The 57671-nt window shown below is 53.2% G+C and carries 56 protein-coding genes and 1 tRNA gene (1 of these 57 running past the window's edge); 33 read left to right on the top strand and 24 right to left on the bottom strand.

Annotation, left to right across the window (positions count from 1 at the left end):
- The first annotated feature begins 217 nt into the window (after positions 1-217).
- Positions 218-943, top strand: coding sequence for a DNA repair protein RecO (gene recO, locus CLV80_RS12750; protein WP_106358483.1), 726 nt, complete (start codon positions 218-220; stop codon positions 941-943).
- 188 nt (positions 944-1131) lie between these two features.
- On the opposite strand, the gene CLV80_RS12755 is transcribed toward recO, so the two are convergent.
- The 4 genes from CLV80_RS12755 to CLV80_RS12770 all read right to left on the bottom strand — a co-directional run bounded on the left by CLV80_RS12755 (position 1132) and on the right by CLV80_RS12770 (position 4721).
- The gene (locus CLV80_RS12755; RefSeq protein ID WP_243394560.1) at positions 1132-1968 is read right to left on the bottom strand and encodes an SDR family oxidoreductase; all 837 of its coding nucleotides are present in this window, start codon (positions 1966-1968) and stop codon (positions 1132-1134) included.
- Positions 1969-2121: 153 nt separating this feature from the next.
- On the bottom strand, positions 2122-3324 hold the full coding sequence (gene pcaF, locus CLV80_RS12760) for a 3-oxoadipyl-CoA thiolase (protein ID WP_106358327.1): 1203 nt from the start codon (positions 3322-3324) through the stop codon (positions 2122-2124).
- Between the two features lie 9 nt (positions 3325-3333).
- A complete protein-coding gene (locus tag CLV80_RS12765; RefSeq protein ID WP_106358328.1) occupies positions 3334-4017 on the bottom strand; it encodes a 3-oxoacid CoA-transferase subunit B in 684 nt (227 codons plus the stop codon).
- A complete protein-coding gene (locus tag CLV80_RS12770) occupies positions 4014-4721 on the bottom strand; it encodes a 3-oxoacid CoA-transferase subunit A (protein WP_106358329.1) in 708 nt (235 codons plus the stop codon). The genes CLV80_RS12765 and CLV80_RS12770 overlap by 4 nt, the downstream gene beginning before the upstream one ends.
- Before the next feature lie 107 nt (positions 4722-4828).
- Here CLV80_RS12770 and CLV80_RS12775 point away from each other — a divergent pair, with 107 nt between their 5' ends.
- Positions 4829-5587 carry an IclR family transcriptional regulator domain-containing protein gene (locus tag CLV80_RS12775; protein ID WP_106358330.1) on the top strand — a complete coding sequence of 253 codons (759 nt, stop codon included), beginning with the start codon at positions 4829-4831 and terminating at the stop codon, positions 5585-5587.
- Here CLV80_RS12775 and CLV80_RS12780 read toward each other — a convergent pair.
- Positions 5584-7269, bottom strand: a complete 1686-nt coding sequence (locus CLV80_RS12780; RefSeq protein ID WP_106358331.1) for an acyl-CoA dehydrogenase family protein — start codon at positions 7267-7269, stop codon at positions 5584-5586. The two genes, CLV80_RS12775 and CLV80_RS12780, sit on opposite strands and share 4 nt — an antisense overlap.
- Before the next feature lie 147 nt (positions 7270-7416).
- On the opposite strand from CLV80_RS12780, the gene CLV80_RS12785 reads away from it, so the two are divergent.
- Entirely contained in the window at positions 7417-8187 is a 771-nt protein-coding gene (locus CLV80_RS12785) for a sulfite exporter TauE/SafE family protein (RefSeq protein WP_106358332.1), read from the top strand.
- A 5-nt stretch (positions 8188-8192) separates the two neighbouring features.
- Here the strand turns inward: CLV80_RS12785 and CLV80_RS12790 are convergent, their stop codons facing one another.
- The 3 genes from CLV80_RS12790 to CLV80_RS12800 are packed head-to-tail and all read right to left on the bottom strand — an operon-like array spanning position 8193 to position 10766.
- Entirely contained in the window at positions 8193-8513 is a 321-nt protein-coding gene (locus CLV80_RS12790) for a hypothetical protein (RefSeq protein WP_106358333.1), read from the bottom strand.
- A gap of 57 nt (positions 8514-8570) precedes the next feature.
- Positions 8571-9107: a DUF3859 domain-containing protein gene (locus tag CLV80_RS12795; RefSeq protein ID WP_106358334.1), complete on the bottom strand. Its 537-nt coding sequence runs from the start codon at positions 9105-9107 to the stop codon at positions 8571-8573.
- A 60-nt stretch (positions 9108-9167) separates the two neighbouring features.
- Positions 9168-10766: a phosphoenolpyruvate carboxykinase gene (locus CLV80_RS12800; protein WP_106358335.1), complete on the bottom strand. Its 1599-nt coding sequence runs from the start codon at positions 10764-10766 to the stop codon at positions 9168-9170.
- Between the two features lie 300 nt (positions 10767-11066).
- On the opposite strand from CLV80_RS12800, the gene CLV80_RS12805 reads away from it, so the two are divergent.
- The 7 genes from CLV80_RS12805 to CLV80_RS12835 are packed head-to-tail and all read left to right on the top strand — an operon-like array spanning position 11067 to position 16409.
- Positions 11067-11768, top strand: a complete 702-nt coding sequence (locus CLV80_RS12805; RefSeq protein ID WP_106358336.1) for a response regulator transcription factor — start codon at positions 11067-11069, stop codon at positions 11766-11768.
- A 3-nt stretch (positions 11769-11771) separates the two neighbouring features.
- The gene (locus tag CLV80_RS12810) at positions 11772-13496 is read left to right on the top strand and encodes a sensor histidine kinase (RefSeq protein WP_106358337.1); all 1725 of its coding nucleotides are present in this window, start codon (positions 11772-11774) and stop codon (positions 13494-13496) included.
- Between the two features lie 9 nt (positions 13497-13505).
- Positions 13506-13931, top strand: a complete 426-nt coding sequence (locus CLV80_RS12815) for an HPr kinase/phosphorylase (protein ID WP_106358338.1) — start codon at positions 13506-13508, stop codon at positions 13929-13931.
- The gene (gene rapZ / locus CLV80_RS12820) at positions 13928-14842 is read left to right on the top strand and encodes an RNase adapter RapZ (RefSeq protein WP_106358339.1); all 915 of its coding nucleotides are present in this window, start codon (positions 13928-13930) and stop codon (positions 14840-14842) included. Before CLV80_RS12815 ends, rapZ begins: the two co-directional genes overlap by 4 nt.
- Positions 14839-15234 carry a PTS sugar transporter subunit IIA gene (locus CLV80_RS12825; RefSeq protein ID WP_106358340.1) on the top strand — a complete coding sequence of 132 codons (396 nt, stop codon included), beginning with the start codon at positions 14839-14841 and terminating at the stop codon, positions 15232-15234. The genes rapZ and CLV80_RS12825 overlap by 4 nt, the downstream gene beginning before the upstream one ends.
- Positions 15231-15500, top strand: coding sequence for an HPr family phosphocarrier protein (locus CLV80_RS12830; protein ID WP_106358341.1), 270 nt, complete (start codon positions 15231-15233; stop codon positions 15498-15500). Before CLV80_RS12825 ends, CLV80_RS12830 begins: the two co-directional genes overlap by 4 nt.
- Before the next feature lie 30 nt (positions 15501-15530).
- Positions 15531-16409 carry a lysophospholipid acyltransferase family protein gene (locus CLV80_RS12835; protein ID WP_106358342.1) on the top strand — a complete coding sequence of 293 codons (879 nt, stop codon included), beginning with the start codon at positions 15531-15533 and terminating at the stop codon, positions 16407-16409.
- Here CLV80_RS12835 and CLV80_RS12840 read toward each other — a convergent pair.
- Positions 16406-17281: a 3-hydroxybutyryl-CoA dehydrogenase gene (locus CLV80_RS12840; RefSeq protein WP_106358343.1), complete on the bottom strand. Its 876-nt coding sequence runs from the start codon at positions 17279-17281 to the stop codon at positions 16406-16408. The genes CLV80_RS12835 and CLV80_RS12840 overlap by 4 nt on opposite strands.
- 161 nt (positions 17282-17442) lie before the next feature.
- Here CLV80_RS12840 and CLV80_RS12845 point away from each other — a divergent pair, with 161 nt between their 5' ends.
- The gene (locus CLV80_RS12845) at positions 17443-18291 is read left to right on the top strand and encodes a DUF6473 family protein (protein ID WP_106358344.1); all 849 of its coding nucleotides are present in this window, start codon (positions 17443-17445) and stop codon (positions 18289-18291) included.
- A 7-nt stretch (positions 18292-18298) separates the two neighbouring features.
- On the opposite strand, the gene CLV80_RS12850 is transcribed toward CLV80_RS12845, so the two are convergent.
- Positions 18299-19117 carry a LysR family transcriptional regulator gene (locus tag CLV80_RS12850; RefSeq protein ID WP_106358345.1) on the bottom strand — a complete coding sequence of 273 codons (819 nt, stop codon included), beginning with the start codon at positions 19115-19117 and terminating at the stop codon, positions 18299-18301.
- Positions 19118-19423: 306 nt separating this feature from the next.
- On the opposite strand from CLV80_RS12850, the gene CLV80_RS12855 reads away from it, so the two are divergent.
- Positions 19424-20587, top strand: coding sequence for an AMP-binding protein (locus CLV80_RS12855; protein ID WP_165793380.1), 1164 nt, complete (start codon positions 19424-19426; stop codon positions 20585-20587).
- On the top strand, positions 20584-21684 hold the full coding sequence (locus CLV80_RS12860) for a thiolase family protein (RefSeq protein WP_106358347.1): 1101 nt from the start codon (positions 20584-20586) through the stop codon (positions 21682-21684). Before CLV80_RS12855 ends, CLV80_RS12860 begins: the two co-directional genes overlap by 4 nt.
- On the opposite strand, the gene CLV80_RS12865 is transcribed toward CLV80_RS12860, so the two are convergent.
- The 12 genes from CLV80_RS12865 to CLV80_RS12920 all read right to left on the bottom strand — a co-directional run bounded on the left by CLV80_RS12865 (position 21681) and on the right by CLV80_RS12920 (position 30148).
- A complete protein-coding gene (locus CLV80_RS12865; protein ID WP_106358348.1) occupies positions 21681-22361 on the bottom strand; it encodes a nitroreductase in 681 nt (226 codons plus the stop codon). The genes CLV80_RS12860 and CLV80_RS12865 overlap by 4 nt on opposite strands.
- Positions 22351-22905, bottom strand: coding sequence for a biotin transporter BioY (locus CLV80_RS12870; protein WP_106358349.1), 555 nt, complete (start codon positions 22903-22905; stop codon positions 22351-22353). The genes CLV80_RS12865 and CLV80_RS12870 overlap by 11 nt, the downstream gene beginning before the upstream one ends.
- Positions 22906-23520: an energy-coupling factor transporter transmembrane component T family protein gene (locus tag CLV80_RS12875; protein WP_106358350.1), complete on the bottom strand. Its 615-nt coding sequence runs from the start codon at positions 23518-23520 to the stop codon at positions 22906-22908.
- The gene (locus CLV80_RS12880) at positions 23495-24253 is read right to left on the bottom strand and encodes an energy-coupling factor ABC transporter ATP-binding protein (protein ID WP_311135528.1); all 759 of its coding nucleotides are present in this window, start codon (positions 24251-24253) and stop codon (positions 23495-23497) included. The genes CLV80_RS12875 and CLV80_RS12880 overlap by 26 nt, the downstream gene beginning before the upstream one ends.
- 223 nt (positions 24254-24476) lie before the next feature.
- Complete coding sequence (locus CLV80_RS12885) at positions 24477-25403, bottom strand: electron transfer flavoprotein subunit alpha/FixB family protein (protein WP_106358352.1); 927 nt, start codon at positions 25401-25403, stop codon at positions 24477-24479.
- A complete protein-coding gene (locus CLV80_RS12890; RefSeq protein ID WP_106358353.1) occupies positions 25403-26161 on the bottom strand; it encodes an electron transfer flavoprotein subunit beta/FixA family protein in 759 nt (252 codons plus the stop codon). Before CLV80_RS12890 ends, CLV80_RS12885 begins: the two co-directional genes overlap by 1 nt.
- A 243-nt stretch (positions 26162-26404) precedes the next feature.
- Positions 26405-27217 carry a hypothetical protein gene (locus CLV80_RS12895; protein WP_106358354.1) on the bottom strand — a complete coding sequence of 271 codons (813 nt, stop codon included), beginning with the start codon at positions 27215-27217 and terminating at the stop codon, positions 26405-26407.
- Positions 27218-27315: 98 nt separating this feature from the next.
- A complete protein-coding gene (locus tag CLV80_RS12900; RefSeq protein ID WP_106358355.1) occupies positions 27316-27888 on the bottom strand; it encodes a cob(I)yrinic acid a,c-diamide adenosyltransferase in 573 nt (190 codons plus the stop codon).
- A 3-nt stretch (positions 27889-27891) separates the two neighbouring features.
- On the bottom strand, positions 27892-28098 hold the full coding sequence (locus CLV80_RS12905) for a twin transmembrane helix small protein (RefSeq protein WP_106358356.1): 207 nt from the start codon (positions 28096-28098) through the stop codon (positions 27892-27894).
- A 61-nt stretch (positions 28099-28159) separates the two neighbouring features.
- Complete coding sequence (locus CLV80_RS12910) at positions 28160-28987, bottom strand: SDR family NAD(P)-dependent oxidoreductase (protein WP_106358357.1); 828 nt, start codon at positions 28985-28987, stop codon at positions 28160-28162.
- 43 nt (positions 28988-29030) lie between these two features.
- Positions 29031-29549, bottom strand: coding sequence for an SH3 domain-containing protein (locus tag CLV80_RS12915; RefSeq protein ID WP_207766582.1), 519 nt, complete (start codon positions 29547-29549; stop codon positions 29031-29033).
- A gap of 92 nt (positions 29550-29641) precedes the next feature.
- The gene (locus tag CLV80_RS12920) at positions 29642-30148 is read right to left on the bottom strand and encodes an SH3 domain-containing protein (RefSeq protein ID WP_133169777.1); all 507 of its coding nucleotides are present in this window, start codon (positions 30146-30148) and stop codon (positions 29642-29644) included.
- A gap of 135 nt (positions 30149-30283) precedes the next feature.
- Here CLV80_RS12920 and CLV80_RS12925 point away from each other — a divergent pair, with 135 nt between their 5' ends.
- From CLV80_RS12925 to CLV80_RS12940, 4 genes are all read left to right on the top strand, one after another.
- Positions 30284-32590 (top strand): DNA topoisomerase IV subunit A, encoded by a 2307-nt coding sequence (locus CLV80_RS12925; protein ID WP_106358360.1) that lies wholly within the window; start codon positions 30284-30286, stop codon positions 32588-32590.
- A 97-nt stretch (positions 32591-32687) separates the two neighbouring features.
- On the top strand, positions 32688-34568 hold the full coding sequence (locus tag CLV80_RS12930) for a PhoX family protein (protein WP_106358361.1): 1881 nt from the start codon (positions 32688-32690) through the stop codon (positions 34566-34568).
- A gap of 262 nt (positions 34569-34830) precedes the next feature.
- Positions 34831-36006 carry an elongation factor Tu gene (tuf, locus tag CLV80_RS12935; protein WP_106358362.1) on the top strand — a complete coding sequence of 392 codons (1176 nt, stop codon included), beginning with the start codon at positions 34831-34833 and terminating at the stop codon, positions 36004-36006.
- Between the two features lie 187 nt (positions 36007-36193).
- Entirely contained in the window at positions 36194-36808 is a 615-nt protein-coding gene (locus CLV80_RS12940) for a DNA-3-methyladenine glycosylase I (RefSeq protein WP_106358363.1), read from the top strand.
- Between the two features lies 1 nt (position 36809).
- Here CLV80_RS12940 and CLV80_RS12945 read toward each other — a convergent pair whose 3' ends face one another.
- Positions 36810-37379 carry a carboxymuconolactone decarboxylase family protein gene (locus CLV80_RS12945; RefSeq protein WP_106358364.1) on the bottom strand — a complete coding sequence of 190 codons (570 nt, stop codon included), beginning with the start codon at positions 37377-37379 and terminating at the stop codon, positions 36810-36812.
- 96 nt (positions 37380-37475) lie between these two features.
- On the opposite strand from CLV80_RS12945, the gene CLV80_RS12950 reads away from it, so the two are divergent.
- Positions 37476-38054 (top strand): TetR/AcrR family transcriptional regulator, encoded by a 579-nt coding sequence (locus CLV80_RS12950; protein WP_106358365.1) that lies wholly within the window; start codon positions 37476-37478, stop codon positions 38052-38054.
- On the opposite strand, the gene CLV80_RS12955 is transcribed toward CLV80_RS12950, so the two are convergent.
- Positions 38043-38726, bottom strand: coding sequence for a lysophospholipid acyltransferase family protein (locus CLV80_RS12955; protein ID WP_243394563.1), 684 nt, complete (start codon positions 38724-38726; stop codon positions 38043-38045). The genes CLV80_RS12950 and CLV80_RS12955 overlap by 12 nt on opposite strands.
- 124 nt (positions 38727-38850) lie before the next feature.
- Here CLV80_RS12955 and CLV80_RS12960 point away from each other — a divergent pair.
- The 15 genes from CLV80_RS12960 to fusA all read left to right on the top strand — a co-directional run.
- Positions 38851-38926 (top strand) — tRNA-Trp (locus CLV80_RS12960).
- Positions 38915-39853: a hypothetical protein gene (locus CLV80_RS12965; protein WP_106358366.1), complete on the top strand. Its 939-nt coding sequence runs from the start codon at positions 38915-38917 to the stop codon at positions 39851-39853. The genes CLV80_RS12960 and CLV80_RS12965 overlap by 12 nt, the downstream gene beginning before the upstream one ends.
- Positions 39854-39925: 72 nt before the next feature.
- On the top strand, positions 39926-40126 hold the full coding sequence (gene secE / locus CLV80_RS12970; protein ID WP_106358367.1) for a preprotein translocase subunit SecE: 201 nt from the start codon (positions 39926-39928) through the stop codon (positions 40124-40126).
- Between the two features lie 191 nt (positions 40127-40317).
- Positions 40318-40848 carry a transcription termination/antitermination protein NusG gene (nusG, locus tag CLV80_RS12975; RefSeq protein ID WP_106358368.1) on the top strand — a complete coding sequence of 177 codons (531 nt, stop codon included), beginning with the start codon at positions 40318-40320 and terminating at the stop codon, positions 40846-40848.
- Positions 40849-40955: 107 nt separating this feature from the next.
- Positions 40956-41381: a 50S ribosomal protein L11 gene (rplK, locus tag CLV80_RS12980; protein ID WP_106358369.1), complete on the top strand. Its 426-nt coding sequence runs from the start codon at positions 40956-40958 to the stop codon at positions 41379-41381.
- Entirely contained in the window at positions 41381-42082 is a 702-nt protein-coding gene (gene rplA / locus CLV80_RS12985; RefSeq protein ID WP_106358370.1) for a 50S ribosomal protein L1, read from the top strand. Before rplK ends, rplA begins: the two co-directional genes overlap by 1 nt.
- A gap of 351 nt (positions 42083-42433) precedes the next feature.
- Entirely contained in the window at positions 42434-42946 is a 513-nt protein-coding gene (rplJ, locus tag CLV80_RS12990; RefSeq protein ID WP_106358371.1) for a 50S ribosomal protein L10, read from the top strand.
- A 68-nt stretch (positions 42947-43014) separates the two neighbouring features.
- Positions 43015-43389 carry a 50S ribosomal protein L7/L12 gene (gene rplL / locus CLV80_RS12995; protein WP_106358372.1) on the top strand — a complete coding sequence of 125 codons (375 nt, stop codon included), beginning with the start codon at positions 43015-43017 and terminating at the stop codon, positions 43387-43389.
- Between the two features lie 245 nt (positions 43390-43634).
- Positions 43635-47774, top strand: a complete 4140-nt coding sequence (rpoB, locus tag CLV80_RS13000; protein ID WP_106358373.1) for a DNA-directed RNA polymerase subunit beta — start codon at positions 43635-43637, stop codon at positions 47772-47774.
- Between the two features lie 92 nt (positions 47775-47866).
- Positions 47867-52117: a DNA-directed RNA polymerase subunit beta' gene (rpoC, locus tag CLV80_RS13005; RefSeq protein WP_106358374.1), complete on the top strand. Its 4251-nt coding sequence runs from the start codon at positions 47867-47869 to the stop codon at positions 52115-52117.
- A 126-nt stretch (positions 52118-52243) separates the two neighbouring features.
- Positions 52244-53824, top strand: a complete 1581-nt coding sequence (locus tag CLV80_RS13010) for a glycosyltransferase family 2 protein (protein WP_106358375.1) — start codon at positions 52244-52246, stop codon at positions 53822-53824.
- Between the two features lie 53 nt (positions 53825-53877).
- The gene (locus CLV80_RS13015; RefSeq protein WP_106358376.1) at positions 53878-54777 is read left to right on the top strand and encodes a DMT family transporter; all 900 of its coding nucleotides are present in this window, start codon (positions 53878-53880) and stop codon (positions 54775-54777) included.
- A 265-nt stretch (positions 54778-55042) separates the two neighbouring features.
- Complete coding sequence (rpsL, locus tag CLV80_RS13020; protein WP_093990610.1) at positions 55043-55414, top strand: 30S ribosomal protein S12; 372 nt, start codon at positions 55043-55045, stop codon at positions 55412-55414.
- Positions 55415-55426: 12 nt separating this feature from the next.
- Complete coding sequence (gene rpsG, locus CLV80_RS13025) at positions 55427-55897, top strand: 30S ribosomal protein S7 (protein WP_106358377.1); 471 nt, start codon at positions 55427-55429, stop codon at positions 55895-55897.
- A gap of 15 nt (positions 55898-55912) precedes the next feature.
- Positions 55913-57671 carry the 5' portion of an elongation factor G gene (gene fusA / locus CLV80_RS13030; RefSeq protein WP_106358378.1) on the top strand. 359 nt of this gene lie beyond the right edge of the window, so the window shows 1759 of its 2118 coding nt (coding positions 1-1759); its start codon is at positions 55913-55915; its stop codon lies beyond the right edge, outside the window.

A 57671-nucleotide genomic window follows, 5' to 3' on the forward strand; every position in this document is an offset into this window, starting at 1 on the left:
GGATGCTTTCATCGCGCCCACTCCTTCTTCCAGCCAGAAAAATAGCAGTCGGAAACTCTAACTCAAAGTGATCCAGTTTTCAGGGGGCAAAGCACAGGCTGGAGAGCCGATGGCCGTTCGTATCATCTTGCCTAAAATACTCCCGCCGGAGGCGGCCGAGGCTTGCAATTTTGTGGCTTGGCGTCTGATATGGCGAAATGGTCCGGATATTACCCCAATGATCGAATGGCGCGATGAAGCGGCGTTGCTGGCTGCGCGACCTTTTGGCGAAACCTCCGTTATTATTGAGGTGTTTAGCGCGGCCCATGGTCTGCATGCCGGCGTGGTGCGCGGTGGGACCAGTCGTAAGGTTGCCCCAACATTACAGCCCGGTGCGCAGCTTTCGGTGGCTTGGAAGGCGCGGCTGGACAGTCATTTAGGGTCATTCACGGTTGAACCTATCCGTAGCCGCGCTGCGGTCGCTATGGGGGATCGGCTTGCGTTGGCGGGGCTGAACGCGGTGTGCGCCATACTTGTGCTCGTTTTGCCAGAGCGGGAACCGCACTCTGAACTTTATGAGCGGACGATTAGCTTGCTGGATTTGTTGGGGCAGTCTGAGCTTTGGCCGCTGGCCTATCTTCGGTGGGAACAGGCGCTGCTAGAGGAAATGGGATTTGGGATGGATTTGTCGGCCTGCGCCGTGCGCGGAACGAACGAAGAGCTGATATATGTGTCCCCCAAATCTGGGCGTGCGGTAAGCCGTCAGGCGGCGGGCGAATGGGCGGACCGGTTGCTGCCACTTCCGCCTGTATTGGCGGGGCAGGGCGACGCCACAAACGAAGAGATCGTCATCGCGTTGCGGACGACAGGGTATTTCCTTGAACATCGGTTGGTAAAGTCGATGGGTGACCGTCCGGTGCCTTCGGCGCGTGCGCGACTGATTGAGGCGATTGCCCGTACCTAAATCAGGTTATTGTCGATGAGATGCGCGGCGGTTTCGACCACGCTTTTGGGCGTTTGTCGCATCCCGCGCCCTAGTGTTTTCATGGCACGGCTGTTGTCGATCTTTTCAATGCGTCCTAGAGACGGGACAATCTGCCTGATTGCGGGATCAAATATGCCCAGCAGCCGCACAACGAAATCGGGGGCCGTTCACGTAACCACCCGACGCTGGGGGTAGGCTGCTTTGATCGCTTTGGCCATTTCGGCGAACATGATAAATCGGTCCACTGTCATGATCCGTTGGCCGAAGGTTTCGGTGTTTTGGATTGCGTGCACGTGCATTTCCGCCACGTCGCGGACATCGACAGCAGTGAAGCCGAAGTTGGGAAGCATGGGGTCTTTGGCGCGTAGAATTCGTTCGATGACCTGCACCGATGTGCCAAATTTATTGTCCAGTGGCGGGCCAACCACGAAACCGGGGTTGATGATTGTGAGCTTCATTTCTGGCGCGTGGTCGCGGACGTAGTCCCAGGCAGCCAGCTCTGCCAAGGTTTTTGATTTCGTGTAGGGCGTGATGTCGGCGTCGTCTGGGTTAGTCCAATTCGTTTCGCTATAGGCTGTATCACCCGGAGGGAGCGCAGATCCGTTGATCGCGGCAGTCGACGACGTCATGATGACCCGTTTGATGCCCGCGTTGTTGGCAGCTTTTAGCGCCCGTAGTGCTCCATCGACGGCTGGCCGGATCAGGTCGTTTTCGTCTTTGGGCTGGACCATCGGAAACGGAGATGCCGTGTGCAGTACCGTGTCGACCCCGGCCATCGCATCGGCCCAATTGTCATCACTGTTCAGATCAACCGCGGCAAATGTAAGTCGCTGGTCGAGGTTGTCGGTATCTGACAAATGCGCTGCAATCGCATCGCTGACCTCAGCGCTGCGGGCAAGATCCCGAACGGTGCCGCGAACATGATAGCCTGCTTCAAGAAGTCGGAGTGCAATGTGTTTGGCAATGTATCCGGACGCGCCGGTGAGCAGAACAGTTTTGGGCACAATACGCTCCGACATAATCAGGGGTGGTCCAAGAATGACCTTGCTGGTAGAAGTATCCGGTTCGCGCTTTGCAGGCTATGTGCATTTGTCGAATTGGCTCGACCTGCGTTAAAGATGCAACCCCAAGGTGTTTTGGGGCTGCATTTAGTTTAGTTAGACTCTTTCGAGGGCCACGGCGATACCTTGCCCAACGCCGATACACATCGTCGCCAGTGCGTATTTGCCGCCGGTCCGTTGCATTTGTAGGGCCGCTGTACCTGCGATCCGCGCGCCGGACATGCCCAACGGGTGACCCAATGCAATTGCACCGCCGTTTGGGTTTACCCGTGCATCGTCATCGGCAACGCCAAGGGCCCGTAGCGTGGCGAGGCCCTGCGATGCGAAGGCTTCGTTCAGTTCGATCACGTCGAATGAATCAGCGGTTAGTCCAAGTCGTGCCATCAGTTTTTGCGACGCTGGAGCAGGGCCAAAGCCCATGATCCGTGGTGCAACGCCGGCGCTTGCGCCGCCCATGACGCGTGCGATTGGTGTCAGCCCATGGCGTTTGATTGCATCCTCGTTCGCGATGATCAGCGCGGCTGCCCCATCATTTACGCCGGACGCGTTACCTGCGGTCACTGACCCGCCTTCGCGGAATGGCGCGCGCAGTTTGGCCAATGCCTCGGCCGTAGTTTGTGGACGTGGGTGTTCGTCTGTGTCGACAACAACCGCTTCACCCTTGCGCTGTGGGATGGTCACTGGTGTGATTTCCTGCGCTAGCGTGCCGTTTTCCATCGCGACGCCTGCTTTGTGCTGGGAACGCAGCGCAAAGGCGTCTTGGTCTTCGCGCGACACGTTGAAGTCTTCGGCCACGTTTTCTGCTGTCTCTGGCATCGAATCGACGCCGTATTGCGATTTCATCAGCGGGTTCACAAAGCGCCAGCCGATAGTGGTGTCGTGGATTTCGTTCGCGCGGGAATAGGCGCTTGTCGCTTTGGGCATCACAAAGGGTGCGCGGCTCATGCTTTCGACGCCGCCAGCGATGATCATGTCAGCCTCGCCTGCTTTGATGCTGCGTGCGGCCAAGATCAGCGCGTCCATGCCGGACCCGCATAGGCGGTTCACCGTTGAACCCGGCACGGTTTCGGGCAGGCCAGCCAATAGCGCGGACATGCGTGCGACGTTGCGGTTGTCTTCGCCTGCTTGGTTGGCGCAGCCAAAGTAGACCTCGTCTACGGTTGCCCAGTCGATGTCGTGGCGGGCCATGAGTGCGCGCAGCGGTACGGCACCAAGGTCGTCCGCACGGACAGGGGCAAGCGCCCCGCCGAAGCGCCCGATAGGCGTGCGGATGTAGTCGCAGATATATGCTTGGGTCATTGTGATACCTTACAGTTCAGGGACGATCAGATCGCCCACGGTGTCTGTTGTGTGCAGCGTCGCGCCGGTCAGTGCTTGGAGATCGTCGAATGAAATCGCAGGGAGCTTTTCACGCAGGACAAAGTGGCCGTCTTCGATGTCGACAACGGCAAGTGACGTATAAACACGTGTCACACAGCCAACGCCAGTCAGCGGCAGTGAGCACTTTGAAACCAGTTTGGGATCGCCCTTTTTGGTCAGGTGATCTGTGATGACCGCGACGCGTTTTGCGCCATGCACAAGATCCATCGCACCGCCAACAGCAGGAACGCCGCCGCGACCAGTGGACCAGTTCGCGAGATCACCTGTTTCGGCAACTTCGTAAGCGCCAAGGATAGCTACATCCAAGTGCCCGCCGCGTACCATCGCAAAACTGTCCGCGTGGTGAAAGAACGATGCGCCGGGGTTTAGCGTGACCGCTTTTTTGCCAGCGTTGATCAGGTCCCAGTCTTCTTCGCCGGGTGCAGGTGGTGCGCCGAAATCAAGGATGCCGTTTTCGGTGTGATAGATCGCTTGGCAGCCTTCGCGTTGATAGCGGGCAACCATTTCCGGGAACCCGATACCAAGGTTCACATAGGCCCCATCGTCGATGTCTTGTGCGGCACGCCATGCGATTTGCGCGTTGCTTAGTTTGATGTCGTCGATCTGGGTCATGGGTATACCGCCTCTGCGAGGTTAAGCACTTCTTCTTGGGCTGGGTTTTGCACCTCGATCACACCGTTCACAAAGATGCCGGGGGTGATCACGGTTTCGGGGTCGATTGCACCGGGTTGGGTCAATTCACTGACCTGAACGATGGTGTTTTTCGCGGCCATGCACATGAGCGGGCCAAAGTTGCGGCCTGCCTTGTTGTAGGTCAGGTTGCCGTGAGTATCGCCGCGTTCTGCTTTGACCAACGCAAAGTCAGCCTTGAGCCAGCGTTCTTGTACATATGACCGTCCTTCGAATTTTTCGACAGGCTTACCTTCGGCCAATTCGGTTCCGAAACTGGTGGGGGTGTAGAACGCGGGGATGCCAGCACCACCCGCACGAATGCGTTCGGCTAGCGTGCCTTGTGGCACGATTTCGAGTTCGATCTTGCCCGCAAGGTAACGTTCGGTGAACGCGCGAGGGTCTTTGGAACGCGGGAAAGAGCAGACCATTTTCGCGACCATGTCTTGTTCGATCATCGCGGCAATGCCGATATGGCCGTTGCCCGCGTTGTTGTTGATCACAGTTAGGTTGCGCGGGCGGCAGTCGATCAGCGCATGGATCAGTTCGATTGGCGCGCCAGAGCCGCCGAAGCCGCCGATCATGATCGTCGCCCCATCGGGAATAACCGACACAGCGTCGGCGAGTGAATGTAGTGTCTTGTCCATTGGAACCTCTTGGCAGGGATGGAAAGAAACTACGCCCTGGGCATGACAGGCCAATCTAAAACGTGCGTATTGTGATATTTGTTCACAATGTGATACAGGCTGTTCGCATGGTAAACCGGACAGACTTTATATCGTCATTCGCTAAGGGTTTAAGGGTGATCGAGGCGTTTAGTGCCGAAACGCCTCGCCTTTCGGTGGCAGAGGCGGCGGCCAATGCGGGCCTAGATCGCGCGACGGCGCGTCGCTGTTTGTTGACGTTAAACGAACTTGGCTATGCTGATTACGACGGTAAGTTCTTTCAGCTTACCCCACGTGTATTGCGGTTGGGGATGGGCGCGTTGGCCGCCCTGCCATTGCCGCAGATCGTGCAGCCGTGGCTGGATCAGCTATCGCAGCAAACCGGGCAATCGTCGTCTGTTGCGCTGCTGGACGAGACAGAGATCGTCTATGTCGCACGCGCTGCCCAGACCCGCGTTATGTCGATTGGGCTGATGCCCGGTTCGCGACTGCCTGCGCATTGCACGTCGATGGGGCGGGTGTTGTTGGCGGCATTGCCAGAGGCCGAGGCCCTTACCCTGATCGAACAGGGTGACATGACACCGCGCACAGCGACCAGTCTTACTGATCCCGCTGATTTGATGGCCCGATTGGATCAAGTGCGTCGTGATGGATATGCGTTGATCGACCAAGAGGTCGAGATGGGCCTGCGGTCTATCGCTGTTCCAGTCCGCAATACGCGTGGGCAAACGGTTGCGGCGCTGAATATCGGTGTCGCCGCAGTGCAGGCAGAAGTCGATGATCTGGTCACCGCCTATCTGCCGCTATTGCAAAAGGTGCAGGCTGGCCTGCAACGCGTGCTGAATTAATCCAGTACCCGACGTGCAATGACCTGTGCCTGAATTTCGGCAGCACCTTCAAAGATGTTCAGGATACGTGCGTCACACAGGATACGGCTGACCTTGTATTCAAGCGCAAAGCCGTTTCCACCGTGGATTTGTAGCGCGTTATCTGCGCAAGCCCATGCGATCCGTGCGCCCAACAGTTTCGCCATACCTGCCTCTAGGTCGCAGCGGCGGTCGTTGTCTTTTTCGGCGGCGCTAAAATATGTCAATTGGCGGGCGATCATGATCTCGACTGCCATCATGGCCAGCTTGCCCGACACACGTGGGAAGTCGATGAGCGATTTGCCAAACTGTTTGCGGTCTTGGGCATACTGCATGCCAACGTCCAGCGCCGATTGCGCGACACCAATGGCGCGGGCCGCGGTTTGAATGCGCGCGCTTTCGAACGTCTGCATCAATTGCTTAAACCCTTTGCCAGTTTCACCGCCAAGCAGGTTTTCGCCTTTGACCTTGAAACCGTCAAAGCCAAGTTCGTATTCTTTCATCCCGCGATAGCCAAGCACCTCAATCTCACCGCCGGTCATGCCGGGGGTTGGGAATGGGTCTTCGTCGGTGCCGGGTGTCTTTTCTGCAAGGAACATGGACAGGCCGCGATAGTCGGTCGTGTCTGGGTCGGTACGGGCCAGCAGCGTCATCACATGGGTCCGTGCAGCGTGAGTGATCCACGTCTTATTTCCTGTCACTTCCCAGTCGTCGCCCTTTTTGACGGCGCGGGTGCGTAGTGAACCAAGGTCAGACCCAGTGTTAGGCTCTGTAAATACCGCAGTTGGCAGGATTTCTGCGCTGGCGATGCCGGGCAACCAATGTTGTTTTTGTTCTTCGGTGCCGCCGCAAAGGATCAGCTCGGCCGCGATTTCGGACCGGGTGCCAAGGCTACCAACACCGATATAACCGCGCGACAGTTCTTCGGAGACAACACACATGGATGCTTTGGACAGGCCAAAGCCGCCGTATTCTTCGGGGATGGTCAGGCCGAAAACGCCCATCTCGGCCATCTCTTCGATGATTTCGATCGGGATCAGTTCGTCTTTGAGGTGCCAGTCGTGGGCGTATGGTTCGACCTTATCAACGCTGAAGCGACGGAACTGTTCGCGGATCATTTCGAGTTCATCATCAAGGCCAGTCGCCCCGACGGTCACATTCGCGGACTGTTCTTGCATCAGTGCGACCAGCCGCGTGCGTGCGGCTTGGGTGTTGCCTGATTGCGTGAGTGTCATCACTTCGGGCAGCATCAGTGCGCGCATTTCGTCTTGGGTCAGGCCGATATCCTGAAGGCGCAGGATCTCGCCTTGGCTCATCGGGATGCCGCCGTAAATCTGCCAGAGGTATTCACCAAATGCGATCTGGTGGATCAGCTGTTCGACCTCTCCGAATTTACCGTCCGCTTGCAAGCGAGTCGCCCAGTTTTGCATTTGTTGCAGGGACTGGGCGTAGGTTGCCAGCCACGCCAGCCCGTGGGCGGCGGTTTGGTTTTCTTCGATCAGACGTGCAGAAACGCGGTCGCCGTCTGTAACGGTCTCGCGGACTGCGGCTTTGGCGCGTGTCACTACATAGTCGACGGCGGGAAGCGCGACATCGCATAGCTGCAATAGATCGGCCAGAATTGGGTTGCTGGTCTGTGTCATGTCCTGTCCATCATGTGGCATCCGTCGATTCCCCTTAGTTTGCAGGTGCAGAGATAATATGTTTGCACTTGCAGCGCAATATTAATTCACAAACGAATAACTTTTAGAACGAAAGTGTCGTAACGAAATTGGGGCTGTCAGTCGGTTAGGAACGGCGTATGCACAGGTATGTTTGACCTTCTTGATATTCTTCCGCTGTCATTATTGATCTTTGCTTGCGCCGTGACATTGCTTGGTGGCTTTGTAAAAGGGGCTGTCGGTTTTGCGATGCCGTTGATCATGATTTCCGGCATGGGGATTTTGATCGAACCACAAATTGTCGTGGCCGGTGTGATCATTCCGATTGTGGTTACGAATGGAATGCAGGTCGCCCGCGCAGGGTTAGGGTCTGCATGGGACAGTCTAAAGGAGCATTGGCGTTACGTGCTTGTGGTCTGCGTGATGATCCTCGTTTCAGCGCAGTTCCTACGCAGCATTCCCGCAAATGCGATGTTTATCGTGCTGGGCGTGCCTGTTGTCGGGCTATGCGCGATCCAGCTGGTGGGGTGGCACCCTCGTATCCCCCCAAAGCACCGCCGCGTTTTCGAATGGGGTGCTGGCGCAGTGTCGGGCGCGCTTGGCGGTTTGGCTGGCACATGGGGGCCGCCGACAGTTCTGTATCTTCTCGCGCTTGATACGCCCCGTGCCCGTCAAATGGCCGTGCAAGGTGTAATCTATGGGCTGGGGTCTCTGATGCTGTTTCTTGGGCATCTGCGGTCCGGCGTGTTGAATGCCCAGACGTGGCAATTGTCGGCGTTGCTTGTGTTGCCTGCGATTGCCGGGATGTGGCTGGGATTCAAATTAGGTGATCGGTTTGACCAAGAACGGTTCCGCCGCGCGACGCTTTGGGTGTTGGTGCTTGCTGGTGCAAACCTGATCCGTCGGGGACTGGTGGGTTAGGGGCCTTAGGGGGTTACGAACTGCGTCGTGAATACGATGACGATCCATAGCAAAAATGCACCAAGTGCGGCCAAGCCAGCTGCCTTTGATCCGGCATAGTACTCCGCCGATAGGACGATGAGAGAACATAGGGCCCAAATCGATATGATGAGAAATGGGAATTCATATTCGCCAAACATGTTTAAAAAGCTGGCAGCCGACACGAAAACACCGACAAACGCGATGGCACGAATGCTGTTTCGCCAGAATGGGTGCCTTGGCTTATCCTCAGTACCGTAAATCGTCACACTGATGATTGCTAAAATGAATTCAAGGATATCGTCCATCAACGTGTTTCTTTCAGGCAGTAGCGGGTTGTTTGATATCGGTGTCGATTTCTTACCTTACGAAAGAAGTTCCAAATACCCGCAGGCAGCGGCTAAATCTGGCAGCGTTTCGGGCGATACAACTTCGAACGTGACTGCGTAAAGCGGTTTGCCGTTTCTTAGCGCTGTCATCGTCCAAGTTCCGGGCTGAAGTTCGTAGCCATAGTCAAATTGATAGAACGAAATTGAAGGGTCGATCCCGCTGATACGTGTGCCAAAGCTCTGCATTGTTGTGCCCGCGTCGCCCATTGGCGGATGGGTGATTGCGATCGTCACGCCTTCTAGGCCTTCTTCGCGTCGCGCGAGTGATTTTACCCCAAATCCGACGCCGTAGGCTGCTGGGACGATCTGGCTATTGGAAACAAAAGGTGGGGATTCGTCGATGATATGCGTGGCGCCCGCAAGCGTGTTTGGTGCAGGTTTTACGCTAATCGGGTCAGGCGGGCAGACGATTCCAATTTCGATGGAAGCGATTTCTGAGCTGACCATGTCGGGGTCGGCACTGCCGAGTGTCGGCGCGAGCATTAAAAGAAAAAAGGTCAGCCAATGTTTCATGGGCTGACCTTAGCGTAGGTAATTCTGTGACGTAAGGTGGATTGAAATCCACCCTACGGATTAGCCGATGGCGGCTGATTTCACGTCGTCGTCGATGAACGGAACGTATTTTTCAAAGTTGTCGCTGAACATTTGAACAAGCTTTGTTGCCTGCGTGTCATAGGCATCTTTGTCTGCCCAAGTGTTCCGTGGGTTCAGCAGTGCGTTATCCACCCCATCCACTGCGACAGGAACATCGAAACCAAAGTTTGGATCTTTGTGGAAGGTACCTTCGGATAGTGACCCGTCAAGTGCAGCCGCGAGCAGGGCACGTGTTGCTTTGATTGGCATGCGTGATCCGGTGCCATAAGCGCCACCCGTCCAGCCAGTGTTTACCAGCCAACAGGTCGCGCCATGGCTTGCGATTTTGCTGCGCAATAGGTTGCCGTAAACCTCTGGACGACGCGGCATGAATGGCGCACCAAAGCAGGTGCTGAATGTTGGCTCTGGCTCTGTTACGCCTTGTTCGGTGCCTGCGACCTTGGACGTAAAGCCTGACAGGAAGTGGTACATCGCCTGCGCTGGTGTCAGTCGCGCGATCGGAGGCAGCACGCCGAATGCATCACATGTCAGCATGATGATGTTCTTTGGGTGGCCGCCAAGCGCGGTGTCAGACGCGTTTGAAATGTAGTTCAACGGGTACGCGCAACGCATGTTGGCGGTCAGGCTGTCATCTTCGAAATCAAGTTCGAACGTTTCTTCATCAAAGACCATGTTCTCAATAACCGTGTGCGGCATTGAACATGTTGCGTAGATTTCAGGCTCTGCCTTTGGATCAAGGCCGATGGTTTTCGCGTAGCAGCCGCCTTCGAAGTTGAAGGTACCCCGGTCGGACCAGCCGTGTTCGTCATCGCCGATTAGAACGCGTGATGGGTCCGCAGACAATGTGGTTTTACCTGTGCCCGACAGGCCAAAGAAGATCGCCGTATCGACAGGGTTGCCCGGCGCGTGGTTCGCAGAACAGTGCATCGGCATGATGTCTTTTTCTGGCAGCAGGTAGTTTAGCAGTGTGAACACAGACTTCTTGTTCTCGCCTGCGTATTCTGTTCCGCCGATCAGGATTAGCTTTGCCTCTAGGTTCAGTGCGATCACTGTTTCAGAACGGCAGCCATGCTTTGCCGGGTCCGCCTTGAAGCTTGGGCAGTTGATAATCGTGAACTCTGGGACGAATGTTTTGAGTTCTTCTGCCGCGGGACGACGCAATAGGTGACGGATAAACAGCCCGTGCCAAGTCAGTTCGGTCACAACGCGCACATCAAGACGGTGTTCTGGGTCAGCGCCGCCGAACAAATCTTGGACGTTGTAAGTGCCGCCTTTCATGTGCTCTAGCATATCATTGTAGAGCGCGTCGAATTTAGCCGGGTCCATTGGCGGGTTATTTTCCCACCAGATTTTGTCTTCGACGGATGGTGTGCGAACAACGAATTTGTCTTTTGGCGACCGGCCAGTGTGCTTGCCTGTCGTCACCAAGAAAGTGCCGCCTTTGCCGTTCACGCCTTCGCCAGCGTCGACTGCGGCCTTTTGCAATTCATCTTCAGAGCGGTTGTAGTATACATAACCCAGCCCTTTGATGCCTTGATCTTCAAGCTTCATCGATGGGTTGACCGTACCTTGGTCCATGGGTTCGCTCCTTAAATGATATGGCCGAAATGGCCAGCGATAGGGTTCATTAACATCAAGTTTTCGGGTGCGGATAGCCCGTGTTGTCACAGTTAGCGCAACCATTTCTATGTTAGCGCAACCAGTGGCAATTTATGTCCTAAGGGTTATGAAATGTTAGCGTGCAAACATGCAAAACCGCGTCAAATGCGGCCATATTGTGGCCATGTGCGAGTTTTGGATTGATTCGCCTAGCCAAAACGCTGAAAACATTTAAACCGGAACGATAGCTAGAACTGCGACCACTAGGGAAAGAGTTATATGTCGAGAATTGCATTGGTCGATGATGATCGAAATATCCTGACCTCAGTTTCAATGACGCTTGAGGCTGAAGGCTTTGAGGTCGAGACTTACAATGACGGTCAGGCTGCGCTTGAGGCGTTCAATAAACGTATGCCGGATATGGCAGTTTTGGACATTAAGATGCCGCGCATGGATGGGATGGATCTACTGCAGCGCCTTCGTCAAAAGACATCAATGCCAGTTATCTTTCTAACGTCAAAAGACGATGAAATCGATGAGGTTCTGGGCTTGCGTATGGGCGCCGACGATTATGTCAAAAAGCCTTTCTCTCAACGTTTGCTTGTCGAGCGTATCCGCGCGCTTTTGCGTCGCCAAGACGCTATTGCTGGCGAAGAGATTGAAGAGACCGAGGAAACAAAGGTCATGGTTCGCGGTGAACTGGTGATGGATCCGCTGCGCCACGCGGTGAAGTGGAAAGGGCGTGACGTGTCCTTGACTGTCACAGAGTTCCTTTTGCTTCAGGCATTGGCCCAACGGCCAGGTTTCGTCAAAAGCCGCGATCAGCTGATGGACGTGGCTTATGATGACAGTGTCTATGTAGATGACCGTACCATCGATAGCCACATCAAGCGGCTGCGTAAAAAGATGCGTAACACCGATAACGAGTTTTCAGCCATCGAAACGCTCTATGGTATCGGGTATCGCTACAACGAAGAGTAAGGCATGACTGCCGCACCCAAGATTGACGTCCGAGACTTGCAGTCCGTACGTGCGGCTGCGCGCGATCCTGATCTTGTGCTAGGCGATGATTGGGGTTTTCCTGATCCGGACGCTGAAGTCGCCGCGCCACGTCGCGGCCTTTTGGCGTTACGAAGTTCGCCGATTGCCCGCAAAATCGTGACGATCAATCTGATCGCTATGATTCTGTTGATTGCCGGTGTTCTATATATGAACCCTTCGCGTGATCACCTTGCTTATCAACGTGCGCGCGGATTGGTGAACGAAGCGCGACTTATTTCCGACGTCTTTGAAGCGCAGTTGCCGACCACTGCGCCTGTTAATTTTGTCACGGCGGATGGGATCGACCCGGCGGAAACGCTTGCAGGGCTTAACTTGCGCGGTGGGGTGGAAGTATCAGTGTTCGCTTTGGACGCGACACTGGTTGCGACGGCTAAGGGGAGTTTGAACGCATCAGAGCTTGCAGAACTAAAAACGCAAACAGGTGGTACCTTCCTAACTGACTTTCTTGGGAAAATCTGGAACGGCCTTGCTGCGATCGGTGCATATCGTGGTGATATGCTGACGCCTGAACAGCAACTGGTTGAGCTTTCAAAGGAAAACGTAAGGCAGGCGCTTTCGCGCGGGACCCATCTTGAAAGTACGACGATTGGTGGGGCGACCAACTTTATCGTTACGACTCCTATCATGCGCGATGACATCGCTGTTGGGGTGATTGCGGTTCAAACTGCGGCTGGTGAAATTGACGGTCTTGTTCAGCGTGAACGCGAGCAGGTTTTGCGGTTGTTTTTAGTTGCGATTGTGGTGAGCATCGGGCTCAGTCTTGTTCTTGCGTCGACAATAGCAAACCCACTTGCGGATCTCGCTACTGCAGCAGAGGCCAGTCATGATCGAAACGCACGTAAAATGTCACCTGGAAAGGTGCGTATCCCGGATTTGACGGCCCGCCCGGATGAAATTGGACGATTGTCGGCTGCGCTGCGTGGCATGGTTGCAGCCCTGTATGAGCGTATCGAAGGTAATGAACAGTTTGCGGCTGACGTCGCACATGAGATCAAAAATCCGCTTGCTTCGCTACGATCGGCGGTCGGTACAATGCAGTTTGCAAAGCGTGAAGATCAGCGAAACCGCCTTATGGAAATCATCGACCATGATGTGAAACGGCTTGACCGACTTGTGAGTGATATTTCAAATGCGTCGAGATTGGACAGTGAACTTGTTAAAGAAGAAGAGCAGTCTTTTGATTTGATCAAAATGATGGGCAACATTAACGATTTTTTGGGTAAGGATGCCAAGCTCAAGGGAATCGATTTTGTCGCTGATTTGCCGGAAGAGACCATTAAGGTACGCGGCTTAGAGGGTCGGTTGGCGCAAGTGTTCGTGAACTTGATTACCAACGCCATTTCATTCTGCGAAGACGGCGACGCTATTCGCGTGTGGGCGCGTAAGCGTGATAATCGGGTGCTTGTCGTGGTCGAAGATACTGGTCCGGGCATTCCTGACGGTGCATTGGCTAAGATTTTTCAGCGCTTTTATTCAGAGCGTCCAGAAGGCCAGTTTGGGAATAATTCAGGTCTTGGCCTTGCGATTTCCAAGCAGATTGTCGAAGCCCATGATGGTGTCATTTGGGCCGAAAACATTCGCCCTACCGATGCTGATCCGACCTCAGAACCGCTGGGCGCGCGTTTTGTGGTTGGACTGCCAATTTAGGCCTTTGCGATGGGTGTAACCCACTCCGTTCATGCTACATGCGTTGCATGGGATGGCGTAGCTGTGCTGATCAAGGGGCAGTCGGGTTCTGGCAAAAGCGCCTTGGGGCTTCAGCTTATGGCGCTGGGTTGCGATTTGGTGGCGGATGATCGTGTTCTACTCGCTGCGGATGACGAAGGGCTGTTTGCATCTTGTCCTGATACCATTGCCGGATTGATCGAAGCACGTGGGGTCGGCATTTTAAATGCAAGGGCCGTTTCTAGTGCCCAAGTGCAGCTCGTCGTTGATTTGAATGAAATAGAACAGAGTCGCATGCCTGAAAGACGCGTTATTGAACTGTTCGGACGTAACATCCCCTTGATTCATCGCGTGAGTGGTGATCACTTTGTACCAGCAATCCTGCAAATTCTCAAAGCAGGTTGGAGTAATCGATGACGTCGCAAGTTCCGCAATCTGTTCAGTCGCCGCCGGCTATTGTGTTGGTCACAGGTCCATCAGGAGCAGGTCGGTCCACAGCGATTAATGCACTGGAAGACCTTGGATACGAAGTTATTGATAATTTGCCGCTTTCGCTTCTTCCCCGTCTGTTAGAAGGACCGCCGATTAATCGGCCATTAGCATTGGGGTTGGATGTTCGGAATCGAGATTTCGGGACAAATGCGTTGATCGAAGCCATCGATCAGCTTGCCGCGCGGCCAGACCGCGATGCGCAGGTGCTTTATTTAGATGCTGATGAAGAAGAATTAGTGCGGCGGTATTCGGAAACGCGACGTCGTCATCCGCTTGCTCCCGCGGGAACACCATTGGCCGGGATCGCGCGCGAGCGTGAATTGTTGGGGCCAGTCCGTGCGCGCGCAGACGTGTTGATCGACACGACGGGACTATCCCCGCATGATTTACGGGCAGAGGTTGATCGGTGGTTTGCACCCGGTGACGGCCGCCCATTGGGCGTGACGATACATTCATTTTCCTACAAACGCGGTCTGCCACGTGGTATGGATATTGTCATTGATTGCAGATTTCTGCGAAATCCGCATTGGGACGAAAGTCTGCGCCAGTTGGATGGCCGTGATGCTTCTGTTGCCGATTACGTGACTGCTGATCCGCGCTATGATCCGTTTTTTGAGCGGGTGAAATCTCTGGTTGATCTGCTTTTGCCCGCGCACAAGGATGAGGGTAAGTCGCATCTGTCGATTGGCTTTGGGTGTACCGGAGGGCAACACCGTTCAGTTGCAGTCACAGAGCAACTTGCATCTGCTCTTGCGCATGATGGATGGCATGTGTCTAAACGGCATCGAGAAATGGAACGGCGCGATGCGCTGGGTAGCAAGGGACACCAGGTTTGATTGGTATTGTCATTGTGGCACATGGCGGGTTAGCGCAAGAATATCTTGCAGCAGTAGAACACGTCGTTGGTGAACAAACTGGTGTAATCAGTATTGCGATTGGGCCCGAAGACGATCGCGCCGTAAAGCAATCCGAAATTTGCGACGCTGCTGATGCTGTCGATACGGGCGACGGCGTAGTAATCGTCACCGACATGTTTGGCGGGTCGCCATCAAACCTATCCTTACGGGCCTGTAATCCTGAAAACCGGCGTATTCTTTATGGCGCGAACCTTCCTATGCTGATTAAGTTAGCGAAATCGCGTCGCCGCACGGTGCCGGATGCGGTCGAAGCTGCGATCAACGCAGCGCATAAATATATAAACAGCCACAACGGCGGATCACACGTATGACGACATGCCGACTGAAAATTGAAAATATCAAAGGCCTGCATGCGCGCGCATCAGCTAAACTTGTCGAAGTCGTCGAAGGGTTTGACGCGGAAGCTACTGTTAGCAAAGATGGTGAAAGTGCGAGCGGAGATAGCATTATGGGACTGTTGATGCTTGCTGCGTCAATTGGGACCTATATCGACGTTGAAACGCGCGGCCCGCAGGCGGATGCTTTGTCGGTTGCTATCACTGACCTGGTCGCCGACAAGTTTGGTGAAGGCAACTAGCAGTTATTTTATCCTGATAGGAACAACAACGTGACTGAAACGACCCGGAAAACGCAAACGGCTCCGGTCACTGGCCCGGAAGGGCAGCATATCTATGACCGTCGAAGCCTAACGTATTCAAACACATTCGATAGCAACTTTAGACGCAATGTTATTCGTGCAATTGAATGGATGACTGGCAAAGTTAGCGTCATCCGGATGATCCGCAAATTCGAAGGCATGGGGAAATTCGAAGGCCAAGCTTTTTGGCGTGGCACCTTGGGGGTGATGGAAATCGATTTGTTGACCCCTCAAGATCAACTGGACAAAATCCCAAAGACGGGCCCGACCGTGTTGGTTGCCAACCACCCTCATGGGATGGTCGACGGTATGATCCTTGCTGATTTGATTGGTCGTGTCCGTACTGACTATCGCATTCTAACACGATCATTTTTAACCGGTATCGATAAAGAAGCCGGTGATTTTATGATCCCTGTGCCTTTCCCTCATGAACCAGATGCGCAGAAAAAGATGGTCGAGATGCGCCGGACGGCGATGGAACATCTTAAAAATGGTGGATTGATCGCCTTATTTCCTTCGGGTGTTGTCGCATCGTCTGAAACGATGTTTGGCCCGGTGATCGAGGCGGAGTGGAACGTGTTTACGTCCAAAATGATCAGGACCTCGGGGGCGCAGGTTGTCCCATGCTTTTTCCCAGGCGCGAATTCACGTTGGTATCAGATTGCGAACCGTCTTTCAGCGACGCTTCGTCAAAGCCTGTTGCTGCATGAGATTGTGCATGCGTGTGGTAAGCCGCAAAAGCCGGTTATCGGCGAACCTTTTGACCAAGAAGACGTTAAAACCCGCTTAAAAGAGCCACGCGCGTTTATGGCGTGGCTGCGCGAACAGACCTTGGCGCTAAAGGGTTAGCGGGTCGGAACCGGTGTTTCGCCACGATAGTCGTAGAAGCCACGCTTTGTCTTACGGCCTAGCCACCCTGCTTCGACGTATTTGGTCAGTAGCGGACAGGGCCGGTATTTGGTGTCGGCCAATCCATCGTGCAACACGTTCATGATCGCCAGACACGTATCCAGACCGATGAAATCAGCCAGCTCGAGCGGGCCCATCGGATGGTTCGCACCCAATTTTAGCGAAGTATCGATAGACTTCACCGACCCGACACCTTCGTAGAGGGTATAGATCGCCTCGTTGATCATCGGCATCAGGATGCGGTTTACGATGAAGGCTGGGAAATCTTCCGCTGTAGCGGACGTTTTGCCGAGCCGCTCAACAACTTCATAGCAGGCTTTAAAGGTTTCTTCGTCAGTTGCGATCCCGCGGATCAGTTCCACCAGCTGCATGATTGGAACGGGGTTCATAAAGTGAAAACCCATGAATTTCTCAGGACGGTCGGTGCGGGATGCAAGACGCGTGATCGAAATTGAAGACGTGTTTGATGTTAGGATCGTTTCAGGTTTCAGATGCGGCTGAAGTTCGGCGAAAATTTTTGTTTTGATTTCTTCACGCTCGGTTGCGGCTTCAATGATCAAATCCATCTGACCAAGATCTGTTAGGGTTTGGGTCGTTTTGATGCGTCCCATTGCCTGTGCCTTTGTGTCGGCGGTGATGGCTTCTTTGCTGACTTGGCGTTCTAGGTTGCGGTCAATCAACGCCACAGCGGCGGTTAGCGCATCTGCGCTGATGTCCGTCATCACTACGTCGTAGCCTGCCAATGCAAACACATGCGCAATCCCATTGCCCATCTGTCCTGCGCCAACGACACCCACACGTTCAATTGCCATCTGCTCATTCCTTTACCGGTTAAACGCACCATAGGCCCGTGTGCATGGGGGCTTCAAGTCGCGCAGTTGATGAAAAGTTAAATTGAATTTTGCCATTAGGGATTTGGCAAAGGATTTCCGCGAATCTGCATTCTGGGTGAGAATTAGAATCGGTAGGAACCATGAAGCAAGAGGTGATTGAGGCCGAGGAGCTTGGCTATGCGCCATGTCGATACGGCAGTTCAAAAGTATTATTTCGCGGCCCGCGAAGGCGGCTTGATCGGCCGTATATGGCGTTTGTCGGCGGCACAGAGACTTATGGAAAATTCATTGAAAAACCGTTTCCAATGCTAGTCGAAAGGGCGATGCGGCAAACCTGTGTAAACTTTGGGTGCGTAAACGGCGGTATAGATGCGTTTGTTAACGATACGTCAGTGATGGAAATCTGCAGGGATGCAGATTTGACAGTCGTTCAGATCATGGGGGCGAATAATTTATCCAATCGTTTCTATTCGGTTCATCCGCGTCGAAATGATCGGTTCCTCAAGGCATCAACGGTGTTACAGGCGATTTACCATGATGTGGATTTTTCAGAATTCGCTTTTACACGCCATATGTTGGGTGCCCTTCACGGAAAGTCGCCAGATCGGTTCGAAACTGTTGTAAACGAACTACGAGAAGCGTGGCTTGCACGTATGAGGAATATGTTGGGTCAAATCGGGGATCGCGTGGTCTTACTTTGGTTTTCTGATGAACAGTTAGACGACCAGAACTGGACATTGCGGTCATCGCAGTTGCAGGCTGATCCGCTGTTTATAACCGCGTCTATGGTTGATGAGCTGCGTTCATTGGTGCTGGATGTCGTTGTGGCGAACCCAACACCAGCGGCGCTAGCAGCAGGGACGACAGGGATGTTCTATCCGACCTCACAGGCTGCGATGGCGACCGAGATGCTGGGTGTCCAATGCCATCAAGAGGCTAGCGCAAGGTTGATAGAAACGATCCGGGAGCAGCTTTATCATACTTCGTAATTCGGTTCTATAGCCGTTCGAGCGCGTGATACATCCGGTCAATGGCACGCCGCACCTCGGGAAGGTGTCTGTCTTCATGGTGCGTTACAATCCATTGATCATGCGCGAGCTCTGCAATGGTTTCGCCAACCCGATCTAACGTTGGTTCTGTATCGCCGATAAATGTCGGCAAAAGCGCGATTCCTTTGCCAAGCAGCGCAAGGTCGAGACTATTGCGTGGTGCGTTTACCTGATGAATGGCGTCGTTCCCAATCATACGATCAACCCACAGTGCGGAAGGGGTGTCAGCGATCACTTTGATCCATTGCTCGGGCGCTTCAGGCGTTGCGTACGGAGCAAATTCGACACGTGACATCTTGCGCCCAGCAAGATTGGGATCGGTTGGTCGGCTGTTTCTAAATCCAATGACGACCTCGCGATGTGGGATATCTAGGATGTTTTCGGCAGCGATGAACCGCAGTTTGATGTCAGCTGGTGTGCCTGTAATCTGGTCAATACGCTTTAGTAAGTGAAGCGTTGTCCACGACCCGGCTGATACCTTAACGACCGGCATGGGCTGCTTGTCGATCGGCGTAGTAGCCTGACGGATGAGAGATTCAATATCCGTCAACTTGATCAAAAGATCGCGGGCGTCCGCTGTGAGTTCATAGCCGCGATCATGTCGTACGAACAGGTCGCGACCCATTGTCCGTTCAAGCGCAAGCATCCGACGACCTAGCGTCGCGGGGCTGCTGCCTGACACTTTGGCGGCGGGTGACAGTCCACCTTCGCGCGCAACAGCGAGAAAAAGATGGAGATCACGCCAATCTATATTCTTTTCATTCATGAAATGACCAACTCAAAGCGTTTCATTTATCTGCACAGAGACAAGCGGTAATTTTTGCTTGGGTCAACTGTCGAACTTGGCCGTGAAGGAAGGAATGAACATGTTGTCCCAGTCGGGCTGCCCATTTCCGGACCAAAGGAAATCACGAAAATTACGGAAAGAGGACTTGTTCATGCATGTACATGGCGGCAGCGGCGCGCGCAGTATCTATTTGTTCACCAAGCTGATTTCATTTTGTTGGCTGTTTATCGTCCGTTCCATCACGGGACGGTAAGGTGTTAGATTAGCCGTGATATGAAAAATGAAATGAAATTTACGCTGGGCCGTCACAGTGAAATCCTGACACCGGATGTTCCTGGCATTGATGTGCTTTTCGATTGTCTACGCCGCGGTGCGACGATCAAGGCAAGCCAATCTGCTGGCGAACCGATAGCCGCTGGTGGTGTCAGGCCACAATGGTTGATGTGCGAAACGTCAGGATCAAGCGGTCAGCCAAAGGTGATCCGCCGCAAGCCGGATACATGGAACAAGAGTTTCGCAATTGCATCTGACCGATTTTCAATATCATCAGATGATACCTATGCAACTTTGGGCGCTTTGGGGCATTCGTTAACGCTTTATGCAACGGTAGAGGCATTGAGCCTAGGCGCTGATATCTGTTCGCTGACGAACCTTGGTCCACAACGTCAGGTGCGCGCAGTGCAGAGCTTTGGTGTTTCGATCCTTTATGCAACACCAACTCAACTCTCACTGCTTTTAAAAGGCGCAGCTTTGGCGCAAATTAGCGCATTACCGCACGTGCGGCATATCTTTTCGGGTGGTGGTAAGCTGAGCTCTCGGGTGAAAGACGCGTTGCACCGTTTGTTTCCCGCTGCCCACGTACATGAAATCTTTGGTGCGAGCGAAACCAGTTTCATCACTATGTCAGATGAAAATACGCCGCCGGGGTCTGTTGGGCGGCTTTATCCGGGGGTCCAACTGCGCATTGCTACCACTGATAATGCCTCAGCTGGAGAGTTGTGGGTCGCCAGCCCGTATCTGTTTGACGGGTATGAGGCCGGTGATCATCCGGATACCCAATGGGATGGCGCGTATCTGAGCATTGGCGAGATGGGCTACATGGACGGTAACGGCTACCTGTTTCTAAGCGGACGCAAAAACCGCATGGTGACGGTCGCAGATACAAATGTTTTTCCTGAAGAGGTCGAACGCTGCGTTATGCAATTGGACGCGGCGCAGCAATGTGCAGTCGTTACCGCGCCGGACAAAAAACGGGGTAATCGTTTGATTTGTTTTGTGCAATCTATTGATGAAAGCCTGACCCCGGCAGTTGTTCATAGGCACTGTCAGATGATAGTTGGGCAGCATTCGGTTCCCAAAGATATTCGGATCGTTGATAAGATCCCGATGCTTGCTGCGGGAAAGCCTGACTTACAGTTGTTGCGTGAAATAGTTGCGGCTGACGGATGACCAAGACGTATCTTATCGCTGCAAGACGAAGCCCTGTTATTCCCCGCAACGGCGCGTTGGCCCGTCTTTCGATTGAAGAAATAGCGAAGCCGGTTCTTTTACAGGTGCTTCGAGACGCCGCGATTTCACCTGCAGATGTTGGCGAGGTAATCGTGTCCAATGCGCTGGGCGCGGGCGGGAACCCAGCGCGTATCGTTGCCTTGAATGCAGGATTGCCTGATCGGGTTGCGGGGCTGTCAATTGACCGGCAATGCGCTGGCGGTCTGGATGCCCTTATCTTGGCTGATGCGATGATCCGTTCTGGCCAGCACCACATTGTGGTTGCGGGAGGCGCCGAAAGCTATTCGCGTCGGCCACTGCGGTACCAAACCTTTGCCGATGGGCGTGATCCGATTCTGTACGATCAGGCGCGGTTCACGCCATGGGCAGACCGTGATCCTGATATGGCGGTCGCTGCTGATCAGCTTGCCCGAAAGCTTGGGATCAGCAAAGCAGAGCAAGACGCATGGGCCGTCGAAAGCCACGCCAAAGCGTTGAGTGGCGCGCACCCTGAAATCGTGCCTATCGGTGAAACCATTGGCGATGCATTCACGCGAAACCTTTCTGCTCGGCTCTGTGAAAAAGCCCCGGTCGTGGCTGGCAGTATCACCGCCGCGAATATGGCAGTTGCGGCTGACGGGGCCGGGTTTGTTGTGCTCGCGTCAGAGGAATTTGTCGCCGATCATGGGATGGAGGCTGTCGAGTTCGTTGCCGGTAAAACCATAGGCGACGATCCAGAGCTACCCGGTATCGCGCCGGTCAAGGCAATTAAGGCGGTCTTGGACATGGCTAACGTGAAGGTTGGTGACCTGATCAGCGCCGAGATTATGGAGGCTTTTGCCGTTCAAGCAATGGCTTGTCAGCAGGGCGCAAACCTGCCTGTTGAAGTCGTTAATCGGTATGGCGGTGCGCTTGCTTGGGGCCACCCAATTGGGGTTTCTGGGGCGATACTTGCTGCACGTTTGTTCCACCAATTGCTGCGAACTAAGGGAATGGGCGTTGCGGCGATTGCGTCAGCTGGTGGTTTGGGATCGGCCGTTGTGTTGCGGTCGAATTAATCGTCGAACCCACGAAAGGTCGTAAACGCATCAAGCGGCAAGCGCTCTGTCCGAAATTGGTTCACCTTTGCCTCCTTGTCAGGAACACCAAGGGCGATACCGCAAACGACCATTTCATCCTGCGGCAATTCCAAGTGGTCATGCACGATGGCTCCATAGTTTGCCAATGCGCCAATACCTGACGCGCCTAGGTCTTCGTCTTCGGCGGCAAGCAGAAACGCCATGATCGCCATACCAAGATCCATAAAGCAGCCTTTGCCCATGTCCCGATTGATGGTGACGACAATGCCAACAGGGGCATCGAAAAAGCGGTAGTTTTTGGCGAATTGATCGCGTCGTCCGGTGACATCACGGCGAGCAATTCCAAGCGCTTCGTAAAGCGCAAAACCCGCTTTGCGTTGCCGATCTTTTAGTTCGGGCGGCATCACATCGGGAAAGTAAGAATATTCAAGATCGATTGGGGTGTTATCAGCGACAGCCTGACCAAGCCGCGTCTTAAGTCCGGTCAGCGCCGTACCTGTTAGCACGTGAAACTGACCGGGCTGAAGGTTTGCACCGCTTGGTGCACAGCGAGCGGCATTGCAAAGCCGCTCTACCGTGTGACGATCAACCGGGTCTTGGGTAAAGGCCCGGATAGATCGCCGTTGGCGTAGAAGATCGGTTAGATCAGACGGCATCTGCACGCGATAGAACGCTTGCTGGGCGTGCTTTAGCAAGTGCTGCGGTCAGCATGCCAGCGATACCTGCCTTCAGCAAATCGCCGGGAATAAACGCTGTGACCAGTCCAGTGGATTCAAGCAGCGTTTTGTCGAGCGCGATAGACATGCCGACGATGCCGAATGCGTACATCACGATGACGCCGCCAACGACAGAGGCGATACCAGCAACGATCACCAAAGGCGCGCCGTTCCATTTTTCAACGATAAGGCCAATGACGAATGCGGCAACAGGCCAGCCAATCAAGAACCCAGCAGACGGTGATGCAAATACGCCCAAGCCGCCACGGCCACCAGAGAGCAGCGGGACACCGATGGCAACAACCAGCAAGAATAGCAAAACGGCAAGACCGCCGCGTTTCGATCCCAAAATCGTACCGCAGAGCATGACGCCAAGGCTTTGTGCCGTGATAGGTACGCCGAACCCGAGTGTGATTGCGGGGATAATTCCAAGTGCTGCAATTAGTCCGGCAAACAGGGCGATCAGTGTTACATTCTTTTCCATTTAGATATCCTCTAGGGCGTCAAATCCACCGCGTGCGCGCAGGGCTTCTGCGACTTGGTCCGCGTCATCCAGCGCGAGTACGGTGAAAGGTAAGATGATACGCCAGCCCGAGGGCTGGCACGACCGTGCGCGCCATGATTGCGACAGCAGCGATCCTTTTTCAACAAGAACCGGGGTAAGCCGGATTACCAATGCAATTGCTAATTCGAGTATGTTTGGCCGCAGCCCGAAACGGGTTAGCGGCCGTGTAATCGTACGAACAACGTCGATCATATCTGACAACAGCGTTGTCATCGTCACCAAATTTGCCAGTGCTACTGCGGACATCATTCGCAGAATGACAGCGGCGCCCAGTGCGACTTCGCCTGTCCAGAGATGCCAGATCGCGACTACAACAATGAACGGCCACAGCAAACGCAATGCGCGGAGGCCAGCCATAAAGAACGCACGTCCCGGCAGCGCATAGAGCGTCAGGATGCCAGCGAAGATAACGGCGTGAATGGCGGCGTTCTGAACATAAAACAGCGCAACAGTCGAAACGCATAGCGCCGCCAGCTTTGCGCCAGCGGGCCAGCCGTGGGCTTTGGTTTTAATCGGAGAGGTCAGAGATATCATCGGAACCCCCCAATTCATTCATGCGCGCAACATAGGCAGGCAGCACGTCATCGGGATGCCCGGTTTGCTGAACGGCGCCCTGTTCTAGCCAAATCACATAGTCGTATTCGGTCAGGTCAGCAGGATCATGTGTGATGTGAATCAGGCTACCGCGATACTGCGAAAGATAGCGGTTGAGCTGAGCCTTTGTCGGGATATCGAGACCGGTGAACGGTTCATCAAGGATGATTGCTTTAGGGGCCATGGCCGCAACTGCCATCAAGCACACCAAGTGTTTCTGACCCTGCGATAGCGTGTTGATATATGCCTCGGCCCAATGCGCCTTACCAAAACTAGAAAGCGTTTCTTGGGTCTTGGCCGCTGCTTCTTCTTTGGGTTGGCCAATCTGGCGCAGACCGAAGCTTATTTCTTCTTCGACCGTCGGAAAGATGATCTGGTGATCGGGGTTTTGGAATAAAATCCCGATTTCGGTTAGTGCTGCTTTGCGGTTCTTGAACAGGTCTTTGCCATTGACCTTTGCGGTTCCCGAAGTCGGCGTAATCAAACCCGCAATAAGGCGCGCGAGCGTCGATTTCCCCGATCCATTTCGGCCAACAATACCAACACGGGCCGCATTCGTTTGAATGGAAACGTCAGAAAGAATGGATTTACCAGCCACGGCATAACACAGATCAGTCAGTGCGATATCGCTTCCAACTGCTGCAGTTTTTATGCCGGTATGAAGGCCGTCCATTGTCATTCCGCCCTGCGCCTCGCCCCTCTAAGAGCTGATGGCAGCGAAGGATTAAATCGCAGCCGATAAGCCTGCGGCTGGGTAGCGGAAATCGGATGGGTGATCAAGGTCAGCTCCGCTGCGACGCAGCGGCTTAGCGCATGGCACCCAAAGTCGCTGAGTTTGTAAGAAAAAAGGCCCACCTATTCAGGAGGGCCTTTCCAATTTTTTCTCGACTGATGCCTTACAGCTTTTCAGTTAGTTCTGGGACAGCTTCGAACAGGTCAGCGACCAGACCAAAGTCGGCGACTTGGAAGATTGGTGCTTCTTCGTCTTTGTTGATTGCGACGATGATCTTACTGTCTTTCATCCCGGCAAGGTGCTGGATCGCACCCGAGATGCCGACAGCAACGTAAAGATCAGGTGCTACCACCTTACCTGTTTGGCCAACTTGCCAGTCGTTCGGGGCATAGCCACTGTCGACCGCAGCACGTGATGCGCCGACAGCCGCACCCAGCTTGTCAGCTAGCTTCTCGATCAGGGCAAAGTCCTCTTCGGAACCAACACCGCGACCACCGGAGACAACAACGCCAGCAGAAGTCAGTTCAGGACGATCAGATTCGGCGACCTTGTCTTCGACCCATTCAGACATCGCAGGGTCAGCAGTGGCACCGATGGTTTCGACAGAAGCCGAACCGCCCATGCCCGCAGCGTCAAAGCCAGCGGTACGGATTGTCAGAACCTTCGTCGCGTCGCCAGATTTTACAGTCTGGATTGCGTTGCCCGCGTAGATTGGGCGCTCGAATGTGTCGGCGTCAACAACGCCGGTCACTTCGGAAATCACCATCACGTCTAGCAGTGCCGCAACGCGAGGGATGATGTTTTTCGCGTCAGTCGTACCCGGCGCAACGATGTGGCTATAGTCGCCAGCTAATGACACGATCAAAGCCGCTGTTGGCTCGGCCAAACGGTGGCTAAGCGCTGCGTCTTCGGCGCAAAGAACCTTGGCAACGCCATTGATTTTTGCAGCTTCGTCAGCAGCTGCTTTCGCCGATGCACCAGCACAAAGAACAGTCACATCACCCAATGCAGCCGCAGCAGTCACTGCTTTTGCAGTTGCATCAACGGCCAATGCGCCGTCGGTGACTTCAGCAAGTAGAAGAACAGCCATTACACAGCCCCCGCTTCTTTGAGTTTCTCGATCAGCTCATCAACAGAGCCAACGATGATCCCAGCCTGACGTGTTGCAGGCTCGGATGTGCTGACCACGGTTAGGCGTGGGGTGACATCTACGCCATAATCGGCAGGTGTCTTTTCATCCAAAGGCTTTTTCTTGGCCTTCATGATGTTCGGAAGCGACGCATAGCGTGGTTCGTTCAGGCGTAGGTCAACGCTGATGATGGTTGGCGTTTTGACTTTGATGGTCTGAAGACCGCCGTCAACTTCGCGTGTGACCACTGCGCTGTCGCCATCCAGATTAACTTCGGACGCAAAGGTGGCTTGTGACCAACCCAGCAGGGCAGACAACATCTGGCCCGTTGCGTTCATGTCGTTATCGATCGCCTGCTTACCACAGATCACCAGATCAGGATTCTCTTCCTTGACGATACCGGCAAGGATTTTCGCAACAGCCAGAGGTTCGATATCTGTGTGCACATCGTCAGCTGCGACAACCAAGATCGCGCGGTCCGCGCCCATGGCCAACGCAGTCCGCAGTGTTTCCTGCGCCTGCTTAACGCCGATGGATACCGCGACGACTTCTTCCACTTTTCCAGCTTCGCGTAGGCGAATTGCCTCTTCGACGGCAATCTCGTCGAATGGGTTCATGGACATTTTGACGTTTGCTAGATCGACACCTGTGCCGTCCGCTTTGACGCGAACCTTCACATTATAGTCGATCACGCGCTTGACGGGTACGATGACCTTCATCTGCGTTTCTCTCCCAAGAAAATTGATCTTTATCTGTCTCAAAACGTTGTTAGCCGTTCAGCGCAGGTGACAAAAGTGTAAAATCGACGCGGTAAGGGGCAGGGACGTCACGTTCTTGACGTTCACGTCAGGTTGGCCGGCGTAAAAGGAATAATCGTAGCTGAAGCTTGGTGTTAGCTGATTAGGGAATGTGAGGGGCATATCGCACGTAGGGTGGGTTTTAACCCACCACTGCTTAAAGGTTTATTGGGGGGCAATAGGTAACCCATGCTTTTGGGCCAATTCAGCAAGCACCGAATCCTCCGGGGGGATACCTTTAAACCGGTTTTTCAGGCGCTCTCTTACACGGCGCCCGTAAAAATGAATGGAAACGGTGTCGTCTTGTACGCGTTTCCACGTTTTCCAAGCCTCACGGAAATAGATGCGACGGTCTTCGAACGGCACGGGATAAAGTACATGAGGAGCCAAAGAGTATTTGAACTCATCATTTTTCTTCAAGAAATGTGATAGCGCCTTTGGTCCCCAAGCGCCCCACGGCATTTCGGATACATGCATAGGGTCGTTGTTTGCCTGCCGTTCTTCCATTTCTTTGACGTGCTTAGGCATCATCCAAGTTGGAATTGCATATTCGTCTTCGCAAAAATTAATCAAGTCATTCAGCGTCGCTGATTTTGAAGGAAGCGCCATAACGCCGTTTGCGATGATTTTGTCAGACTCACGACCAAAGAAATACCCTTCATCAGGCTCAAATGGCTTTAAGCAATACGCATCAGTGTCAGACCATATCATCCCATCATTTTGCGCCAGTAAATGATATCGGAATTTATCGGCGTAAATCGCGGGACTGCCAGTGCGACCATGCCGTGCCATTTCTTTCGGTTTGGCCAATACGTCAGTTGCAGACGTAAGTTCCACGCCATCAGGGGCGTTTTCTACTTTCCCGTATGAGAAAAGAACCACAGGATGTCCGACATGTACAAAAGAAGTTAAACAAAGCCGTTCAACGAACCCAAGCGGTGGTCCGTCCCAAAACATGCCGATCGTTGGCAAACCCATCTACTATTCCCATCGTTAAGTTAGATAAGATTTTAGACTGGCAGCGTAATCAGTGTAAACAACTATCCGTTTTGACAGGGGGCATGATAAATCGCTGCTTAACGGTTTGCGCCGGGCACCCAGAGTACGTCTTCTTTGCCGGTTGCATTGGCGATGCGGCTGGCTTGGAAAAACCAGTCGGATAGACGGTTGAGGTATTTTACTGCGACCGGATTTACGGATTCGCTGCCAGATAGTTCAACGACAAGACGCTCGGCGCGGCGCGATACTGTGCGGCAAAGGTGTAGATGCGCGGCAAGGGCCGATCCGCCGGGAAGGATGAAGCTACGCAGTGGGTCTACACGGGCGGTCATCGCGTCGATTTCGATCTCGAGCCGCTCAACCTGCGCGCCGGACATACGTAACACTGGATATTCGGCTTCGGCGTCTTTTTCCATGTCGGGGCGGCATAAGTCTGCGCCTAAATCGAATAGATCATTCTGAATCATCGCCAATTGTGCGTCGATTTCACCGGTCGCATGTAGGCGCGCCAGACCAACAGTCGCGTTTGTTTCATCGACGGTGCCATAGGAATTCACGCGTAGCGCATGTTTGGCAACGCGGTCACCATTCCCAAGCGCGGTTTCGCCCGCATCACCTGTTTTCGTATAGATCTTATTCAGAACGACCATGGATTAGCCCCCTCGGCTTCGTAGATATGCGAAGGCAATGATCAGAACGACCGCAACGAATTGCGCCCCAATCCGCCAGCGCATGATTTTATTGGCGTATTTGCGGTTAAATTCGCCGCCTTTACCGAATGTGCCTATGCCAAATAGCAAAATCGCCAATACGGCCAGCGCTGCAATCGCAACGATCCAAAAAAACGGGTCATTCGCCATGTGTCTTATCCTTCAAGAGCATTGCCAGCCATGTAGCTGGCATTTGCGGCAAAGAAACCCCTTAGCCGCGCAAAATCAATGCGTCCAACCACCGCGTTGGCAGGATACGTCGCAAAAACCCCATGAGATAGGTTGGCGTTGTGACGTAATAGCGCGGTTTTGGGCGTGCCGATGTCAGTGCGTGCAGCAGTTTTTTGGTGACGGCTGAGGCTGGTAATTCAAATTTGTCAGGTCCGCTGTCCGTATAAAGCCGTGACATGACGTCTTTGTATTCTTCTACGCGCGCAGAGTTTTCCCAGTCGATCCATTTTTCGAAATGTGGGATCGCGTTTTTGCGAATGTCTGATGTGATTGGACCCGGTTCAACAAGGATGACTTTGATAGGGGTGCCGTGCATTTCGATTCGAAGAACGTCGGTAAGACCCTCAAGCGCGAATTTTGTCGAAACATACGCCCCCCGCCATTTGAGCGGCACCAGCCCAAGCACAGAAGAGCAGTTGATGATCCGCCCATGCCCTTGGGCGCGCATCACCGGAATCACGTGCCGGGTCAGTTCATGATAGCCAAAGACGTTGGTTTCAAAAATCGCGCGCAGGCCGTCGGTTGGAAGATCTTCAAGGGCTCCGGGGCAGGCGAAGGCGCCGTTATTGTACAGCGCGTCCAACGTGCCATTTGTCGCCTCAAGCACTTCGGTCAGCCCGCTGACGATGGTTTCACCGTTAGCGTAGTCGATAAGCGGGCTTTCGAAGCCTTCGCCTTTTAATCGATCGCAATCTACCTGTTGGCGGCAGCTGGCGAAGACGCGCCATCCGGCGTCCCGCAATCCATGAGCTGCATCATACCCGATTCCGGATGAACAGCCTGTGATAAGAATGGTTTTTTGTGTCATGCGGCATGTGTGCCGTGTTCAATGCGATGTGGCAAGCGAAGGGTTAGTCACTGATCAGCCACGACGCGATCCAGCCAATTTCGTTACTTTCGAGTAAGCGCACCTTGGCCCAGTCGCCGCGCATTTCAAGCAGTTCCGTTTCGGTTCCATGGGGAACAGTGTCCATGACGGCAAAGCCGGTGCCGGTGCCGGCGCCATCGCGGATGTTCACCCAATCGCCTGTGACGACGCGCAGGTCTTGGCGTGGCTTTTGAGGTTGCTGGCCTGTCGTATCGCCAGTGGAAAGCGAAGCCTGAACGAGCATCGGAGATGATGGCGCAGCTTGTGCTGTCACGACAGGTTTAGCGGCTTCGATGATAGGGTCGTGAAACGGCACGTAGTCATATGTGTTCACAGGAAAGTTCGCGGCAAGCTGTTGGTAGGAAGGGTCGGATTGTGTGTTTGTCGCTATATTTCCGGTTGCATCGCAACTGCGGCAGCCGGGCTCAAAATCGAACCCGCCCGACAATTCAAAAAACGCCCAAGCGAACAGTAAACTTGTTGAAATCATAAACTTGTACATCTGCGGTTCTTCCATTGCTTTGTTGGTAAAAGAACCACAAAGCGGCGGGAAGGTTCCCAGATTGGTCTACGTGTTCGTCGTTAGGGCGCTGATTACTCAGTCAAAAGCCAAGAGGCCATCCAGCCCGTTTCACCGGTACTGATTAGGTGAACTTGTGCCCAGTCACCGTCCACTGTGATGACTTCGGCTTCGTCACCGCGGTTCGCTTTGCCAACTACGCCATGCTGGGTTCCGGCACCTTGGCGTACATTAACGCGGTCGCCGGTCACACGACGAATATCGCGCACCAAAGTGGCATCGGTCATTGTCGTTGGTTCATTGTACGAAGCCAAAAGGATGTTTTGAACCTGTTCATTGCGGCTGATGATCGGCTCATGAAACGGGACGTATGACGCGTCGGTCAGTGGTTGTTCGACGATCACTGCTTTTTCGAGAGCGACAGTCGTCACAACCGGCATCTGAGCCTTTTCGATCAGGGTCTCGGATTTTTGCGCAACTGGTTCTGGTCGGTCAGTCCCCGGGGTGAAGGACTTTCCGCCGGACATTTCAAACATAGCCCAAAAAAGAATCAGGCTGGTCACTACTAACAACTTGGTCACTGGTACATCCCCCCCCAAAGGGTTACTACGAATCGTAAAAACTGGTGTGCCCCTAGATGCGCAGAGATCACGTTACCAAAAACGGGGAATTTTCTCTGCTTTACGCCAGATTTTCCGCCCGCTAAACAAATTGTCATGAATGATAAGAGCAGTGAGCCCGCAATGGGGCCAATCGATACGACTGAAACGCTTCGCAAGGCTATTGGTGATCGCTACCTGACCTATGCGCTGTCAACGATCATGCACCGTGCCTTGCCGGACGCGCGTGACGGGCTAAAGCCTGTTCACCGCCGCATCCTATATGCAATGAGCCGACTGCGCTTGTCGCCGACGGGTGGTTTCCTGAAGTCAGCTAAAATTAGCGGTGACACCATGGGTGATTTCCACCCGCATGGTGATATGGCCATCTATGACGCGATGGCCCGCCTCGCACAGGATTTCAACGTGCGTTATCCGCTTGTCGACGGGCAGGGTAACTTTGGTAACATCGACGGCGATAACCCCGCTGCGTCGCGTTACACAGAGGCCCGGATGACCGCCGCCGCAGAAGCGTTGCTGGAAGGTCTATCCGAAGATTCCGTTGATTTTCGTGACAACTATGATGGCCGTCTGACGGAACCTTCGGTTCTGCCTGCCACCTTCCCGAACCTGTTGGCTAACGGCTCAAGCGGGATCGCCGTGGGTATGGCGACGAACATTCCGCCGCATAACCTGCACGAATTGATCGACGCATGTTTGCATCTGATCAAAACGCCTGATGCTCGTGACGATACGCTGTTGAACTATATTCCCGGTCCAGATTTCCCGACCGGCGGTGTGATTGTTGAGCCGCCTGAAAATATCGCGAACGCCTATCGTACGGGGCGCGGCGCGTTCCGTTTGCGCGCAAAGTGGGAGGTCGAAGACCTTGGCCGTGGCACATGGCAGGTCGTCGTTTCTGAAATTCCGTATCAGGTTCAAAAGTCGAAGCTGATCGAAAAGCTGGCCGAAGTTATCCAGCTGAAGAAAGTACCATTGCTGGCCGATGTCCGCGACGAATCTGCTGACGACATCCGTATTGTACTAGAGCCACGCGCAAAAACCGTCGATCCAGAAGTCATGATGGGCATGTTGTTCCGCAATTCTGATCTGGAAACGCGGTTTAGCCTGAACATGAACGTGCTAATCGACGGTGTGACCCCAAAGGTGTGTTCGCTCAAGGAAGTGCTGCGCGCGTTCTTGGATCACCGCCGCGAAGTTTTGGTGCGCCGCAGCAAGTATCGTCTAGAAAAGATTGATCACCGGCTTGAGGTCTTGGAAGGCTTTATCATCGCCTTCCTGCATTTGGATCGCGTGATTGATATCATCCGCTATGACGACGACCCGAAAAAGGCGTTGATGGTCGAAGACTGGGCCAAGGAACATGTCCGTGCCACATCCGAGGCTGATTACCGGTCACCCGTCGGGGACGATCCAGAAATCGCACTGACAGAGACCCAGGCCGAAGCGATTCTTAACATGCGTCTGCGCAGCTTGCGCCGGCTTGAAGAAATGGAACTGATCGCTGAACGTGATGCGCTGCGTGCAGAACGTGCTGGTATCGAAGATCTGCTGGCAAGCGATGACCTGCAATGGTCCAAGATTGCCGATCAGCTGCGCGAAACCCGCAAAGTATTCGGTCGCGATAGTCTGGGTGGTGCGCGTCGTACGCAGTTCGCGGAAGCTGCCGAAGTGGTCGAAGTCCCGCTTGAGGCGATGATCGAAAAAGAACCGATTACCGTTGTTTGCTCAAAGATGGGTTGGATTCGTGCCATGACAGGGCACATCGACCTGACCCGTGAGCTAAAGTTCAAAGACGGTGACGGGCCGCGCTTTATTTTCCATGCCGAAACAACTGATCGCTTATTGGTGTTCGGAGCCAATGGCCGATTCTATACCGTATCTGCCGCCAACCTACCGGGTGGGCGTGGAATGGGCGAACCGCTACGCCTGATGATTGATCTGCCCAATGAGGCCGAAATCATTGACATCCTGATCCACAAACCCGGTGCCAAGCTGTTGCTTGCCTCGGCCGAGGGGAATGGTTTCGTCGTGCCAGAGGGTGATGTCGTTGCGCAAACTCGGACTGGGAAACAGGTGCTGAACGTCGCAAGCGGCGTTGCGCGTGTTTGTAAGCGCGTCGATGGCGATTCTGTTGCTGTCGTCGGCGAGAACCGCAAGGTACTGGTGTTCCCGCTGGATGAGCTACCTGAAATGGGTCGTGGCAAAGGCGTCCGTTTACAAAAGTACAAAGACGGCGGCATGTCTGACGCGACCACGTTCACTCGCGCCGAAGGGCTTAGCTGGCTTGACCCGGCTGGTCGCACACGCACGGAAACGGAACTTGACGAATGGACAGGCAAGCGTGCGAGCGCTGGGCGGATGGCGCCACGTGGTTTCCCGCGGGACAATAAGTTCAACTAATTGCCGCCGCCCGTTGCAGGGCGGCGCAAACTGTCACGAAACTGCAAAATTTCGCGCCTAGCGTCCCGCCGGTACACGCCAGCAAGGAGCAAGCGCAATGAATTCGAACGATACTTATGATCTGTCCTGGGATGAATGGGACGAACTGCAGCGCCCGGCTGCTGAAACCACTGATTTTGACGGTGTTGTCGATGCCGCTTTGTCGCGTCGCGGGTTCCTGACTGGCGTAGTTGCTTATGGCTCTGGCGCGGCTGTGATGGGTGCTGGTTTGTTGTCTGGCACATCTGCACAGGCACAAACTGCAAGCCGTTTTGCGTTCTCGCCGATCGCGGCCCAGACTGATTTCACCGTCCACGTCCCTGATGGCTACAATTGGCAGCCACTTGCGAAATGGGGCGAGCCGCTGTTTTCAGATGCCGAACCGCTAAGCCAAGAAACCGGCGTTTCGGTCGGTAGCTCTGATCGTGTGTTTGGTGAAAACACTGATGGGATGGAGGCATTCGTAGTCGATGGCCGACAGGTCATCGCGGTGAACCACGAATACGTAAACACCAAAGCCAACCTTCCGCATACTGGCGGCGAGGTACAAAGCGCAGATGATGTGCTGACACTGCAAAACATGCAGGGTGTGACGGTAATGGAAATCGCCGAAAGCGCTGATGGTTGGGCGATTGTCAAAGATAGCGACCTGAACCGCCGTATTACACAAAACACGCCAATGACAGTTGCTGGCCCAGCTGCGGGTCACCCGCTGTTGCAGACCGAAGCTGACCCTGCAGGCGCAACCGTGCTAGGTACCATGAACAACTGTGGTGCAGGTAAAACGCCTTGGGGCACTTACCTGACATGCGAAGAAAACTTTAACGGTTACTTCGGTTCGACTGACCCAGAATTCACCGCGCCTGACGATTACGCGCGCTATGGCATCGGCATGGAAGGCCGCTATGCCTACGAAAAGTTTGATGCGCGTTTCGACACGTCGAAGAACCCGAACGAGCCGCATCGTTTTGGTTACATCGTTGAAATTGATCCGGCAGATCCATCATCGACGCCAATCAAACACACAGCGCTGGGCCGGTTTAAGCACGAAAACGCAGCGGCTGTTCTGGCACCTGATGGTCGTGTCGTTGTCTATCTGGGCGACGATGAGCGCGGTGAGTTCTTGTATAAATTTGTCTCGGCTAACGCTTACACACCGGGCGGGCCGACATCTGCACTGCTTGATGAAGGTCAGCTTTATGCGGCGAAGTTCAGCACGGACCTGACAGGCGAATGGGTTGCGTTGACTCCTGAAGCCACGGGAATGGATGAAGCTGAAATCGCGATCTTTACGCGGCAGGCTGCATCTAAAGTCGGGGCAACCACGATGGATCGCCCCGAATGGGTGGCAGTGAACCCTGTCGCGGTCGAGGCCTATTGCGCCCTGACCAACAACAAGAATCGCGGTGTAAAACCAAACGCGGGCGGCGATGATACGGCGGCCAACGGTCCAAACCCACGAGATGAAAACAACTACGGTCAAATCGTGCGTTGGTACCCAAGCAACGACGATCACGCGGCTGACACCTTTGCATGGGACCTATACGTGATGGCAGGGAACCCCACCGTGCACGAAGGTGCCTATGGCGGTTCGGCCAACGTGAACGAAGGCAACCTGTTCAACTCGCCCGACGGGATGCAGTTTGATAGCACAGGCATGCTGTGGATTCAGACCGACGGTGATGACGATAACGAAGGTGACTTTGCTGGGATGGGCAACAACCAAATGTTGGCAGGTGATCCCGCTACCGGCCAGATCGAGCGCTTCCTGACAGGTCCTAACGGTTCCGAGGTAACAGGCCTGACGTGGTCTGCTGATAAGCGCACGATGTTTGTTGGCATCCAGCACCCGGCCGCACCTTTCCCTGACGGAGAAGGCATGCTGCCGCGTTCGTCTATCATCGCGGTCAAGCGTGATGATAACGAACGGGTTGGCTAAAAAATTAAAGATGGGGCGGTATTTGCCCCATCTTTTCTGATGTTGATCAAGCCGGATCTAAGACGGGATGTACATATTCCAGCGACGTTCTTTGTGCACAAGCACATCGGGGAAACGCTTCGCCCCCTTTGGCTGATGAACGAAGTAGATCATTCCTCTTGTTTTATGTCGTATTTCCCTTGATTTCTGCGCCGTTTCCCAATACATCGCCCGCGATGTTGGACCGGGCCGATGTGGCCCCTCAAAATTAAGGGCCCGCTAAATGGCTAAGGAAAAGTTTGAACGTACAAAACCGCACGTTAACATTGGTACAATTGGCCACGTTGACCACGGTAAGACGACCCTGACTGCGGCGATCACAAAGTATTTTGGTGATTTCCAAGACTACGACCAGATTGACGGCGCGCCCGAAGAAAAAGCCCGTGGTATCACGATCTCTACTGCGCACGTTGAGTATGAGACTGAAACACGTCACTACGCACACGTTGACTGCCCCGGCCACGCCGACTACGTCAAGAACATGATCACTGGTGCGGCGCAAATGGACGGCGCGATCTTGGTTGTGAACGCGGCTGACGGCCCCATGCCACAAACACGTGAGCACATCCTGTTGGGTCGCCAAGTTGGCATCCCGTACATGGTTGTTTACATGAACAAAGTTGACCAAGTAGACGACGAAGAGCTGCTTGAGCTGGTTGAAATGGAAATCCGTGAACTGCTGTCCTCTTACGAGTACCCAGGCGACGACATTCCAGTGATCCCAGGCTCAGCTTTGGCTGCGATGGAAGAGCGTGACGAAGAAATCGGCGCGAACTCAATCAAAGCGCTGATGGCTGCTGTTGACGATTACATCCCAACACCTGCACGTGCGGTTGACATGCCGTTCTTGCTGCCGGTTGAGGACGTGTTCTCGATCTCTGGTCGTGGTACAGTTGTGACTGGCCGTGTTGAGCGTGGCGTTGTGAACGTTGGTGACGAACTGTCTATCGTTGGTATCCGTGAAACACAAAAAACCACCTGTACTGGTGTTGAAATGTTCCGCAAGCTGCTTGATCGCGGTGAAGCAGGCGACAACGTTGGTGTTCTTCTGCGCGGTATCGACCGTGAAGCAGTTGAGCGTGGTCAGGTTCTGTGTAAGCCAGGTTCAGTGAACCCACACACAAAGTTCGAAGCAGAAGCCTATATTCTGACCAAAGAAGAAGGCGGTCGTCACACACCATTCTTCGCGAACTACCGTCCACAGTTCTACTTCCGTACAACTGACGTGACAGGCACTGTTGTTCTTCCTGAGGGCACAGAAATGGTCATGCCAGGCGACAACCTGAAGTTCAATGTTGAGCTGATCGCACCAATCGCGATGGAAGACGGCCTACGCTTTGCGATCCGCGAAGGCGGCCGCACAGTCGGCGCCGGCGTCGTTTCTAAAATCGTAGAATAATTCCGGAGCGGCTTGCGGCCTAGGGCCGCAAACGCACCGCGTGGGTGACAGGTGAATGCGAAGCAATCACCGAGAACCCACTCAGGAGTTACTCAATACACAAAGGCCGCTTCGAAAGAAGCGGCCTTTTGCGTTCCGAGGTTCTTGCGTAAGGTGGATTTAGGTTTCGATAGGATACGTCATTACCATGCCGCTTTTCACATCCCCGACAGACAATATCCCGCGCTGCGGGTGGTGCGCTGCCACCGAAGACTACATCGCCTATCATGACAATGAATGGGGTTATCCCGTTGGGGACGATATTCGTTTGTTCGAAAAGATATGCCTCGAAAGCTTTCAATCGGGGCTGAGCTGGCGCACGATTTTAGCTAAGCGCGAGAGTTTTCGTGCGGCCTTTGCAGGTTTCGATTTTCGGAAGGTCGCAAAGTTCGACGACACAGATGTTGAACGACTGCTGAACGATACAGGGATCGTGCGCCATCGTGGCAAGATCACGGCTGTCATCAATAACGCGCAACGTTGTTGTGAGCTGGTCGATGCTGAGGGATCGCTTGCGGCCTTCGTCTGGAGCTTTGAACCGCAAGACGAAGGCATTGAACCACAAAGCCGTTCGACTTCGCCAGCCTCGATCGCTTTGTCCAAAGAGCTAAAGAAACGCGGCTGGAAGTTTGTTGGGCCCACCACGGCCTTTGCGTTCATGCAAGCGATGGGGTTGATCAATGATCACGCGGAGGAGTGTGCGTCGCGCGTTGTGGCGACCCAAGCGCGGGCAGCGTTTACGCCACCCGCAATTCAGACTTAGCTTAAACAGCTAGTGGTGCGCCTTGGCGTTCCCATCCGAATTTCTGCATTTGTTCGTCGACGGGTGTTTGTGCGACGTGGTTGACATAGTTCGACATCGTTTTTTGCGCTAGCCCAAGGATCACGTCCAGCACGGCGCGATGCCCGTATCCAGCGGCGAAAAATTCTTGAACTTCAGCTTCGGATATGTTGCCACGTCCGCGCAGCATGCGCAGGGTGAAAATACGTAGCGCCTCGAGCTTCTCTGATTGCAGTGGTGTTTCATTGCGAAGTGCGTTTGATAGCGCATCGTCGACCTTCATCATCTTTGCGATGCCTGTGTGCGCAGGAACGCAGTAATGGCATTCGTTTTCAACGTTAATTGTTTGCCAGACGACGGTCATTTCGTCTGCGTCAAATGCTGTTTGTGTGAATAGGTGATGTAGCACTTGATAGCCTTCGAGCATTTGTGGGCTTTCGGCCATAACTTTGTGCAGCCCGGGTAGGCGGCCAAATGCTTTTTGCGATTTTTCAAGCAGAGGTTTTGATGCTTTGGGTGCGTTGTCTAGGTCGTGGGACGGGAAATCAGTCATTATTTTCGCTTTCTGTTGTCGATTCTTGATTACTGATCTTTTTTGAGTGATCATTCAAGTATAGAGGTGAGTGATCACTCAAATATGAGATTCGCTATGGCCCGTGCTGCACTTTATGATCGTGATGACCTCATCAAGCGTGCTAAGTCTGTGTTTTGGAAGCGCGGTTGGGCTGGTACGTCTCTGAAGGATCTTGAAGCTGCGCTGGATACGCGACCGGGCAGCTTTTATGCCGCGTTTGGATCAAAAGAAGCCCTGTATAAACTGACCCTAAGCCAGTACGCCCAAGAAGGTATGGACAACATAAATGCGCTTTGCGCGGCGCAAGGGGGGTTGGCCGCATTGCAAACATATCCGCGCATATTAGTTGAAGACCCGGCGATGGCCGGGCACGCTTGTATGCTGGCAAAAACGTTTCTTGAGCTAAAGGGGCAAGATCATCCGCTGGCGGAAGTCGCCAATGATCTGCTGTTTCAGATGGAGCAAAAATTCGCGGCGTTGTTTGTGGCGGCACAAGCAGCCGGTGACATTGCGCCACACCGTGACCCCAAAGCGCTGGCGCGTCGCTATCAGTCTGATCTCCTGGGGCTGCGGGTGCTTGCAGCGCGTGCGCCCGATCAGGCGAAGGCGATCGCGCGCGACATGGCGGATGAACTGGGTGGCCTAAGCGCCTAAGCGTAACAGCGCGTCAGCGCGCGCAGTTGTGTCTTGCATGAATTGGTGCATTTCAATTCGTAAGGCCTCGATTTGTTCGGGCTCCATCTTGCGTTGCACATCACCGTTGAAGCGACGAAATACATAAGCGCCCTGCCCATAGGGGTGCGGTACAAGCATCTTGTCCCACGAAGCAAGCCGACGCCCTTTGCTAACGGAAAAGGCATAACAAAACACAGGCATACCCGTGGTCCTAGCCCAATCAAGGGGCGCATCTTTGACTTCTAGCGCGGGGCCAAGTGGTCCGTCGCCAGTCATGCCTATGCTGACGCCTTCTTTCACACGTTTTAGAACTTCGCGTGACGCCGACCGATTCGATTTTTTGCGTGACATCTGCATCGGGCGCAGTCCAACGCGACGCTGAAGCGCACCGGATACGCGTCCAACAGGTGAACTATCGTGCAAGCTGGATAATGGGCCGTCTGTGACGGGCCAGTGCAAAGCGCCCATCACCGATCGGCTGTGCCACATGACAAGAAGAACAGGGCCGTCTTGCAATGCTACGTGTAACTCGTCCAATCCTTCAGTTTTCCAATGGATTCGTCGATTGCATAGACTGAGATACCCACCGATTAACCCGGCGATCCGTGCAGCGAGCCACTCTGATTTTTCAATACGACGGCGAAGTGACACGAAGGCGAGGCCTTTCTTAGGGAAATCTTTGCGTTGTTTTCACATTTTTGCCTATGAAGGCAAGTCTAGTGCGGGTTGCCTCTTGATCCGGTTAGATTTTCAGACTAGTTCGGCAACTGGTCTTAGGGGTATAGCTCAGTTGGTAGAGCGACGGTCTCCAAAACCGTAGGTCTGGAGTTCGAGTCTCCATGCCCCTGCCAGACCAGATCGTTGCCGCTAAGCCGGGGGATCAAATCCAACACATGCCACAAGATGACTTTTCGATTGCGTTCCACATAGGGGCGCACAAGACCGCTACGTCGCATTTGCAGCGGTCGTTGTTGATGGCATCCGATGATTTGATCAACGCGGGTGTTCGCTATTATGGCCCAGAACATTTTCGACTGCCAGGGCGTAAGATTTCGGCACTTTTTGGAATGCGTTCGCGTGCCGGTGGTGGGCGTAGTAAGCGGTCGCCACAGGACCAGCTTGGGTTGATGCGCAAAGGTGCCAGTCGGCTTGTGTTCAGTGAAGAGAATTTCATCGGCACGTTAGCCCATCCACAGCGTAGCGATATCGAATTTGGTTACCCGCGCGCTGACATGAAGATTGCGCAGTTGTCACAAGCGCTTGGGCGTCCGCTCGACCTTTTTTTAAGTCTGCGTAAGCCGACGGCGCTGATTAACTCTGTTTATTCGCAATTATTGCGGGGTAACAAGGTTATGCCCTTTGCTGAATATAAGGCGATGGTCCCGATGGCGCGTGGTGATTGGGCGGACTTGGTTGCGCGTTTGCGTGCGACATCTGGTGTCGGTCAGCTGGTCGTCTGGGCCTACGAAGACTACAATGACGTGTTCGAAGATATTTGCGTTGCGATGGTCGGGCAGAAGGTTTCTCCGATTGAGCGCAATGTTAATCCGCGATTGTCAGCACAAGCCGTTGCGCAAACGCTGGCCCGCTATGACGCGGGTGAGCGCGGAGATATTGCAAAGGACGCCGGCAACGCGTTTCCAGTTGAGCAAGGATACGATAGGTTTGACGGCTTCTCCGAAAGCGAGCACGACTTTACCGATATGACATACCGCGCCCAGATTGCAGCGATTGCCGACATGGCCGGTGTAACGCTTCTTAAGCCACGCGGTGATTGATCTGCCTGCGGGCTTGAAATCATGGTGCGAACGCCGTATGTCGCGGGGTGTTTCCACAAAGGACGATATGTCATGGCCATCGCCAATCCTGTCAAGTTTTTCCAAGAGGTCCGTGCTGAGGTCTCTAAGGTCGTATGGCCGACACGCCGCGAAGTCGTTTTGACCACGATCATGGTGTTCATCCTCGCATCTATCGCCGCGATCTTTTTCTCGCTTGTGGATATGGCGATTCGGGCTGGTTTGACTGGTGTGCTGAATTACTTTGGTGGCTAACATCGTGTGGAAATTGCCGTTCACCCCTTGAAAACATTGGGTGTCGGCGGTAATAGCCACAAACTCCTGAAATTGGCGTGCGGCGAATCGAGCTTCACGCCGCTTTTATTTTCAGGACTAGCAGCCGCGCTGCTGGGTTTAATTTGAACATGCGGCCCGTTGTGGTCGGCGACGACAAGGTGCTTTGACACATGGCGAAACGTTGGTACTCCGTAAGCGTTCTCTCGAACTTCGAGAAGAAAATCGCAGAAGCGATCCGCACAAAGGCGGAAGAGCAGGGCCTAGCTGAGCAAATCGGCGAAGTTCTTGTGCCGACTGAAGAAGTCATCGAAATTCGCCGCAATAAAAAAGTCACGACCGAGCGCCGCTTTATGCCCGGTTACGTGCTTGTTCACATGGAAATGTCGGACGAAGGTTATCACCTGATCAACTCTATTAACCGCGTCACAGGTTTCTTGGGTCCGCAAGGCCGCCCAATGCCAATGCGTGATGCCGAAGTGCAGGCTATCCTTGGTCGCGTACAAGAAGGCGAAGATGCGCCACGTACGCTGATCCACTTCGACATCGGAGAAAAAGTCAAAGTCAACGAAGGTCCGTTCGAAGACTTCGACGGTATGGTTGAGGAAGTTGACGACGAGAACCAGCGCCTGAAAGTGACTGTTTCGATCTTTGGTCGGGCCACGCCGGTTGAATTGGAATTCACGCAGGTTACTAAACAGTAATCCGTGTGTTCAGACGTGGGAGAGCATCGCTCGAACCACGGCAAAACCGCCCCTTCGGGGGCATTGTAGGGTGGATTTCAATCCACCGCTGAAAAAGGAGAGGCCCCATGGCCAAGAAAATCGTTGGACAGCTGAAACTGCAGGTTCCTGCAGGCGCAGCCAACCCATCCCCGCCCGTAGGCCCAGCACTGGGTCAGCGCGGCATCAACATCATGGAATTCTGTAAAGCGTTTAACGCAAAAACAGCTGACATGGAAAACGGTGCACCTTGCCCAACCGTAATCACATATTACGCGGACAAGTCGTTCACGATGGAAATCAAGACGCCACCTGCGTCTTACTACATCAAAAAAGCTGCAAAGCTGAAATCTGGTTCAAACACACCGGGTAAAGCAGTTGCTGGTTCGATCACTGCTAAGCAGGTTCGTGAAATCGCAGAAGCTAAAATGAAGGACCTCAACGCGACGTCCATCGAAGGCGCAATGCAGATCATCATGGGCTCTGCCCGCTCTATGGGTGTGGAGGTCAAGTAATGGCAAAATTCGGTAAGCGCACAACCGCAGCTCGCGCTGCGTTCGAAGGCAAACACAACGTATCAGTAACTGATGCCGTTGCTCTGATCAAAGACAACGCAAAAGCGAAATTCGACGAAACAATCGAAATCGCAATGCAGCTGGGTGTTGACCCACGTCACGCTGACCAAATGGTTCGCGGCACAGTAAGCCTGCCAAACGGCACAGGCAAAACTGTTCGTGTTGCTGTTTTCGCGCGTGGCGAAAAAGCTGACGAAGCAAAAGCAGCTGGTGCAGACATCGTTGGTGCAGAAGACCTGATGGAAACTGTTCAAGGCGGCAAGATCGACTTTGATCGTTGCATTGCGACACCTGACATGATGGGTGTTGTCGGTCGTCTGGGTAAAGTTCTTGGCCCACGCAACCTGATGCCAAACCCACGCGTTGGTACTGTGACTATGGACGTTAAAGCGGCTGTCGAAGCTGCTAAAGGCGGTGAAGTGCAGTTCAAAGCTGAAAAGGCTGGTGTTGTACACGCAGGTATCGGCAAGGCTTCTTTCTCGGCTAAGCAGCTGGAAGAAAACATGCTGGCATTTGTTGAAGCGGTAAGTAAAGCCCGCCCAACAGGTGCAAAAGGCACATACATGAAAAAGATCGCTGTCAGCTCTACAATGGGCCCAGGCGTATCCGTTGACGTAGCTTCGGCGACTGGCAACGAATAATTTTAGCATCTTTTTGATGCATTGCGGCGGGTCCAGTTGGGCCCGCCGTTTTCGTTTTGTGATTGCAATTGTTAAAAAGTGGTATCTGGGGTTGGCAAATGCTCGCTCACGCAGTACCTAACAAACCTGGCCCGAGAGATTGATTCGTTCGGGCCTTTATTCGTCCGAGACGGTGGGTTGGCATTTATGTCGCTAATTCCTGCCTGAGGCGGGATAGACCAGATTTTTGAGGCTCTCCTCGGCAATTTGGACGCCCCGTTTACATGGACTGTAGACTGTTGGGCGGCTTGCCGCGTGACAAAATTAGAGCCGGTGCTGGGCCTAACCCAGTGCCAAACTTGGAGTGAAACTGTGGATAGAGCACAAAAAGAACAGCTGGTCGACGATCTCGGCCAGATCTTTGAAAGCTCTGGCGTCGTAGTGGTTGCCCACTACGAAGGCATGACAGTTGCTGAAATGCAGGACCTGCGCGCGCAAATGCGTGATGCGGGTGGTTCTGTACGCGTTGCCAAGAACAAGCTCGCCAAAATCGCTCTTGAGGGCAAGCCATGCGAAAGCATCGCTGAGTACCTCTCGGGTATGACTGTAATCGCCTATTCCGAAGACCCTGTCGCAGCTGCGAAGGTCGTGGATAAGTACGCCAAAGGTAACGACAAGCTCGTTGTCTTGGGTGGTGCAATGGGTGACACAGCTCTTGATCCTGCTGGTGTTAAAGCCGTTGCCGGTATGCCATCGCGCGAGGAGCTTATTGCTTCTATCGTCGGTTGCATCGGTGCACCTGCTTCCAACATTGCTGGGGCCATTGGCGCGCCTGCTTCGAACATCGCAAGCATTCTTTCGACTATCGAAGAGAAAGCTGCATAAAGCATCTGAATTGACTTGGGGCTCTGCCCTGACGTTGGAACACACTTAAAACGAACGGAAAGCATAAAATGGCTGATCTGAAAAAACTAGCTGAAGAGATTGTTGGTCTTACCCTTCTCGAAGCACAAGAACTGAAAACCATCCTCAAAGACGAGTATGGCATCGAGCCCGCAGCTGGCGGCGCAGTAATGATGGCTGCAGGCGGCGACGCTGGTGGCGAAGCTGCTGCTGAGAAAACTGAATTCGACGTCGTTCTGAAGAACGCTGGCGCATCCAAAATCAACGTGATCAAAGAAGTTCGCGGCATCACAGGTCTTGGCCTGAAAGAAGCGAAAGATCTGGTTGAAGCTGGCGGCAAGATCAAAGAAGGCGCTGCGAAAGCAGAAGCTGAAGAGATCAAAGCTAAGCTGGAAGCAGTCGGCGCAGAAGTCGAACTGGCCTAAGCTAGTATCAGGCGAAGTTTTCTTCGTCATGAAAATAAGGCTGGGCGCGCAGAAATGTGCGTCCAGCCGAACCTGTCTTAGAGGTCGGTCAAATGCTGACCGACCCCTTGGGTAGGTTTGAGATGTCGGGAGGGTGCCGGTGGGACGGCAGCCACGAATAGACATCAAACCCCCGGTCAAATGGGTGGTGCGTCGCGGCCCGGGCGATGTGTCATTCGAGAGACAAACAAAAGGTGACACCGCATATGGCTTCCTCCTTCCTTGGTCAGAAACGCCTGCGTAAGTACTACGGCAAAATCCGTGAAGTACTCGAAATGCCGAACCTCATTGAGGTTCAGAAATCTTCTTATGATCTGTTCCTGCGCTCTGGCGACAGTGACACACCGCTTGACGGCGAAGGCATCAAAGGTGTCTTCCAGTCGGTGTTCCCGATCAAAGATTTCAATGAAACAGCTTTGCTTGAGTTCGTAAAATACGAGCTTGAAAAGCCAAAATATGACGTCGAAGAGTGCATGCAGCGCGACATGACGTACAGCGCGCCTCTTAAGGTCACGCTGCGTTTGATCGTGTTTGATGTGGACGAAGATACAGGCAACAAGTCTGTTAAAGACATCAAAGAACAAGACGTGTTCATGGGCGATATGCCTTTGATGACGCCGAACGGCACATTTGTCGTGAACGGCACAGAGCGCGTTATCGTATCTCAGATGCACCGTTCACCTGGCGTGTTCTTCGATCACGACAAAGGTAAAACACACTCGTCCGGTAAACTTCTGTTTGCTTGCCGCATCATCCCATACCGCGGTAGCTGGCTGGACTTTGAATTCGATGCGAAAGACCTTGTATTCTGCCGTATCGACCGTCGTCGTAAACTGCCTGTCACAACCCTGCTTTATGCGCTGGGTCTAGACCAAGAAGGCATCATGAATGCCTACTACGACACTGTTGAATATCACCTCGATGTTAAAGCGCGTGCTTGGCAGACAAAGTTCTTCCCAGAGCGTGTCCGTGGCACACGTCCTGCGTATGATCTGGTTGATGCGAAGACTGGTGAAGTCATCGCAAAGGCAGGCGAAAAAGTTACACCTCGTTCCGTCAAGAAACTGATCGACGAAGGTTCTGTGACTGATTTGCTAGTTCCATACGAGCAAATCATCGGCAAATTTGTGTCGACTGACATCATCAACGAAGAAACTGGCGCGATTTATGTCGAAGCTGGTGATGAGCTGACTGTTGAAGTGGACAAAGCTGGCGATGTGATCGGTGGTACACTGAAAGATCTGGTTGATGCGGGCATCACCACGATCCCAGTCTTGGACATCGATAACGTCAACGTTGGCGCATACATGCGTAACACGATGGCAGCTGATAAGAACATGAACCGTGAAACGGCTCTCATGGATATCTACCGCGTGATGCGACCAGGCGAGCCACCTACCGTAGATTCTGCATCAGCACTGTTCGACACGCTGTTCTTCGATAGTGAGCGTTACGATCTGTCTGCTGTCGGTCGTGTTAAGATGAACATGCGTCTTGACCTAGATGCCGAAGACTCCATGCGCACATTGCGCAAGGAAGACATTGTATCCTGCATCAAAGCGCTGGTTGAGCTGCGCGACGGTAAAGGCGATATCGACGATATTGACCACCTTGGTAACCGTCGTGTCCGTTCCGTTGGCGAGCTGATGGAAAACCAATACCGTGTTGGCCTGCTTCGCATGGAGCGCGCGATCAAAGAACGTATGTCCAGCGTCGAAATCGACACTGTGATGCCACAGGACCTGATCAACGCGAAACCAGCGGCTGCTGCGGTGCGTGAATTCTTCGGCTCTTCGCAGCTGTCACAGTTCATGGACCAAACCAACCCGCTTTCCGAAGTGACGCACAAGCGTCGTCTGTCAGCGCTTGGACCCGGTGGTCTGACCCGCGAACGTGCCGGCTTTGAGGTGCGCGACGTTCACCCAACGCACTACGGTCGTATGTGTCCAATTGAGACACCGGAAGGTCCAAACATTGGTCTGATCAACTCGCTGGCTACTTTTGCGCGCGTGAACAAATACGGCTTTATTGAAACGCCGTACCGCAAGGTTGTTGAAGGCAAGGTAACTGACGAAGTTAGCTATATGTCCGCGACCGAAGAAATGCGTCACACTGTGGCGCAGGCCAACGCGAACTTGGACGAAGACGGTGGTTTCAATAACGACCTCGTTTCAACACGTATGAACGGTGACTACACACTGGCTCCGCGCGAAAATGTCGACCTGATCGACGTTTCTCCAAAGCAGCTGGTTTCTGTTGCTGCGTCCTTGATCCCATTCCTTGAAAACGACGATGCTAACCGGGCCCTGATGGGTTCGAACATGATGCGTCAGGCTGTTCCATTGCTTCAAGCCGAGGCCCCGCTTGTGGGTACCGGTATCGAAGAAGTTGTGGCACGCGATTCAGGTGCTGCGATCATGGCGAAACGCGCTGGTATCATCGACCAAGTTGATGCGCAGCGTATCGTTATTCGTGCGACTTCTGATCTTGAACTGGGCGACGCAGGCGTAGACATCTACCGCATGCGTAAATTCCAGCGCTCGAACCAAAACACCTGCATCAACCAGCGTCCGCTGGTGAAGGTTGGCGATACAGTTCTTAAGGGCGAAGTTATTGCCGATGGTCCATCCACCGATATCGGTGAATTGGCTCTGGGTAAAAACGTGGTCGTCGCGTTTATGCCGTGGAACGGTTATAACTACGAAGATAGTATCCTGATCTCTGAGCGTATCACACGTGACGATGTCTTTACTTCGATCCACATCGAAGAATTCGAAGTCGCTGCTCGTGATACAAAGCTTGGGCCAGAGGAAATCACACGTGATATTCCAAACGTCGGTGAAGAAGCGCTACGTAACCTCGACGAGGCTGGTATCGTATACATCGGTGCCGAAGTAGAGCCGGGCGACATTCTGGTCGGTAAGATCACACCAAAAGGCGAAAGCCCGATGACACCAGAAGAAAAGCTTCTGCGTGCTATCTTTGGTGAGAAAGCGTCTGACGTTCGCGATACATCGCTGCGCGTTAAACCAGGTGACTTCGGTACGGTCGTAGAAGTACGCGTCTTTAACCGCCATGGTGTGGAAAAAGACGAACGTGCGCTTCAAATCGAGCGTGAAGAAGTTGAACGTCTTGCACGTGACCGCGACGACGAATTGGTGATCCTTGACCGGAACATCTATGCGCGTCTGAAGTCGATGATCATCGGCAAAGAAGCTGTCAAAGGTCCACGTGGTTTCAAACCGAACTCGATCGTTACCGAAGAGTCATTGGCTGAGCTTAGCCGTGGTCAGTGGTGGCAGGTTGCCCTGAAGGATGAAGCTGACGCGCAGGTCGTAGAAGCCTTGAACGAACAGTATGAAATCCAGAAGCGTGCAATGGATGCGCGTTTTGAGGACAAAGTCGAAAAAGTCCGCCGTGGTGATGATTTGCCACCGGGTGTTATGAAGATGGTCAAAGTCTTTATCGCGGTGAAGCGTAAGCTTCAGCCGGGTGATAAGATGGCGGGTCGTCACGGGAACAAAGGTGTTATTTCCAAGGTTGTGCCTATGGAAGACATGCCGTTCCTTGCCGATGGTACGCCGGTTGATTTCTGTCTGAACCCGCTTGGTGTTCCTTCACGTATGAACGTCGGTCAGATTCTTGAGTGTCACATGGGCTGGGCCGCACGCGGGCTGGGTATCCAGATTGACGATGCACTTGGTGAATACCGTCGTTCTGGCGATCTGACACCTGTTCGTGACGCGATGAAAATCGTTTACGGCGATAACGTTTATGCTGAAGGCATCGAAGGCATGGACGAAGGCGAAATTGTCGAAGCGGCTGGTAACGTCGTACGCGGTGTGCCGATTGCGACACCGGTATTTGATGGTGCGAAAGAGGCAGACGTGAACGATAGCTTGCGTCGCGCTGGCTTCGATACGTCTGGTCAATCGGTGCTATTCGATGGTCGTACAGGTGAACAGTTTAGCCGTAAGGTTACTGTGGGTGTGAAATACCTGCTGAAACTGCACCACTTGGTCGATGACAAGATCCACGCACGTTCGACCGGGCCTTACAGCCTTGTCACGCAGCAACCGTTGGGTGGTAAAGCCCAGTTCGGTGGCCAGCGTTTCGGGGAAATGGAAGTCTGGGCATTGGAAGCTTACGGCGCTGCTTACACCCTGCAAGAGATGCTGACTGTGAAGTCGGATGACGTTGCTGGACGGACGAAAGTCTACGAAAGCATCGTCAAGGGCGAAGACAACTTTGAGGCAGGCGTCCCAGAGTCGTTCAACGTGCTCGTGAAAGAAGTCCGGGGCCTCGGCCTCAACATGGAACTCCTGGATGCGGAGGATGAGGAATAAGAAATTTCTAGAAATTTCTTAGGGTCAGATGGTTTTTCTAGAAAAACCATCGCCCGCCCTCTCCCCACTGCACCCAATTCAAGGAATTGAAGATGAACCAGGAACTGACAAACAACCCGTTTAACCCGCTCACACCGGCTAAAACGTTTGACGAAATCAAGGTGTCTTTGGCATCTCCAGAGCGCATCCTGTCGTGGTCGTTCGGTGAGATCAAAAAGCCAGAGACCATTAACTACCGTACGTTCAAGCCAGAGCGCGACGGTCTGTTCTGTGCGCGTATCTTTGGCCCAATCAAAGACTACGAATGCCTGTGCGGCAAATATAAGCGCATGAAATATCGCGGCGTTGTCTGCGAAAAATGTGGTGTCGAAGTTACGCTGCAAAAAGTTCGCCGTGAACGTATGGGTCACATCGAACTGGCCGCACCTGTTGCACACATTTGGTTCTTGAAATCGCTGCCGTCCCGTATCGGTCTGATGCTGGACATGACACTGCGTGATCTGGAACGTATTCTGTATTTCGAAAACTACGTTGTGATCGAACCCGGTCTGACAGACCTGACCTACGGTCAGCTGATGACCGAAGAAGAATTCAACGACGCGCAGGATCTGTACGGCATGGATGCGTTCCAAGCCAACATCGGCGCTGAAGCGATCCGCGAAATGTTGTCCCAGATCGATCTGGAAGGCGAAGCAGACCAACTGCGCGCTGATCTGAAAGAAGCGACAGGTGAACTGAAGCCGAAGAAGATCATCAAGCGTTTGAAGATCGTTGAAAGCTTCTTGGAATCCGGCAACCGTCCTGAGTGGATGGTCATGACTGTGATCCCTGTGATCCCACCAGAGCTGCGCCCACTGGTGCCGCTGGATGGTGGCCGCTTTGCGACATCCGATCTGAACGATCTGTATCGCCGAGTTATCAACCGGAATAACCGACTGAAGCGTCTGATCGAACTGCGCGCACCTGACATCATCGTTCGTAACGAAAAGCGGATGTTGCAGGAATCTGTTGATGCGCTGTTCGATAACGGTCGTCGTGGTCGCGTTATCACTGGCGCAAACAAGCGTCCGTTGAAATCGCTGTCCGACATGCTGAAGGGTAAGCAAGGTCGCTTCCGTCAAAACCTTTTGGGTAAGCGCGTCGACTTCTCTGGTCGTTCGGTCATTGTGACTGGTCCAGAGCTGAAGCTGCACCAGTGTGGTCTGCCGAAGAAGATGGCGCTCGAGCTGTTCAAGCCGTTCATCTATTCGCGTCTTGAAGCAAAGGGTCTGTCTTCTACTGTAAAACAGGCGAAAAAGCTGGTCGAAAAAGAGCGTCCCGAAGTTTGGGATATCTTGGACGAGGTGATCCGCGAGCACCCAGTGTTCTTGAACCGTGCGCCTACGCTGCACCGTTTGGGGATTCAGGCGTTCGAACCCACCCTGATCGAAGGTAAAGCGATCCAGCTGCACCCGCTTGTCTGTTCTGCGTTTAACGCTGACTTTGACGGTGACCAAATGGCTGTTCACGTGCCTCTCTCGCTGGAAGCCCAGCTAGAAGCACGCGTCTTGATGATGTCTACGAACAACGTTCTGTCGCCTGCCAACGGTGCGCCAATTATCGTTCCTTCACAGGATATGATTTTGGGTCTGTACTACACGACCATCATGCGCGAAGGCATGAAGGGCGAAGGTATGGAATTCCGCGACATCGAAGAAGTCGAACATGCTTTGAACGCTGGTGAAGTGCACCTGCATGCTAAAATCAGCGCACGTATGCCGCAGATCGACAAAGAAGGTAACGAAGTGATGATCCGCTTCGAAACCACACCTGGCCGCATGCGTCTTGGTGGTCTTTTGCCGATGAACACCAAAGCACCGTTTGACTTGGTGAACCGTCTGCTGCGTAAGAAAGAAGTTCAGCAAGTTATTGATACCGTCTACCGCTACTGTGGTCAGAAGGAATCGGTGATCTTCTGTGACCAGATCATGACCATGGGCTTCCGCGAAGCGTTCAAGGCTGGCATTTCGTTCGGTAAGGACGACATGGTTATCCCTGATAACAAGTGGGAACTGGTTGGCGAAACACGTGACCTCGTGAAAGACTTTGAACAGCAGTACATGGACGGCCTGATTACTCAGGGTGAAAAGTACAACAAAGTTGTTGATGCATGGTCAAAGGCCAACGACAAAGTCACTGATGCGATGATGTCTACAATTTCAGATTCTGGTCGCGATGCGAACGGCGCTGAAAACGAGCCCAACTCGGTCTACATGATGGCACACTCTGGTGCGCGTGGTTCTGTTACGCAGATGAAACAGCTGGGTGGTATGCGTGGTCTGATGGCTAAGCCAAACGGCGAAATCATCGAAACGCCGATCATCTCGAACTTTAAAGAAGGTCTGACCGTTCTCGAGTACTTTAACTCGACCCACGGTGCCCGTAAGGGTCTGTCAGATACCGCTTTGAAAACTGCGAACTCTGGTTACCTGACACGTCGTCTGGTCGACGTTGCACAAGATTGCATCGTTCGCGAGATCGATTGTGGTACGGATCGTGCGATCACTGCTGAAGCCGCCGTAAACGACGGTGAGGTCGTATCGTCATTGGCTGAACGCGTCCTTGGTCGTGTGTCTGCTGACGATGTACTGAAGCCGGGCACAGACGAAGTTATCGTCGAAGCTGGTGAACTCATCGACGAACGCAAAGCCGACATGATCGACGTTGCCGCAATTGGTAAAATGCGCATCCGCAGCCCGCTGACCTGTGAAGCCGAAGATGGCGTCTGTGCAATGTGCTACGGTCGTGACCTTGCACGTGGTACACGCGTGAACATCGGCGAAGCTGTCGGCATCATCGCGGCGCAGTCCATCGGTGAACCAGGTACACAGCTGACAATGCGTACATTCCACATTGGTGGTGTTGCGCAGGGTGGTCAACAGTCGTTCCAAGAGGCTTCTCAGCCGGGTAAAATCCGCTTCGACAACGCGTCGTTGCTGGAAAATGCTGCTGGTGAAATGGTCGTCATGGGCCGGAACATGGTCTTGTCGATCACAGATGCTGAAGGCACAGAGCTTGCTAACCACAAGGTTGGCTACGGTTCTAAGGTGTTCGTCAAAGAAGGTCAGGATATCCTGCGCGGCGACAAGCTGTTCGAATGGGATCCATACACTCTGCCGATCATTGCTGAAAAATCTGGTACGGCGAAATACGTCGATCTGGTTAACGGCATCGCAGTTCGTGAAGATACCGATGATGCAACGGGCATGACCCAGCGCATCGTGTCTGACTGGCGCGCAGCACCAAAAGGCAACGAGCTTGCACCAAAAATCATCGTTGCCGGTGCTGATGGTGAAGTGATGCTGAAAGACGACGGTAACCCTGTCGCCTACGGTATGTCTGTTGATGCCATCCTGTCTGTCGAAGACGGTCAGGAAATCAAGGCTGGTGACGTTGTTGCGCGTATCCCGCGTGAAGGCGCCAAGACCAAGGACATCACCGGTGGTCTGCCACGTGTTGCTGAACTGTTCGAAGCGCGTCGTCCAAAAGACCACGCAATCATCGCGGAAATCGATGGCTACGTGCGCTTTGGCAAGGACTATAAGAACAAGCGTCGTATCGCGATTGAATCTTCTGATGATGCAGAAGTTAAGGTCGAATACATGGTGCCTAAGGGCAAGCACATCCCAGTTGCGGAAGGTGACTTTGTCCAAAAGGGCGATTACATCATGGATGGTAACCCTGCGCCGCACGATATTCTTGCGGTTATGGGTGTCGAAGCCTTGGCTGACTACATGATCGACGAAGTTCAGGACGTTTACCGTCTGCAGGGTGTTAAGATCAACGATAAGCACATCGAAGTCATCGTGCGTCAGATGCTCCAGAAATGGGAAATCCAAGACAGCGGTGATACTGTTCTGCTGAAAGGCGAGAACGTCGATAAGGCTGAGTTTGATGAGGCCAACGCGAAGGCGCTGAAACGCGGCGACCGTCCGGCAACAGGTGAGCCGATCCTCTTGGGGATCACCAAGGCATCGCTACAAACGCGTTCGTTCATCTCTGCGGCGTCGTTCCAGGAAACCACACGCGTACTGACCGAATCTTCGGTTCAGGGCAAACGTGATAAACTGATCGGCCTCAAAGAGAACGTCATCGTGGGGCGTTTGATCCCTGCGGGTACTGGTGGCGCGACACAGCAAATGCGTAAAGTGGCTGCTGACCGTGACAACGTTGTACTTGATGCGCGTCGTATTGAAGCTGAAAAAGCTGCTGCTCTTGCTGCGCCAATGGAATCGTCAAACGACGTTTCCGAAAGCGACGTGTTCAGCGATCTTGCGGTCGATACGCCGGAAGGCAACGCGTAAATACGCAAAAATGAATTGAAAAGGCCCTCGCATTGCGGGGGCCTTTTTCGTTTTAGAATAACTACTGTACTGGAACTATGAGAGGTAATTATCTACAATTTAGCCGGAATTTATAAGGAATGAAGTATGGCCGTTGTCTTGTTTTCTGCGATGCGCAACGAAGGCCCATTCCTATTTGATTGGATCGCATATCATAAGAGCATTGGTTTTGATCGTATTTGTATCGTCACCAATGATTGTACCGATGGATCATACCCACTGTTAAAAAAGCTATCGGATGCGGGTATCATTCACCATTTCGACCAAACCGTTCCCGAAGATATGTCGCCTCAAAAAAGTGCGGTACAGATGGTTCATGATCTGCGATATTTAGTCGACGGTGACTGGGCGATTTTTTTGGACGCAGACGAGTACCTTAACGTAAAGCTGGCTGATGGTCGCGTCTCAGCTTTGGTTGATTATCTCGAAAAACGTTCCGTTGAAGGTATGTTGGTCAATTGGCGTTTATTTGGCGACTCTGGGCAAGATAAATTTTCTGGATCATATATCAATAATACGTTTACGCGGTGCGAAGTTGAATCTTCCTACACGCAGTTCAAAACCCTTTTTAAGGTTGGAAACCTGACAAATGGTTTTTCGCCGTTCCTCCATAGATGCCAAGTCGTTCCGGGGGCTGCCAAGCTGTCGAGTTTTATTGTTGGGTCAGGCCATGAATTAGGCGCGTCGACGAACGCACGAGCTCGGCGGCGTCATCAGTCATGGCTTGAAAATGGCGATGATGCTTACGCGTTTCTTTTAGATGATGAAGTTGGCTATGATATTGCGCAAATCAATCATTATATTGTTCGCGATCCGCTATCTTTTGAGATGAAGAAAATACGTGGTAGAGGGCACAAACAAAAAATAAACTATAGTCCCCGACACACTGATGATTTCTATAAAGAAAATAACAAAAACGAGACGACTGATTTGTCAATATTGCGCTGGGAGCATGCTGTTGAAAACACCAAGAATGAGTTGATCGCGGAGTGTGATATCTCTGGTGAGCTACAAGCCATTGAAGATACCTATAATGCGAACATCCAACCTAAAGGTAATGAACCCATGCCTACTGACGCCGCACTATCCCCCACTGATTTTCCGCTTTCGTTTCCCGACAAAGAACAAGAGTTCGTGCGTGAAACTTATAAAATAGCGCAAGGCATAATAGAATATGGTAGTGGCGGCTCGACACGATTGGCAGCCGAATTAGGTATTCCATGTGTTTCAGTTGAATCAGATGCCCGATGGGCAGAAAGTCTGAACAACGTTTTGAGCGCGACCCACGTTCAGCCGACAGCTGTTGCGATGCACATTAACATCGGAGCGACAAAAGAATGGGGATACCCGCAAACCCGTAGAAGATCAGACCAATACTGGCGTTACCCCATGGAAGTATGGGACGACCCGATTTCGAATAAGGTCGATACTGTTCTGATTGACGGGCGTTTTCGTAAGGCTTGTTTTGCGGCGACATTGATGAATATTAAGCAAGAGACGCGGGTATTGTTCGATGACTACCGTGGGCGCATGATTTATCATGACGTCGAAGTTTTTGCGAAGCCAGTGCGAACAGTGGGCCGTATGGCGGAATTTTTGGTCTCTCCTGGGTTAATGACGCCGCAATTATTCTCCACGGTTATTCCATGGTTTGCTGACGTTCGTTAATGTCGTTTTCCAAGGTGCCTTGCGCTATCGATTGCACATGCTACTGATTGATAATGGCTCCAATTTCAGAAAATATTCGCGGTGCGCTTCTTATGATGGGGGGCATGTGCGCTTACACGGTGAATGATGCTTTCATGAAGGCGCTTTCGGACGAAATTCCTCTGTTTGAGGCCGTCCTTTGGCGGGGTGTTGGGGCGATAATTTGTTTGTTGATTATGTGCCGTATGATGGGGCAGCTGCGCTTTGATCTGCCGCGTCGCGAGTGGGGATTGATTACGCTGCGCAGCTTAGGTGAAGTAGGGGGCACTTATTTCTTTCTGACCGCCTTGTTCAACATGCCCATCGCAAATGTGAGCGCGATTTTGCAGTCGCTTCCGTTGACCGTTAGCCTCAGTGCGATGATTTTCTTAAACGAACCACTTGGCTGGCGTCGCATGGCAGCAATTAGCATTGGTTTCGCCGGCGTTCTGTTAATCATTCAGCCGGGTGGGGCGGATTTCAATCTATTCAGTATGTATGCTTTGGCCGCTGTCGCGTGTATCACTTTACGAGATGTCGTCGTGCGCCGAATGTCGCGGGATGTGCCGTCAGTATTTGTTGCGTTGATCGCAGCAGTTGGTGTTACCATGCTTGGTGGCATTGGATCGCTGTTCACCGAAACCGTTCCCTTTACGACCAAGGCAACGTTGCAATTGTTGGGTGCAACGGGTTTCTTGATCTGCGGATACATCTTTTCGGTCACCGCGATGCGCTGGGGCGAGATCAGCTTTGTCGCGCCGTTTCGCTATACCAGTCTGGTCGTTGCGCTGGTTCTTGGGGTTGTAGTGTTTGGGGAATGGCCCAATATGTTAACTATCATTGGTGCAACTATTGTCGTCGCGACTGGCCTGTTTACGCTGTACCGCGAAAGCCGCTATCGCGTGCGTCGCGTCCCAGTGCCGTCTGGGCGATGACGCACCACCCAGCCTGTTGACAGGCATTCCGACTCCCCCTATACGCCGCTCATCCGGACTAGGGGAATTCCCTCTTTTGTTCCGATATCAAAGTTGAGTGGTCAAGAACCGGACGCCTATTGTCTTGTTCCTCTGTAGCCCAACCGCACCGAACCTCCGGTAAGGGTTCGACTGCGGAATTTTTGTGCTTTTCGAAGACGAAAAGTATTTTTAGAAACCGTCCTCGTAAGAGGGCACACACGTGAATAGATGGGAACATCAAACGATGCCAACGATTCAGCAGCTGATCCGCAAGCCGCGCCAGCCAAAGGTTACACGATCCAAGTCAATGCACTTGGAATCTTGCCCACAAAAACGCGGCGTTTGTACGCGCGTTTATACAACGACACCAAAGAAACCAAACTCTGCGATGCGTAAGGTTGCCAAAGTGCGCCTGACCAACGGTTTCGAAGTCATCTCTTACATCCCGGGTGAAAGCCACAACCTTCAGGAACACTCTGTGGTTCTGATCCGCGGCGGCCGTGTAAAAGATTTGCCAGGTGTGCGTTACCACATTCTGCGCGGTGTGCTTGATACCCAAGGTGTCAAAGACCGTAAGCAACGTCGTTCTAAGTACGGCGCGAAGCGTCCTAAGTAAGGAAAAGATTAGATGTCACGTCGTCACGCCGCTGAAAAACGCGAAGTTCTGCCAGACGCAAAGTTTGGCGATATCATCCTGACCAAGTTCATGAACAACCTGATGGTTGACGGCAAAAAAGCCGTTGCTGAACGTATCGTCTACAACGCATTCGATCGCGTTGAAGACAAGCTGAAGAAAGCACCTGTGGAAGTGTTCCACGAGGCGCTTGAAAACATTAAGCCTTCCGTCGAAGTGCGTTCGCGCCGCGTCGGTGGTGCAACATACCAGGTTCCTGTTGAGGTGCGCCCTGAGCGCCGTGAGGCTTTGGCCATCCGTTGGTTGATCAAAGCTGCGAAATCACGCAACGAGAACACAATGGAAGAACGTCTTTCTGGCGAGCTGATCGATGCCGTGAATGGCCGCGGTACAGCCGTTAAAAAGCGTGAAGACACCCACAAAATGGCCGACGCGAACAAAGCGTTCAGCCACTACCGCTGGTAATAGGAAACATCTGATATGGCACGCGAGTATCCTCTCGAACTGTACCGGAACTTTGGCATCATGGCGCATATTGACGCCGGTAAGACCACATGTTCTGAACGGATCCTGTATTACACAGGTAAAGAGCACAACATCGGCGAAGTGCACGACGGCGCTGCAACCATGGACCACATGGAGCAGGAGCAAGAGCGCGGAATTACTATTACGTCTGCTGCGACAACCACATTCTGGGAACGCACAGAAGATGGTGAAACTGCTGATAGCCCAAAGCACCGCCTGAACATCATCGACACCCCTGGCCACGTTGACTTTACAATCGAAGTTGAACGTTCTTTGGCGGTTCTTGATGGTGCCGTCTGTGTTCTTGACGCTAACGCTGGTGTTGAGCCGCAAACAGAAACTGTTTGGCGCCAAGCTGACCGCTACAAAGTTCCACGTATGGTTTTTGTCAACAAAATGGACAAAATCGGCGCGGACTTCTTTAACTGCGTTGCCATGGTTGAAGACCGTACTGGTGCGCGTGCTGTTCCTATCGCTTTCCCAATTGGCGCAGAAACTGAGCTTGAAGGCTTGGTTGACCTCGTCACTATGGAAGAGTGGCTGTGGCAAGGCGAAGACCTTGGCGCATCTTGGATCAAAGCACCTATTCGTGACAGCCTGAAAGACCAGGCTGACGAATGGCGCGGTAAACTGATCGAAGCAGCCGTTGAGCAAGACGACGACGCGATGATGGAATACCTGGAAGGTAACGAACCTGACGTTCCAACACTGCGCAAGCTGATCCGTAAGGGTACGCTAAGCATGTCATTCGTGCCTGTTCTAGGTGGTTCTGCGTTCAAAAACAAAGGTGTTCAGCCTCTGTTGAACGCTGTTGTCGACTACCTGCCAAGCCCGCTCGATGTTGTTGACTACATGGGCTTTAAACCCGGTGACGAAAACGAAGTTCGTGACATTGCCCGCCGTGCGGACGATGACATGGCGTTCTCTGCGCTTGCGTTTAAAATCTGGAATGACCCATTCGTGGGCTCCCTGACATTTACACGGATCTATTCTGGTAAATTGGAAAAGGGTGACAACTTCCTGAACTCGACTAAAGGCAAAAAAGAGCGCGTTGGCCGCATGATGATCATGCACTCCAACGACCGTGATGAAATCAGCGAAGCATTCTCTGGTGACATTATCGCGCTTGGTGGCCTGAAGGACACGACAACAGGTGACACACTTTGCTCGATCAACGAGCCTGTCGTTCTTGAAACAATGACGTTCCCTGATCCTGTGATCGAGATCGCCGTTGAGCCTAAAACAAAAGGCGACCAAGAGAAGATGGGCCTTGCGCTACAGCGTTTGTCTGCCGAGGATCCATCCTTCCGTGTGGAAACTGATCTGGAATCAGGTCAGACCATCATGAAAGGTATGGGCGAACTTCACCTCGACATCCTTGTCGACCGTATGCGTCGCGAATTCAAAGTCGAAGCGAACATCGGTGCGCCTCAGGTGGCATATCGCGAGACCATTGGTCACGCTGTTGAGCACACTTACACGCACAAGAAGCAGTCTGGTGGTTCAGGTCAGTTCGGTGAAGTAAAACTGAACATCATGCCTACAGAGCCTGGTGAAGGTTACTCGTTCGAGTCCAAGATCGTTGGTGGTGCCGTTCCTAAGGAATACATCCCCGGTGTTGAAAAAGGCATCAAGTCCGTCATGGACAGCGGCCCATTGGCTGGCTTCCCTGTGATCGACTTCAAAGTGGAGCTGCTTGACGGTAAATTCCACG

Origin of the sequence: Yoonia maritima, assembly GCF_003003285.1 — a bacterium.
Taxonomy (GTDB): Bacteria; Pseudomonadota; Alphaproteobacteria; order Rhodobacterales; family Rhodobacteraceae; genus Yoonia; species Yoonia maritima.

Coding starts and splice junctions, on each gene's coding strand:
- CLV80_RS12800 (WP_106358335.1), bottom strand. CDS start 10,766: ATGGACCAAGGTACGGTCAACCCATCGATGAAGCTTGAAGATCAAGGC.
- CLV80_RS12765 (WP_106358328.1), bottom strand. CDS start 4,017: ATGACCCAGATCGACGACATCAAACTAAGCAACGCGCAAATCGCATGG.
- CLV80_RS12965 (WP_106358366.1), top strand. CDS start 38,915: ATGCCCCTGCCAGACCAGATCGTTGCCGCTAAGCCGGGGGATCAAATC.
- CLV80_RS13010 (WP_106358375.1), top strand. CDS start 52,244: ATGGCCGTTGTCTTGTTTTCTGCGATGCGCAACGAAGGCCCATTCCTA.
- CLV80_RS12810 (WP_106358337.1), top strand. CDS start 11,772: ATGACTGCCGCACCCAAGATTGACGTCCGAGACTTGCAGTCCGTACGT.
- CLV80_RS12885 (WP_106358352.1), bottom strand. CDS start 25,403: ATGGCTGTTCTTCTACTTGCTGAAGTCACCGACGGCGCATTGGCCGTT.
- secE (WP_106358367.1), top strand. CDS start 39,926: ATGGCCATCGCCAATCCTGTCAAGTTTTTCCAAGAGGTCCGTGCTGAG.
- CLV80_RS12890 (WP_106358353.1), bottom strand. CDS start 26,161: ATGAAGGTCATCGTACCCGTCAAGCGCGTGATCGACTATAATGTGAAG.
- CLV80_RS12795 (WP_106358334.1), bottom strand. CDS start 9,107: ATGAAACATTGGCTGACCTTTTTTCTTTTAATGCTCGCGCCGACACTC.
- CLV80_RS12910 (WP_106358357.1), bottom strand. CDS start 28,987: ATGACACAAAAAACCATTCTTATCACAGGCTGTTCATCCGGAATCGGG.
- rplK (WP_106358369.1), top strand. CDS start 40,956: ATGGCCAAGAAAATCGTTGGACAGCTGAAACTGCAGGTTCCTGCAGGC.
- CLV80_RS12790 (WP_106358333.1), bottom strand. CDS start 8,513: ATGGACGATATCCTTGAATTCATTTTAGCAATCATCAGTGTGACGATT.
- CLV80_RS12770 (WP_106358329.1), bottom strand. CDS start 4,721: ATGGACAAGACACTACATTCACTCGCCGACGCTGTGTCGGTTATTCCC.
- pcaF (WP_106358327.1), bottom strand. CDS start 3,324: ATGACCCAAGCATATATCTGCGACTACATCCGCACGCCTATCGGGCGC.
- CLV80_RS12930 (WP_106358361.1), top strand. CDS start 32,688: ATGAATTCGAACGATACTTATGATCTGTCCTGGGATGAATGGGACGAA.
- CLV80_RS12905 (WP_106358356.1), bottom strand. CDS start 28,098: ATGGCGAATGACCCGTTTTTTTGGATCGTTGCGATTGCAGCGCTGGCC.
- CLV80_RS12865 (WP_106358348.1), bottom strand. CDS start 22,361: ATGCCGTCTGATCTAACCGATCTTCTACGCCAACGGCGATCTATCCGG.
- rapZ (WP_106358339.1), top strand. CDS start 13,928: ATGACGTCGCAAGTTCCGCAATCTGTTCAGTCGCCGCCGGCTATTGTG.
- rpsL (WP_093990610.1), top strand. CDS start 55,043: ATGCCAACGATTCAGCAGCTGATCCGCAAGCCGCGCCAGCCAAAGGTT.
- CLV80_RS12860 (WP_106358347.1), top strand. CDS start 20,584: ATGACCAAGACGTATCTTATCGCTGCAAGACGAAGCCCTGTTATTCCC.
- rplA (WP_106358370.1), top strand. CDS start 41,381: ATGGCAAAATTCGGTAAGCGCACAACCGCAGCTCGCGCTGCGTTCGAA.
- CLV80_RS12850 (WP_106358345.1), bottom strand. CDS start 19,117: ATGAATGAAAAGAATATAGATTGGCGTGATCTCCATCTTTTTCTCGCT.
- recO (WP_106358483.1), top strand. CDS start 218: ATGATCGAATGGCGCGATGAAGCGGCGTTGCTGGCTGCGCGACCTTTT.
- CLV80_RS12895 (WP_106358354.1), bottom strand. CDS start 27,217: ATGGGTTTGCCAACGATCGGCATGTTTTGGGACGGACCACCGCTTGGG.
- CLV80_RS12940 (WP_106358363.1), top strand. CDS start 36,194: ATGCCGCTTTTCACATCCCCGACAGACAATATCCCGCGCTGCGGGTGG.
- rpsG (WP_106358377.1), top strand. CDS start 55,427: ATGTCACGTCGTCACGCCGCTGAAAAACGCGAAGTTCTGCCAGACGCA.
- CLV80_RS12880 (WP_311135528.1), bottom strand. CDS start 24,253: ATGGACGGCCTTCATACCGGCATAAAAACTGCAGCAGTTGGAAGCGAT.
- rpoC (WP_106358374.1), top strand. CDS start 47,867: ATGAACCAGGAACTGACAAACAACCCGTTTAACCCGCTCACACCGGCT.
- CLV80_RS12915 (WP_207766582.1), bottom strand. CDS start 29,549: ATGTACAAGTTTATGATTTCAACAAGTTTACTGTTCGCTTGGGCGTTT.
- CLV80_RS12840 (WP_106358343.1), bottom strand. CDS start 17,281: ATGGCAATTGAACGTGTGGGTGTCGTTGGCGCAGGACAGATGGGCAAT.
- CLV80_RS12845 (WP_106358344.1), top strand. CDS start 17,443: ATGAAGCAAGAGGTGATTGAGGCCGAGGAGCTTGGCTATGCGCCATGT.
- CLV80_RS12785 (WP_106358332.1), top strand. CDS start 7,417: ATGTTTGACCTTCTTGATATTCTTCCGCTGTCATTATTGATCTTTGCT.
- CLV80_RS13015 (WP_106358376.1), top strand. CDS start 53,878: ATGGCTCCAATTTCAGAAAATATTCGCGGTGCGCTTCTTATGATGGGG.
- tuf (WP_106358362.1), top strand. CDS start 34,831: ATGGCTAAGGAAAAGTTTGAACGTACAAAACCGCACGTTAACATTGGT.
- CLV80_RS12775 (WP_106358330.1), top strand. CDS start 4,829: ATGGTAAACCGGACAGACTTTATATCGTCATTCGCTAAGGGTTTAAGG.
- nusG (WP_106358368.1), top strand. CDS start 40,318: ATGGCGAAACGTTGGTACTCCGTAAGCGTTCTCTCGAACTTCGAGAAG.
- CLV80_RS12870 (WP_106358349.1), bottom strand. CDS start 22,905: ATGGAAAAGAATGTAACACTGATCGCCCTGTTTGCCGGACTAATTGCA.
- CLV80_RS12855 (WP_165793380.1), top strand. CDS start 19,424: ATGAAATTTACGCTGGGCCGTCACAGTGAAATCCTGACACCGGATGTT.
- CLV80_RS12780 (WP_106358331.1), bottom strand. CDS start 7,269: ATGCCACATGATGGACAGGACATGACACAGACCAGCAACCCAATTCTG.
- CLV80_RS12950 (WP_106358365.1), top strand. CDS start 37,476: ATGGCCCGTGCTGCACTTTATGATCGTGATGACCTCATCAAGCGTGCT.
- CLV80_RS12900 (WP_106358355.1), bottom strand. CDS start 27,888: ATGGTCGTTCTGAATAAGATCTATACGAAAACAGGTGATGCGGGCGAA.
- rplL (WP_106358372.1), top strand. CDS start 43,015: ATGGCTGATCTGAAAAAACTAGCTGAAGAGATTGTTGGTCTTACCCTT.
- rpoB (WP_106358373.1), top strand. CDS start 43,635: ATGGCTTCCTCCTTCCTTGGTCAGAAACGCCTGCGTAAGTACTACGGC.
- CLV80_RS12875 (WP_106358350.1), bottom strand. CDS start 23,520: ATGATATCTCTGACCTCTCCGATTAAAACCAAAGCCCACGGCTGGCCC.
- CLV80_RS12815 (WP_106358338.1), top strand. CDS start 13,506: ATGGGTGTAACCCACTCCGTTCATGCTACATGCGTTGCATGGGATGGC.
- CLV80_RS12830 (WP_106358341.1), top strand. CDS start 15,231: ATGACGACATGCCGACTGAAAATTGAAAATATCAAAGGCCTGCATGCG.
- CLV80_RS12945 (WP_106358364.1), bottom strand. CDS start 37,379: ATGACTGATTTCCCGTCCCACGACCTAGACAACGCACCCAAAGCATCA.
- CLV80_RS12925 (WP_106358360.1), top strand. CDS start 30,284: ATGAATGATAAGAGCAGTGAGCCCGCAATGGGGCCAATCGATACGACT.
- CLV80_RS12805 (WP_106358336.1), top strand. CDS start 11,067: ATGTCGAGAATTGCATTGGTCGATGATGATCGAAATATCCTGACCTCA.